At 41.0% G+C, this 57671-nt stretch carries 45 protein-coding genes, 1 rRNA gene, 2 riboswitches and 1 other annotated feature; of the genes, 17 read left to right on the plus strand and 29 right to left on the minus strand.

The window, feature by feature from the left end:
- Positions 1-60 (minus strand): 16S ribosomal RNA (locus tag GN217_RS04955); the annotation flags it as partial.
- 324 nt (positions 61-384) lie between these two features.
- Positions 385-1149, minus strand: coding sequence for a hypothetical protein (locus GN217_RS04960; protein WP_156855560.1), 765 nt, complete (start codon positions 1147-1149; stop codon positions 385-387).
- A 119-nt stretch (positions 1150-1268) separates the two neighbouring features.
- On the opposite strand from GN217_RS04960, the gene GN217_RS04965 reads away from it, so the two are divergent.
- Entirely contained in the window at positions 1269-1580 is a 312-nt protein-coding gene (locus GN217_RS04965) for a rhodanese-like domain-containing protein (protein ID WP_156855664.1), read from the plus strand.
- A gap of 52 nt (positions 1581-1632) precedes the next feature.
- On the opposite strand, the gene leuS is transcribed toward GN217_RS04965, so the two are convergent.
- Positions 1633-4047 (minus strand): leucine--tRNA ligase, encoded by a 2415-nt coding sequence (gene leuS, locus GN217_RS04970; protein WP_156855561.1) that lies wholly within the window; start codon positions 4045-4047, stop codon positions 1633-1635.
- Between the two features lie 152 nt (positions 4048-4199).
- Positions 4200-4411 (minus strand) — a binding site (T-box leader).
- Between the two features lie 94 nt (positions 4412-4505).
- Here leuS and mnmM point away from each other — a divergent pair.
- On the plus strand, positions 4506-5066 hold the full coding sequence (gene mnmM / locus GN217_RS04975) for a tRNA 5-(aminomethyl)-2-thiouridylate-methyltransferase MnmM (protein WP_156855562.1): 561 nt from the start codon (positions 4506-4508) through the stop codon (positions 5064-5066).
- A 52-nt stretch (positions 5067-5118) separates the two neighbouring features.
- Here mnmM and GN217_RS04980 read toward each other — a convergent pair whose 3' ends face one another.
- Positions 5119-5547, minus strand: a complete 429-nt coding sequence (locus GN217_RS04980; RefSeq protein ID WP_156855563.1) for a DUF1801 domain-containing protein — start codon at positions 5545-5547, stop codon at positions 5119-5121.
- Positions 5548-5677: 130 nt separating this feature from the next.
- Positions 5678-6772: a tetraprenyl-beta-curcumene synthase family protein gene (locus GN217_RS04985; protein ID WP_156855564.1), complete on the minus strand. Its 1095-nt coding sequence runs from the start codon at positions 6770-6772 to the stop codon at positions 5678-5680.
- Positions 6773-6873: 101 nt separating this feature from the next.
- On the opposite strand from GN217_RS04985, the gene GN217_RS04990 reads away from it, so the two are divergent.
- Entirely contained in the window at positions 6874-7398 is a 525-nt protein-coding gene (locus tag GN217_RS04990; protein WP_156855565.1) for a gamma carbonic anhydrase, read from the plus strand.
- A gap of 382 nt (positions 7399-7780) precedes the next feature.
- Here the strand turns inward: GN217_RS04990 and metK are convergent, their stop codons facing one another.
- Positions 7781-8986 (minus strand): methionine adenosyltransferase, encoded by a 1206-nt coding sequence (metK, locus tag GN217_RS04995; protein ID WP_156855665.1) that lies wholly within the window; start codon positions 8984-8986, stop codon positions 7781-7783.
- A gap of 121 nt (positions 8987-9107) precedes the next feature.
- Positions 9108-9213: riboswitch (SAM riboswitch) on the minus strand.
- A 338-nt stretch (positions 9214-9551) separates the two neighbouring features.
- Here metK and pckA point away from each other — a divergent pair.
- The 4 genes from pckA (at position 9552) to GN217_RS05015 (ending at position 14521) form a co-directional block, all read left to right on the plus strand.
- Entirely contained in the window at positions 9552-11132 is a 1581-nt protein-coding gene (gene pckA, locus GN217_RS05000) for a phosphoenolpyruvate carboxykinase (ATP) (protein WP_370459726.1), read from the plus strand.
- A 799-nt stretch (positions 11133-11931) separates the two neighbouring features.
- Complete coding sequence (locus GN217_RS05005) at positions 11932-12915, plus strand: ABC transporter substrate-binding protein (RefSeq protein WP_156855567.1); 984 nt, start codon at positions 11932-11934, stop codon at positions 12913-12915.
- A gap of 11 nt (positions 12916-12926) precedes the next feature.
- Positions 12927-13718: an ABC transporter ATP-binding protein gene (locus GN217_RS05010; protein ID WP_156855568.1), complete on the plus strand. Its 792-nt coding sequence runs from the start codon at positions 12927-12929 to the stop codon at positions 13716-13718.
- Positions 13715-14521: an ABC transporter permease gene (locus GN217_RS05015; protein ID WP_156855569.1), complete on the plus strand. Its 807-nt coding sequence runs from the start codon at positions 13715-13717 to the stop codon at positions 14519-14521. Before GN217_RS05010 ends, GN217_RS05015 begins: the two co-directional genes overlap by 4 nt.
- A gap of 29 nt (positions 14522-14550) precedes the next feature.
- Here the strand turns inward: GN217_RS05015 and ytkD are convergent, their stop codons facing one another.
- The 7 genes from ytkD to GN217_RS05050 form a co-directional block, all read right to left on the minus strand.
- Entirely contained in the window at positions 14551-15021 is a 471-nt protein-coding gene (ytkD, locus tag GN217_RS05020) for an RNA deprotection pyrophosphohydrolase (RefSeq protein WP_156855570.1), read from the minus strand.
- A 111-nt stretch (positions 15022-15132) separates the two neighbouring features.
- A complete protein-coding gene (locus GN217_RS05025) occupies positions 15133-15459 on the minus strand; it encodes a hydrolase (RefSeq protein WP_156855571.1) in 327 nt (108 codons plus the stop codon).
- 564 nt (positions 15460-16023) lie between these two features.
- Positions 16024-17463, minus strand: a complete 1440-nt coding sequence (locus GN217_RS05030; RefSeq protein WP_156855572.1) for an o-succinylbenzoate--CoA ligase — start codon at positions 17461-17463, stop codon at positions 16024-16026.
- Between the two features lie 197 nt (positions 17464-17660).
- Positions 17661-18479, minus strand: coding sequence for a 1,4-dihydroxy-2-naphthoyl-CoA synthase (gene menB, locus GN217_RS05035; RefSeq protein WP_156855573.1), 819 nt, complete (start codon positions 18477-18479; stop codon positions 17661-17663).
- 137 nt (positions 18480-18616) lie between these two features.
- A complete protein-coding gene (menH, locus tag GN217_RS05040; protein ID WP_156855666.1) occupies positions 18617-19411 on the minus strand; it encodes a 2-succinyl-6-hydroxy-2,4-cyclohexadiene-1-carboxylate synthase in 795 nt (264 codons plus the stop codon).
- Positions 19412-19423: 12 nt separating this feature from the next.
- Positions 19424-21178: a 2-succinyl-5-enolpyruvyl-6-hydroxy-3-cyclohexene-1-carboxylic-acid synthase gene (menD, locus tag GN217_RS05045; protein WP_156855574.1), complete on the minus strand. Its 1755-nt coding sequence runs from the start codon at positions 21176-21178 to the stop codon at positions 19424-19426.
- Positions 21175-22572 carry an isochorismate synthase gene (locus GN217_RS05050; protein ID WP_156855575.1) on the minus strand — a complete coding sequence of 466 codons (1398 nt, stop codon included), beginning with the start codon at positions 22570-22572 and terminating at the stop codon, positions 21175-21177. Before GN217_RS05050 ends, menD begins: the two co-directional genes overlap by 4 nt.
- A 203-nt stretch (positions 22573-22775) precedes the next feature.
- On the opposite strand from GN217_RS05050, the gene GN217_RS05055 reads away from it, so the two are divergent.
- Together GN217_RS05055 and GN217_RS05060 are read left to right on the plus strand one after the other, a co-directional pair.
- Positions 22776-23711, plus strand: a complete 936-nt coding sequence (locus GN217_RS05055) for a 1,4-dihydroxy-2-naphthoate polyprenyltransferase (RefSeq protein WP_156855576.1) — start codon at positions 22776-22778, stop codon at positions 23709-23711.
- Positions 23712-23769: 58 nt separating this feature from the next.
- Positions 23770-24123 carry a TraR/DksA C4-type zinc finger protein gene (locus tag GN217_RS05060; protein WP_156855577.1) on the plus strand — a complete coding sequence of 118 codons (354 nt, stop codon included), beginning with the start codon at positions 23770-23772 and terminating at the stop codon, positions 24121-24123.
- Between the two features lie 168 nt (positions 24124-24291).
- Here the strand turns inward: GN217_RS05060 and GN217_RS05065 are convergent, their stop codons facing one another.
- The 3 genes from GN217_RS05065 to GN217_RS05075 form a co-directional block, all read right to left on the minus strand.
- The gene (locus tag GN217_RS05065; RefSeq protein WP_156855578.1) at positions 24292-24882 is read right to left on the minus strand and encodes an ECF transporter S component; all 591 of its coding nucleotides are present in this window, start codon (positions 24880-24882) and stop codon (positions 24292-24294) included.
- Positions 24883-25080: 198 nt separating this feature from the next.
- Positions 25081-25225: riboswitch (FMN riboswitch) on the minus strand.
- Positions 25226-25549: 324 nt separating this feature from the next.
- Positions 25550-29830 (minus strand): S8 family peptidase, encoded by a 4281-nt coding sequence (locus GN217_RS05070; protein ID WP_305080911.1) that lies wholly within the window; start codon positions 29828-29830, stop codon positions 25550-25552.
- 508 nt (positions 29831-30338) lie between these two features.
- Positions 30339-31394 carry a M20/M25/M40 family metallo-hydrolase gene (locus GN217_RS05075; RefSeq protein WP_156855579.1) on the minus strand — a complete coding sequence of 352 codons (1056 nt, stop codon included), beginning with the start codon at positions 31392-31394 and terminating at the stop codon, positions 30339-30341.
- A 663-nt stretch (positions 31395-32057) separates the two neighbouring features.
- Between GN217_RS05075 and GN217_RS05080 the strand changes: the two genes are divergently transcribed.
- The 4 genes from GN217_RS05080 (at position 32058) to GN217_RS05095 (ending at position 36300) form a co-directional block, all read left to right on the plus strand.
- Entirely contained in the window at positions 32058-32615 is a 558-nt protein-coding gene (locus tag GN217_RS05080) for a thioredoxin family protein (RefSeq protein WP_156855580.1), read from the plus strand.
- Between the two features lie 314 nt (positions 32616-32929).
- The gene (gene yugI / locus GN217_RS05085) at positions 32930-33301 is read left to right on the plus strand and encodes a S1 domain-containing post-transcriptional regulator GSP13 (RefSeq protein ID WP_156855581.1); all 372 of its coding nucleotides are present in this window, start codon (positions 32930-32932) and stop codon (positions 33299-33301) included.
- A 173-nt stretch (positions 33302-33474) separates the two neighbouring features.
- Entirely contained in the window at positions 33475-34821 is a 1347-nt protein-coding gene (locus GN217_RS05090; protein ID WP_156855582.1) for a glucose-6-phosphate isomerase, read from the plus strand.
- A 306-nt stretch (positions 34822-35127) separates the two neighbouring features.
- On the plus strand, positions 35128-36300 hold the full coding sequence (locus GN217_RS05095) for a MalY/PatB family protein (protein WP_156855583.1): 1173 nt from the start codon (positions 35128-35130) through the stop codon (positions 36298-36300).
- A 534-nt stretch (positions 36301-36834) separates the two neighbouring features.
- On the opposite strand, the gene GN217_RS05100 is transcribed toward GN217_RS05095, so the two are convergent.
- A complete protein-coding gene (locus GN217_RS05100; RefSeq protein ID WP_156855584.1) occupies positions 36835-37347 on the minus strand; it encodes a superoxide dismutase family protein in 513 nt (170 codons plus the stop codon).
- Between the two features lie 76 nt (positions 37348-37423).
- A complete protein-coding gene (locus tag GN217_RS05105; RefSeq protein WP_156855585.1) occupies positions 37424-37612 on the minus strand; it encodes a hypothetical protein in 189 nt (62 codons plus the stop codon).
- A gap of 117 nt (positions 37613-37729) precedes the next feature.
- Here GN217_RS05105 and kapB point away from each other — a divergent pair, with 117 nt between their 5' ends.
- Positions 37730-38128 carry a kinase-associated lipoprotein KapB gene (gene kapB / locus GN217_RS05110; RefSeq protein WP_156855586.1) on the plus strand — a complete coding sequence of 133 codons (399 nt, stop codon included), beginning with the start codon at positions 37730-37732 and terminating at the stop codon, positions 38126-38128.
- Between the two features lie 100 nt (positions 38129-38228).
- Here kapB and GN217_RS05115 read toward each other — a convergent pair whose 3' ends face one another.
- Positions 38229-38492 (minus strand): phosphocarrier protein HPr, encoded by a 264-nt coding sequence (locus GN217_RS05115; RefSeq protein WP_156855587.1) that lies wholly within the window; start codon positions 38490-38492, stop codon positions 38229-38231.
- A 204-nt stretch (positions 38493-38696) separates the two neighbouring features.
- On the opposite strand from GN217_RS05115, the gene deoD reads away from it, so the two are divergent.
- The 3 genes from deoD (at position 38697) to GN217_RS05130 (ending at position 40871) form a co-directional block, all read left to right on the plus strand.
- A complete protein-coding gene (gene deoD, locus GN217_RS05120) occupies positions 38697-39398 on the plus strand; it encodes a purine-nucleoside phosphorylase (protein ID WP_156855588.1) in 702 nt (233 codons plus the stop codon).
- Positions 39399-39516: 118 nt separating this feature from the next.
- Positions 39517-40110, plus strand: a complete 594-nt coding sequence (locus GN217_RS05125; protein ID WP_156855589.1) for a biotin transporter BioY — start codon at positions 39517-39519, stop codon at positions 40108-40110.
- A gap of 284 nt (positions 40111-40394) precedes the next feature.
- Positions 40395-40871 carry a divergent PAP2 family protein gene (locus GN217_RS05130; RefSeq protein WP_156855590.1) on the plus strand — a complete coding sequence of 159 codons (477 nt, stop codon included), beginning with the start codon at positions 40395-40397 and terminating at the stop codon, positions 40869-40871.
- Positions 40872-40914: 43 nt separating this feature from the next.
- Here GN217_RS05130 and GN217_RS05135 read toward each other — a convergent pair whose 3' ends face one another.
- The 10 genes from GN217_RS05135 to ftsE all read right to left on the minus strand — a co-directional run bounded on the left by GN217_RS05135 (position 40915) and on the right by ftsE (position 57494).
- A complete protein-coding gene (locus GN217_RS05135; protein WP_232334334.1) occupies positions 40915-41592 on the minus strand; it encodes a 3D domain-containing protein in 678 nt (225 codons plus the stop codon).
- A gap of 177 nt (positions 41593-41769) precedes the next feature.
- Positions 41770-44523, minus strand: a complete 2754-nt coding sequence (locus GN217_RS05140) for a UPF0182 family membrane protein (RefSeq protein ID WP_370459721.1) — start codon at positions 44521-44523, stop codon at positions 41770-41772.
- Positions 44524-44709: 186 nt separating this feature from the next.
- The gene (locus GN217_RS05145; protein WP_156855591.1) at positions 44710-45759 is read right to left on the minus strand and encodes an FUSC family protein; all 1050 of its coding nucleotides are present in this window, start codon (positions 45757-45759) and stop codon (positions 44710-44712) included.
- 763 nt (positions 45760-46522) lie between these two features.
- Positions 46523-49612, minus strand: a complete 3090-nt coding sequence (locus GN217_RS05150; RefSeq protein WP_156855592.1) for an AAA family ATPase — start codon at positions 49610-49612, stop codon at positions 46523-46525.
- 23 nt (positions 49613-49635) lie between these two features.
- Entirely contained in the window at positions 49636-50787 is a 1152-nt protein-coding gene (locus tag GN217_RS05155; RefSeq protein ID WP_156855593.1) for an exonuclease SbcCD subunit D, read from the minus strand.
- 92 nt (positions 50788-50879) lie between these two features.
- Positions 50880-52076 carry a PDZ domain-containing protein gene (locus tag GN217_RS05160; protein WP_156855594.1) on the minus strand — a complete coding sequence of 399 codons (1197 nt, stop codon included), beginning with the start codon at positions 52074-52076 and terminating at the stop codon, positions 50880-50882.
- Between the two features lie 205 nt (positions 52077-52281).
- The gene (locus GN217_RS05165) at positions 52282-53742 is read right to left on the minus strand and encodes a S41 family peptidase (RefSeq protein WP_156855670.1); all 1461 of its coding nucleotides are present in this window, start codon (positions 53740-53742) and stop codon (positions 52282-52284) included.
- A 706-nt stretch (positions 53743-54448) separates the two neighbouring features.
- Positions 54449-55876, minus strand: a complete 1428-nt coding sequence (locus GN217_RS05170) for a murein hydrolase activator EnvC family protein (RefSeq protein ID WP_156855595.1) — start codon at positions 55874-55876, stop codon at positions 54449-54451.
- A 48-nt stretch (positions 55877-55924) separates the two neighbouring features.
- Positions 55925-56818: a permease-like cell division protein FtsX gene (gene ftsX / locus GN217_RS05175; protein ID WP_156855596.1), complete on the minus strand. Its 894-nt coding sequence runs from the start codon at positions 56816-56818 to the stop codon at positions 55925-55927.
- Positions 56808-57494, minus strand: a complete 687-nt coding sequence (ftsE, locus tag GN217_RS05180; protein WP_156855597.1) for a cell division ATP-binding protein FtsE — start codon at positions 57492-57494, stop codon at positions 56808-56810. Before ftsE ends, ftsX begins: the two co-directional genes overlap by 11 nt.
- Positions 57495-57671: the final 177 nt, after the last annotated feature.

Here is a 57671-nt window from a genome sequence, read left to right on the forward strand (position 1 = left end):
TTGCATGTATTAGGCACGCCGCCAGCGTTCGTCCTGAGCCAAGATCAAACTCTCCATAAAAGTGTTTGTAATAGATGACACCGTCATCTATTCTTAGCTTCAAAAATTGATTCAAGGGATAAAAAGCACTCGTTAGATAAATCCAACGTTTAACTTCTTACCTCTTTTTCATACTGGTTGTTTTGTTCAGTTTTCAAAGAGCAAATTCGCTCGCCTCAAAAAGGCGACTTCACAAATATAACACACAAGATAACTCCGTGTCAACAATTAATTTCATTTATTAAATGTTGTTTACAAGGAATTAACCTTGGACTTACATCTTAGCATAGCCTATTATGATTGTCAACAACAAAAACACTTTTCTTACATGATAATACATGTTTTTTAATAGAATTTAGCCGCGTCGTATTCTCCAGCCCCTTTCCAATCGACCTGTAATGCTATCCACTTGCCGTCTTCGTAGTACCAAAGTGTCTCAACTACACCTAACTGATCAGCGTGATAAGCCCCGCTTATCTGCTTAAAACTTTTCAGTCCATAACCATTGCGGTCACTAATTTCGACAGGTTCAAAAAAGGCAATCGGATCAATCATAAGGGGTGTTTCTTGAAGAAGTTTGCCTTCTTCATCAAATATTCCCAGTCTAATGTAATCATCTTTCCGATCCGCTACATCTACTAGAATAGGTTCTGCATTCAAAGCGAGTTCAATTACAGCCTGAAATCCGTCTTCAAAATATCCTTTTATATAGTCTTGCTCCGGTAAAGGGATTGATTCCAATTCACTACGAGCAAGTGTGTCAAGTTTTGATGTGTACAACCCACCGCTTCCTCCTGTAGGACTTTGATAGAAGATATCTGGAACATTATCGTGATTCAAGTCGATAAACTGAATAGTTGGGTCATATCCACCTTGATAATCAATTCGCCATTCTTCGGACTCCGATGTGATAATCGCAAAAATATCTTTGTAATATACGGAATCCGGACTAAAATGAACGCCATACAGCTTAATTGTTTCAAGCTTACCATCTCCAGTTACATCCTCTTCATATGTCGAGATGAGAACTGGTTCAACTTCATTTGCCGCTACTTCAATGGTTTGAAAAATCATAATCGGCACGATAAAAAGATAAATAAATAATCGCATACGGATTCCTCTTTTCGTATATTGTCATTTGCTAGCTTGTGTATCTTGATTGCAAGCTATGCATGAACAAAGTAAAATATAGCGTGAAATAGAAATCGTTAATAGGAAGGATAATTTTGATGGATCAAATTAAAGAAATAAGCACAACTGAAGTAGAAGAAATGCTAATAAAAGAACAAGACGTCGTCCTTATCGATGTAAGAGAAGATGAGGAAATTGCAAACGGAATAATTGAAGGGGCACTCCATATCCCTTTGAAACAAATACCAAAAGCAACAGATTCACTTGATCGGTCAAAAGAATATATCTTAGTATGCCGTTCGGGTGGAAGAAGTATGAACGCCGCATTATATATGAAAGAACAAGGTTTCAATGTTTCAAACATGATAGGTGGTATGCTCGACTGGCAAGGTGAAGTAATCATTAAATAACAAAAAAGCTTTCTCTCCTTTTCAAGTAGGAAGAGAAAGCTTTTTCCTTCTATTAATTAGCAACAATATTAACTAGTTTACCAGGGACAACAATTACTTTCCGAACTGTCTTCCCACGGGTCCATTCTTGGATCTTTTCATCTGCTAATGCTAATTGCTCAAGTTCTTCTTTTGAAGCGTCTCTTGATACATTTGCCTTCGAACGGACTTTACCCATTACCTGCAGGACGATTTCAATTTCATCTTCTACAAGCTTACTCTCATCAAATGCCGGCCATGCTTCATACGTTATCGTACCAGGGTTACCTAATCTATCCCAGAGTTCTTCTCCCATATGAGGTGCAATCGGATAAAGTAATTTAACAAAGCCTTCCGCATACTCTTTTGGTATCTGGTCGACTTTATAAGCCTCATTCGTAAATACCATTAATTGAGAAATCGCCGTATTAAAATGCAGATTATCATAATCTATGGTAACTTTTTTAACCGTTTCATGATAAACCTTATCTAATTTCTCATTTGACCCTTCCGTAACTTTATCTGTCAAACTTCCATCCTCATTGATGAACATGCGCCACACTCGGTCCAAGAAACGTCGTGCGCCGTCAAGTCCAGTAGTAGACCAGGCAACAGAAGCATCTAGTGGCCCCATAAACATTTCATATAGTCTTAGCGTATCAGCACCATGTGAGTGAACGATATCATCAGGGTTTACGACATTCCCTTTCGATTTACTCATCTTCTCATTACCTTCTCCAAGAATCATCCCTTGATTATATAGCTTTTGGAACGGCTCTTTCGTAGGTACGACACCAATATCGTATAAAAACTTATGCCAGAATCTCGCATAGAGCAAGTGTAATACCGCGTGCTCCGCTCCTCCAATATATAAATCAACCGGCAACCATTCTTTAAGTGCCTCCGGATCTGCTAACGCTTCTGTGTTATCCGGATCGATATACCGTAAGAAATACCAGCTGCTTCCTGCCCATTGGGGCATCGTATTCGTTTCACGACGACCTTTCATTCCGGTTTCTGGATCAACAACATTCACCCAATCTTCCGCATTCGCTAATGGAGACTCACCTGTACCAGATGGTTTGATTTCCTTAATAACAGGTAATTCCAATGGAAGTTCTTCCTCAGGAACAGCCGTCATTGAACCATCTTCCCAATGGATAATTGGAATTGGTTCACCCCAGTAACGCTGCCTTGCAAAGAGCCAATCGCGAAGACGGTAAGTGATTTTCTTCTCACCCTTACCATTTCGAGTGAGCCAGTCGATCATCTTCGTAATTGCTTCTTCGGTATGCAGTCCATTTAAAAATCCAGAATTGATATGGGGGCCATCGCCAGCATACGCCTCTTTCGTCATATCTCCACCACTTACGACTTCAATGATGGGAAGATCGAATTCTGTCGCAAATTCATAGTCCCGTTCATCATGCCCAGGAACCGCCATAATCGCCCCAGTACCGTAAGACATCAATACATAGTCCGCTACCCAGATCGGTACTTTTTTATTGTTAGCAGGGTTAATGGCATAGGCTCCCGTGAATACTCCGGTTTTATCTTTCGCCAAATCGGTTCTTTCCAGTTCGGATTTCGTCTCCACCTCATGAAGATATCCTTCAACTGCGTCCTTTTGTTCTGCGGTTGTAATCTCTTTAACGAAAGGGTGTTCTGGAGCAAGTACTGTATACGTTGCGCCGAACAGTGTATCCGGACGGGTTGTAAAAACGGTGAAATCTTTATCATGCCCATCAATCGTGAAGGTTACTTCCGCTCCCTCCGAACGACCGATCCAATTTCGTTGCATTTCTTTTAAACTCTCTGGCCAATCCAACTCTTCCAGATCTTCAAGCAAACGATCCGCATAAGCAGTAATACGAAGCATCCACTGCTTCATCGGTTTACGAATAACCGGATGACCACCACGTTCACTTTTCCCGTCAATAACTTCTTCGTTAGCGAGAACCGTTCCGAGTGCTGGACACCAGTTCACTGGCACTTCATCAATATACGCAAGCCCTTTTTCATACAACTTTGTAAAAATCCACTGGGTCCACTTATAATAGTTCGGATCCGTCGTATTAATTTCTCTATCCCAATCATAAGAGAAACCTAGTTCTTTAATTTGACGTTTAAATGTAGCAATATTTTGTTCTGTAAATTCCGCCGGGCTATTTCCAGTGTCCAAGGCATATTGCTCAGCTGGTAAACCAAATGCGTCCCACCCCATTGGGTGAAGCACCTCGTATCCTTGCATCCTTTTCATCCGCGAAATAATATCCGTTGCCGTATACCCCTCTGGATGACCGACATGAAGCCCTGAACCAGACGGATAAGGAAACATATCTAATGCATAGAATTTTTCTTTATCGGAATACGTATCCGCTTTAAACGTTTTATGTTTATCCCAATATTCCTGCCATTTCTTTTCAATCTCTGCATGATGATAACTCATGCTGTGACCTCCTTCATGCAACATGGTGCTGATTATTTTATATTAGAAAACTTGATTGTCACCGAGCCTTTCAGTGACAACCTTAGTTGCACTTATGCAGTAAGAAAGGATTTATCCTTTCTTATCTGCCAAAAAAAGCCACTCATCCCAAAGATAGGGACGAGAGGCTTATATTCCCGCGGTACCACCCAAATTAGCAATTATGCTCACTTTCCATCTTTAACGCAGATTTACGGCAGAAGTTACTCATTTCACCTCTGCAACTTATAGGTGAGTTCATAAATACATCATGAGCAGCTTCCACCACCCGCTGCCTCTCTATCCATGAATCGCATTTATTACTAATCCTATGCGACGTTTTTTTAATGTAATGATTACATCGAATTATAAAGAATCCTAAGATTATTGTCAAGATAAGCCAAATGTTCTATTCTTATGCTAGAAAGGATGTATGAATCATGTTAAAAAATGTCTTGCAATTCGCCCACCATTTACTAGAAGAAACCATTTCCCCAGGAGACCTCGCCATTGACGCAACCTGCGGAAATGGTAATGATACACTTGTCTTAGCTGGACTTACTGGTGCACAAGGAAAAGTACTGGCATTCGACATTCAGGAACAAGCGATTGCTTCAACTCGAGAAAGGATTGAAGCAGCCGAATATACGAATGTCACGCTTATTCAAGATAGCCATGCCCTTGTCGATAATTATCTAGAAGATCGTGAGGAAATTAGTGCGGCGATTTTTAATTTGGGCTATTTACCAAAGAGTGATAAACAAATTATCACGACAAGCAACTCGACAATTCCTGCTGTAGAAAAGTTATTAGCTAGGTTAAAGAAAAAAGGACTCATTATCCTTGTTGTTTATCATGGTCATGAAGGCGGGAAGGAAGAAAAAACAGCACTTCTTGAATATGTTACGGAACTCGATCAGAAAAAGTACCATGTCCTTAAATATGATTTCATTAATCAAATCAATAATCCGCCATTCGTGCTCGCTATTGAAAAGAAGTGAATGGACAGGAAACAGGTCAGTTAGATTTATTCTCCGACTGACCTGTTTCTTTTTAAAAATCAGTGATTTCATAGTGCTCCGTTACAAAGGCAACTGTTTCTTTTATCATTTCTTCCAGAATAGCTCGATCAATATCTTCAAGCTTATTAACATAGACACAAGCTTTGCCGGCTTTATATTTCCCGAAGTTCTCGAGTAATTTTTCGCGCTTCCCCTCATCCATCATGACATAAATGCTATGTCGAGCTTTTCTAGGGGAAAAACCTACTATCGGTGCATCGCCTTCATGGCCAGAAGCATATTTATAATGGTAAGAACCATAACCGATAATACTTGGTCCCCACATTTTCGCTTTTCTTCCAGTTACACTCGAGAAAATATCCAACAATTTATAAGCATCTTCCCGCCGTTTCGGATGGTCTACCGATTCGATAAACTCCACGACATCCCGATCATTTTCTTTCGTTTTTAATTCATACATAAATTCAATCTCCCTTAACTCGTAAGTTAATCACGTATTAACGTTCTGTAATATCCCCTCCTCTATACATGAGGGAAACCCAATATGTGAAGGGGGCATAAACAGTCCGTAAATCCCTGATTCGGTTCAACTAACATTCCGTGGGGGGAAAGGAATTCCCCACGGAATGAAGTTTCACTTTATTATACAAACGAATATTGTAATGAAGAAATGCTCCCGACATTCCCGCTGTTTTTAACAATCTTTTCCTAACTTGTTTCCCTTCCCGTAACGATTCAACCTTTTCATCACTTAAATATAATGCAACAAGACCTTTAGGGATGAACTGATGGAAAGTCGAATCAGGTAGGTCCCGCGTACGGTCTTCTGCTAAGTGTATAAAATATTGTAACCGTTCGAGAAGCTCCACATCATCCCGGTAGTAATTACAAAAATTTAAATCTCCTTCCATTTCGTCTTCTTTTTGATCAATATAATAATCAAGTAAAATATGCAAGCCTTGCACAGATGGAAAATAACTGTACATTATATGTTGCGGAAGCGATGCAGTCATTTTCCCGCCCATTGCATAAGACACAAGACAAAAAATGCCAAGCGTTGATCCAGACGCTGCTGCAAATTCATACCAGCTTAATCCAAGCGCTTTATCTTTCTTTTCCTTATACCAAGTTGTCAGCCGCGGGATACGCTCTTCCACTTTGACGTGTTTATGTACTTGAAGGTCCGCATACAGCGTCCATAGTTCTAAACAATATTCCTGGATTTGTTCATAGTCGTCGATGTCTTTCAATGCAGCTTGACACGTAAGCACTAATTTCTCAAGATAACCCCCATCAGCTTTCTCCGACCGATAAGCATAATAATCTTGCAAAGCTGCTTCAGGACGGAGCGCATCCTTCATCGCCTCATGGAGCATACGAAAATCTTTCGGATCAAGTGATGTACTGCGATCACAGAGATTATCTAAGTAATCGCTGATCGTCTGATATGCAACGATAAAACGAATCGCTTTTTCATACTTCATTCCAGCAAGCAATGCGAACACAGCACCACCCTGACAATGGAATTTTTTTGAATCGATACTGGCTAGGGCTTGTAGTTGCAGTTCCTTATCTGGAATAGCTGCTGCTTTCTCTTCCCACCCTTTCATCTCTTCCTCAACAATAGGAAATAAAGTGTTGTAGACTTCATATAGTAACCCAGTTGCTGTATTCGGTACTTGCATTCCTTGCGCCTCCATCATTTCATCATTTTTACATAGATTTGTTATACTATCATTATTATCAACATTGAGCTTAAAAAATACAAGGGAATAGGAGTGTTCATATGATTGATCATTATCAGGGGGTTTATCCAAAAATTCATGATTCAGTTTTCCTAGCAAAAAACGCTGTTATAAATGGAGATGTCACAATCGATGAGGATTCGAGCATTTGGTTCCACGTTGTAATCCGCGGTGATATCGCACCAACAAGAATTGGTAAACGAGTCAGCATCCAAGACTTGACCGTTCTGCACCAAAGCCCTGATAATCCACTTATTATTGAAGATGACGTTACGGTCGGCCATCAAGTCACCCTACATTCAGCCATTATTAGAAAGAACGCCCTTATTGGTATGGGAGCAATCATCCTAGATGGGGCGGAAATCGGAGAAAATGCATTTGTAGCAGCAGGAAGCCTCGTGCCACCGGGGAAAAAAATTCCACCAAACACCTTATATATGGGAAACCCTGCAAAATACGCAAGAGACCTAACAGCGGCTGATTACCAAGAAATGGAACGGGTAAGAAAATCCTACGTGGAGAAAGGTCAATATTATAAAATACATACAGATTTGGGGAAAAAATAAATTTTCCTTTATACAATAAGAGCTATCCCGACTCAACGGAATAGCTCTTATTGCACTTCATATAAAGTGAAACTTCATTCAGTGGGGAATTCCCTCCCCACTGAATGTTAGTTGAACAGAATCAGGGATTTACGGACTGTTTATTCCCCACCTTCACATGTCGGACTTCCCTCCTATTTAAGGCAGGGATATTACAGACCGTTAATGCGTGATAAAACTATTAAAACGTATGAGCAACACCGAACTATCCTGTGAGGCACGATTACTACGCTACTTTGACTACTGGATACGCTAGTACAATCGGTCTTCGGTGGGACGAGTAACCTCATGTCCCCGGCAGCCGCGAAACTATACCATAATGACGTTTCCACCTTCGCGCTTTTTACTTTTCACAAACTATCTTTTGCAGTTCTTCAACTTTATCAAGTTTTTCCCACGGGAAAATAATGTCGGTTCTGCCGAAATGTCCATAAGCCGCTGTATTTTTATAAATCGGCTTCCGTAAATCAAGCATCTCGATCAGCCCTGCAGGTCGAAGGTCAAATAGCTTACGCACCGCTCCCACTAATACTTCTTCCTGATACTCGCTCGTTCCAAATGTGTCGATTGTGATGGATACAGGCTCTGCAACACCGATCGCATAAGCAAGCTGTACTTCACATTTTGCAGCAAGCCCTGCCGCCACGATGTTTTTCGCTACATATCGAGCTGCATAAGCTCCGGAACGGTCCACCTTTGTCGGATCCTTCCCACTGAAAGCACCTCCGCCGTGACGTGCGTAGCCTCCGTACGTATCCACGATGATCTTCCGGCCCGTTAAGCCGACATCACCTTGCGGACCGCCAAGCACGAAGCGGCCAGATGGATTGATGAAGTATTTTGTATCTTCATCTAAAAGCGCTTCTGGTATAACCGGTTTTATAACATACTCTCGAATGTCAGAAATAATCTGTTCATTCGGAATGTCTTCATGATGCTGAGTAGAAACAACGATTGTATCCACACGAACTGGTTGATTCTTTTCATCATATTCGACGGTAACTTGTGTCTTCCCATCTGGACGTAAATAATCCAATACCCGGTTTTTTCTTACATCGGAAAGACGTCTTGCAAGCTTATGGGAAAGACTAATTGGAAGTGGCATATATTCTTCCGTCTCTTTCGTCGCATAACCGAACACTAATCCTTGGTCACCTGCTCCGATTGCTTCTATTTCTTCTTCCATCTTCCCTTCTCTTGCTTCAAGTGCCTTATCGACCCCACCGGCAATATCAGGTGATTGCTCATCAATTGCAGTCATGACGGCACAAGTTTCATAATCAAAGCCATACTTTGCTCGGGTGTAACCAATGTCTTTCACCGTCTGGCGGACAATTTGCGGTATATCTACATAAGTTGTAGTTGTGATTTCACCTGCTACGAGCACCATTCCCGTTGTAACGACTGTCTCGCATGCCACACGTGCATCTGGATCTTCTTTTAAAATATCATCCAGTATCGCATCAGATATTTGATCCGACATTTTATCAGGATGTCCCTCTGTTACTGATTCTGAAGTAAATAAACGACGATTTGCATTTGCAGCCATTTGGCTTGTTCTCTCCTTTGTAATATGTAACGGAACCCAATCTCCATTCGTTCCATTATTCAAAGCATGAAAATAAAAATCCTTTCCCGCAAGTATGAGGAAAGGATTAATTAGCCTTTCACTCTTATTGTTCAAGGAAAATTCCTTGCAACAGATTAGCACCTTTCACAAATCGTGAGGTTGCTGGGCTTCACCGGGTCTGTCCCTCCACCAGCTCTGAATAAGAATTGAAATTATTATAACCTTATTTAAAAGGGATTCGTTACTTAATAATCGATTACTGAAAAATAGCGTATCATATTTCATTATTTTTTACCAGTTTTATTTTCATACTGTCTGTTCTTTGTTACAATCAAATATAGAACAACATATTGAAATCGTTTTCCAACAAAAATGATAACGAACTAAAATAGGTTACCGACAGTTCTCAAAAAATTTTTCAATTAGTATGGACTATTCCATTTAATGTGTTATACTAATGTCAGATTTAAGATAAGCGATAAGGAGGAAGTTTGCAGTCTTCCTTCAACAAAACCTTTTAAAAGGCAGGAGAATAAGAATGAAAATGGTGGAGAAATCATTGACAAACCAACTATTAGAACACGAGAATTTGAATCGAAACTATTCAGTAGCTCGTCTGGTGGAACGCGTGTTAGATCGAAATGAAGGCGTTCTAACTTCAACAGGAGCAGTAACTGCAACTACAGGTAAATATACAGGTCGTTCACCGAAAGACAAATTTATTGTTAAAGACGAGATTACGGAAGATACGGTTGAATGGGGTCCAGTGAATCAACCGATCGATGAAGCTTCCTTTGATAAGTTACACGAAAAGGTAGTAAATTACTTAATGGAAAAGGACGAAGTTTATCAGTTCCAAGGCTTTGCTGGAGCGGATGAAAAATATCGTTTACCGATCCAAGTAATTAACGAATTTGCCTGGCATAATCTTTTTGCCCGTCAACTATTTATAACACCTACAGAAGAAGAACTTAAAACACATCAAGCAGAATTTACGGTTATTTCAGCACCGCATTTTAAAGCAGACCCTGCAGAAGATGGGACGAATTCAGAGACATTCATCATCATTTCCTTCAAGAAGCGTGTCGTATTAATCGGGGGAACGGAATATGCAGGGGAAATTAAAAAGTCGATTTTCTCTGTAATGAACTATCTGCTGCCACAGCAGGATGTTCTATCGATGCACTGCTCAGCGAACGTTGGTCAAGAGGGTGACGTGGCATTATTTTTCGGCCTATCCGGAACCGGAAAAACGACTCTTTCTGCTGATCCATACCGCCGGTTGATTGGTGATGATGAACATGGCTGGAGTCCGAATGGTGTATTTAATATTGAAGGCGGCTGTTATGCTAAATGTGTTAATCTTTCTGCAGAGAAAGAGCCACAAATTTTCAACGCGATCCGCTTTGGTTCTGTACTTGAGAACGTTACGATTGATGATGTGACAAGTGAACCAAATTATGACGATACGAGCTTGACGGAAAATACCCGGGCAGCTTATCCGGTAGATAATATCGATAACATCGTCACTCCAAGTGTTGCTGGTCATCCGAATACGATTATTTTCTTAACGGCCGACGCGTCTGGAACATTGCCACCGATCAGCAAGCTTACGAAAGAACAGGCTATGTACCATTTTCTAAGCGGCTATACTAGTAAGCTTGCTGGGACAGAGCGCGGCGTGACGGAGCCGGAAGCGACCTTCTCTGCTTGCTTTGGATCCCCATTCTTACCGCTCGCACCAGCGAAGTATGCGGATATGCTTGGACAAAAAATCGATCAGTATAATTCTAATGTATTCCTCGTAAACACGGGTTGGACTGGTGGGTCTTACGGTGTTGGAAACCGAATGAAATTATCCTATACACGCGCGATGATCCATGCCGCGCTAGAAGGTGAATTGAATCATATCGAAACAATAACCGATGATATATTCGGCTTGCAGGTTCCTGTTCACGTAGCAGGTGTGCCTGATGAAGTACTCATCCCGAAGAATACATGGGAAGATAAAGCGGCCTACGAACAGGAAGCGAAAGCACTCGCTAAGAAATTCCACGAGAACTTTGCGAAGTTTGAGAACGTGAGTGATGCTACTAAAGCAGCAGGTCCCGTGTATAAAGGGTAACAATGTATCCTCATCCCAAAAGGATAATTATAAATTTTATTAACAGCGACTTCGCTGGAACTTCCGATTTTTTATTAAAATCGGAAGTTTTTTTATCACGTATTAACGGTCTGTAATACCCCCTCCTCTAAACATGAGGGAAACCCAATATGTGAAGGGGGTAAACAGTCCGTAAATACCTGATTCTGTTCAACTAACATTCAGTGGGGAGGTAAGGATACCCCACTGAATGAGTTTCACTTTATCACGTATTAACGCTCTGTAATACCCCCACCCCTAAACAAGAGGGAAACCCAATATGTGAAGGGGGTAAACAGTCCGTAAATACCTGATTCTGTTCAACTAACATTCAGTGAGGAGGGAAGGATACCCCACTGAATGAGTTTCACTTTATCACGTATTAACGCTCTGTAATACCCTCACCCCTAAACAAGAGGGAAACCCAATATGTGAAGGGGGTAAACAGTCCGTAAATACCTGATTCTGTTCAACTAACATTCAGTAGGGAGGGAAGGATACCCCACTGAATGAGTTTCACTTTATTATGATAACTTGTATCGAGGGTTAGCCACGTTCGCTCTGCCCCCCCAGCAAGCTCTTGTGCGTTGCTGCGACTACTGGATGTGTTATTACAAACGCATTTCGGTAGAACGAGTAATCGCAACCAGGCGTCCGCAAACTTACTGTAATGGTACTTTCGTCTTTGTTTTTCTCATTCCCCCCTGTCTTCTGCACAATTCCACCGCCCAGGCATAAACTGTAGTTGACTATCCACTATGATGCGAAAGGGGCGGAAATTATGAGAAAAATAACGAAAGGTTTACTTTTGCTCGGCTTCCTGTTATTTATTACTGCCTGTCAATCAGAAACAGTGAAGATTAATCTCGCTGAAGTTACGCGCTCCCTATTTTATGCCCCACAATATGTAGCACTGGAACAAGGTTTTTTTGAAGAAGAAGGCTTGGATGTTGAATTTCAAACGACTTGGGGCGGGGATACAACAATGACTGCACTCCTATCCGGAGGAGCAGATATTGCCCTAGTAGGGTCTGAAACATCAATCTACGTCTATGCTCAAGATTCCCGTGACTATGCAGTAAACTTCGCTCAGCTCACGCAAACAGACGGTACATTTCTCGTGGCAAAAGAAGCTTATCCGGATTTCACCTGGGAAGATATGAAAGGGAAAGAATTTCTTGGCCAGCGTGTTGGCGGTATGCCACAAATGGTTGGAGAATTCGTGCTGAAAAAACATAACATTGATCCGCATAATGACCTTCTCTTAGACCAAAGCGTTGATTTTGCAAATATCCCTAGCGCTTTTCAGTCAGGGAATTATGAATTCGTGCAATTATTCGAGCCGACTGCAAGTGTTTTTGAACAAGAAGGGCAAGGACATCTTATCGCATCCTTTGGCGAAGAATCCGGAAAAGTTCCTTATACCGTTTTTATGACACAAGAAAGCTATTTGAAAAAGAATGAAGAAACGGTGAAAAAGTTTACACGAGCCATTTACAAGGCTCAGCAATGGGTGGAGGAAAATAGCCCTGAGACGATTGCGGAAGTGATTGCCCCCTACTTTGAAGATACCGATCTAGATATACTAGCTTCTTCTATTGAACGATATAAAAATCAAGACTCTTTCGCAACAGATCCTTATTTAGATGAAGAAGAATGGGAAAATTTGAAAGCGATCATGGATGAAGCTGGTGAACTCCCCATTGATGCCCCCCATGAAGACTTGGTTAACACGAACATTGCCGAAGAAGTGATGAATGAATAGGAGGGATATTTATGGCGATTTTAAAGCTTGCCGGGGTCAGCCATCATTATTTTTCAAAAACAGGCTATACGAAAGCACTCGAAGACATTAGCTTTACGATGGAACGCGGGGAATTCGTATCGGTCCTAGGGCCAAGCGGCTGCGGTAAGTCAACGATTCTCTCCATAATCGCACGGTTACTTGAGCACACTTCGGGAAGTATTTTCATTAAAGGCGAGCCAATCGAACAAAGTAAGGAAGAAATTGGTTATATGCTGCAGCAAGATTATTTATTCCCTTGGAAAACGGTCCAAGATAATGTTTTACTTGGGCCAAAGATCCAGAAACGCCAAGACGAAGAAGCAGTAAATCGGGCTAATGTTTTGCTTCAGGAAGTCGGTTTATCGAATGCAAAGCACCAATATCCGACCGAATTGTCTGGTGGAATGAGACAGCGTGCCGCCCTTGTTCGGACACTTATGAATAACCCGGAAATTTTCCTCCTGGATGAACCATTTTCTTCTCTCGATTTTCAGACAAAATTGAAACTGGAAGACCTTGTTGCAACAATTCTTAATCAATATAAGAAAACAACCATTCTCGTAACCCATGATATTGGAGAAGCGATTGCGATGAGTGACCGGATCATTATTATGGAGGCGAATCCCGGTAAAATTGTAAAAGTTTATGAGGTACCAATGGAATTACGTGAAGAATCCCCAATTATCGCCCGGAAGCACAAAGCTTTTCAACCACTGTTCGATACGATTTGGCAAGAGTTAGAGAAAGAAGAAGTGCAACAAAAATCTGGTGAAGCGACATGAAGAAGCTAAAAGATGAACAATTATATAGAGCGTATCAAAAAGGGATTAAAAAAGAGAGGAAAATTGTTCTAACTTGGCAAATAAGTATTGCTGTTCTTTTTTTCCTCTGTTGGGAAATTAGTAGTCGCCTTTACATTATTGATCCATTATTATTTAGCTCTCCCTCAAAAATTTTCGACCTGATCTTCACACGAATTGCAAACGGAAGCCTGTTCGTCCATGTTTCGGTTACATTATTTGAGACATTACTCGGCTTTCTCATCGGTACAATCGGTGGTGTGTTAATCGCAACTTCCCTATGGTATTCAAACCGGTTCGCAAATATTATGGATCCATATTTAGTCATTTTCAATGCGATGCCAAAAGTTGCGCTTGGACCGATCCTTATCGTCGCACTCGGCCCAGGGTATCTATCGATTATTGCGATGGGATTTATTATCTCAGTAATTGTTACTACTTTAGTTGTTTACCGGGCTTTTTTGGAAGTGGACCGGAATTATACGATGGTACTGCGCAGTTTCGGAGCGAATCAATCACAAATATTTAAAGAAGCAATTTTTCCCGCCTCACTCCCTGTTATGATTTCCACATTGAAAGTGAATGTCGGTTTATCCTGGGTTGGAGTTATTGTCGGAGAATATCTTGTTTCCAAACAAGGACTTGGATATTTAATTATTTATGGCTTCCAAGTGTTTGATTTTTCACTCGTGATGGCTAGTCTTGTTATAATCGCGATACTAGCGGCATTGATGTATAAAGGGGTCGAAAAGCTCGAGGCTTGGCTGATAAAGCATACGAGATAAGGCACGGACAATGTCCGCGCCTCCTCGTCTTATTGGAAATATTTCTCGATGTATTCCATGGCATGTTCAACAACCCGATCTTTCATGATAAAACTGTAGGATGAATTAAAATTTACGTTTTCTGGAATTTTCAACAACAATACCGGACCATCTGTTTCAAAATAAGTTGGTTGCTCTTTTAATTCTTTCACTTCGGCGAAATAAAGGTTTTTAATGACATAATCCTTTTTACCATCTACGAAATATTGCCCGATATAATGAAGGTTAGTAACGACCCCGCCAGTTTCTTCCAGTACCTCTCTTACGGCAGCATCGTGTGCAGATTCCCCAGGTTCGACTTTCCCACCAGGAAATTCTAGTCCCCGTTCCTTATGCTTTGTCAACAGCCACTTTTCTCGGTGTTTGCAGATGACGAGGACATGTTTTGGTTCTTTGGAAAAAGGATGATCCTGAAAGGATAATTGTACTTTATTATTATAAAAGTCTCTAAATGTAATCAAACAAAAACACGACCTTTGATGTATTAATTATTTCACGTCTTTTATTTCCTTAGGTTGGCTTCATTGTACCATATGTACAAAAAGAAAGTGAGGTCTCCCCCACTTTCTCCTTTAAACTAAACCATTACCCGGTCCGTTCAGAATATCGATGGATTCGATATGTGCTTTCGTATTCTCATCACCAAGCTCATGAAGCAGTGCATACAGTTCTTTCAAGTTCTTATCATACCGTGCGTTTTCTGGAGATTCATCCGGAGGGGTAAATGGAATATGCGCCCGAACATAACTTGCCAAATTCGCCTCGTCCATATTATCCATCTTCTCCCTTATCTTGCTAAGATCCCCATCATCCGCGTAGATCCCGAATGTCGCGCTTCCTTCTGCACTCTTCTTGTGAATACCACCATCTGCAATATTCACGTAATATTTCTCTTTCATGAATTCACCCTCCTTTGTATTAGTTTACCTTTTTAAAGAAAATGCATGTACAGAAGCCGAACGAATTGTTGGGGCCTCACTTGGAGTAGCTATAATTTCATTAAACTATGCATAAAACTCGCTGAAAATACTAACCAAAAAACCCATTCATCTTCAACAACCCTCCTCTAAACTATTTTCCTTATAAAAAATTTAAACCAATTTAGTGGGACATGGGGTCAGAGTAGTTGTCCCGATACGAGGCGGAACAGAAGGGCAGTACAGTTGTCCCGATATGAGGCGGGACAGAGGGTCAGTGCAGTTGTCCCAGTCTGAGACGGGACAGAGGGTCAGAGATAGGCCACTGAAAAAGTGTCGTTTAAGAAAAATAAAAAATCAGATCCCAATTTTTGGCTGTTTTTAGATATATAAGTGGGGAATAACAACCTAAATTCTTTAGTTTAGGATATCTAAGTGGTGTCTGACAATTTGGAATTATGGTTTTTCAGTGGCCTAGGTCAGAGAAATTGTCCCACCGAAAAAATAAGCCTTCCGCTATAGTAGTGGAAAGCTCGCATTGTTACTTTATTCAAGTTCTTTTAATTTTTTTCTAACTAACTTATTTGACGCATTTCTGGGCATTTCATCGATAAATTTGATTTTCTTCGGCAATTTGTACTTTGCCAATTGTTTGCTTAGTTTTGCTAAAATATCCGTTTTCGATATAGATTCATACAACACTACATAAGCAACGGGAACTTCACCCCAAGTATCATCGGCGACACCGATAACTCCTGCTTCTTTAATCTCTGGTATTTTCATCAGTGCATTTTCAATTTCAGAAGGATAAATATTTTCTCCACCGGAAATAATGAGATCTGTTCGGCGGTCCACAACATAAAGATAGCCCGCTTCGTCGAGATAACCGAGGTCCCCTGTATGAAGCCACCCATCTATAATCGTCTGCTTATTGGCCGCTTCATTTTTAAAATAACCTTTCGTGACCATGGGCCCTTTTACAATAATTTCGCCAACATCATCCTCACCAGGATTATTAATCTTCAGTTCAGCAGGTAATAGCGGTTTTCCGGCTGAACCAATTTTTAATAATGCGTCTTTAGCGGATAATGTTGCTATTTGCGAAGTCGTTTCCGTCATCCCATAACTCTGGAAAACCGGTATCTTTTTATCTTGTGCTTGTTTCAATAATACTTTTGGAGCGGGACCGCCGCCAAGTAGAAAACAACGCAATGTTTGTGGATAATTTTCCGAGCCCAGTTTATCCATAAGACGCTGAACCATCAATGTTACAACAGAAACGATGGTAACTTTTTTATCCATAATCGCTTCGTGAACTAGATCAACATCAAACTTTTTCATCAGATAGACCGGCATTCCATAAATCACACTTTTCATTAAAGTGGATAGCCCGCTTACATGAAATAACGGCAAAGAAATTAACCATTTATCATTTTTCTCCAGTCCAAGGTTTAATGCGGAGGAAATAGCGCTCCACCAGTGATTTCCATACGTGTGTACGACCCCTTTTGGAAACCCGGTTGTACCAGAGGTGTAAATAATTGTAAATGGCTGTTCTAAATTTAGTTCTAACTGTAATGTAACTTGCATTTCTTTTTGCTCATTGACTTCATCGTACGCATAGACTTGATTCACTTGAAGCTGTCGGGAAGAGTGCTTATCATCCGTAATGAGTATACTTACTTCAGCATCTTGCAGCTGATAATTTAATTCATCATCACTCAGTCTTGTGTTTAATAGCACACCGACAGCTCCGAGGTAACTTATAGCATGAATCATATAGACCATATCTAAATTGTTAGCCGATAAAATTCCAAGATGAGACCCTTTTTTAACACCAAGTCCAGCTAGTTTTCTTGCCATTTCCATACTTCTGTTCTGTAATTCTAGAAAAGTAATTTTACCGCCGTCTACTAATTCAAGCGCAGTGCTATCTGGTGATAAATTTGCTTGTTTCGAAAGCCAGTGTGGAATAATTTCAGCCATTTATATTTGTTCCTTTCATTAATTACATAATTGCTTTTTACTTTGTCGAAGTGGGACAGTTACTCTGACCCCTTGTCCCACTTCAAACCGAGACAACTGCTCTGACCCCTTGTCCCACTTCAAACCGGGACAAGTGCTCTGACCCCTTGTCCCGGTTCAAAAAGAAAACCTTTGCTGGGGTAGCAAAGGTTTTGGTTTTACGGGAAGCGTGGGAACTTTTTGAAGTCTGGTTTTCTTTTTTCTTTAAATGCATCGCGGCCTTCTTTTGCTTCATCTGTTGTGTAATAAAGTAACGTTGCATCTCCGCCTAATTGCTGCAATCCAGCTAGTCCATCGGTATCTGCATTAAATGATGCTTTCAAGAAACGAATCGCTGTTGGTGATTTCTCCAGGATCTCTTCACACCACTGAATTGTTTCTTCTTCCAGCTTCTCATAAGGCACGACAGTATTGACAAGTCCCATATCAAACGCTTCTTGGGCATTGTATTGACGGCAAAGGAACCAGATTTCACGTGCACGTTTATGACCGATATGACGCGCTAAATAACCTGCTCCATAACCCGCATCAAAGCTACCAACTTTCGGACCAGTTTGACCAAAGATCGCATTATCTGCTGCAATTGTTAAATCACAAACGACATGCAATACATGTCCACCACCAATTGCATAACCAGCTACCATTGCGATTACTGGTTTCGGTATCGTACGGATGAGACGTTGTAAATCAAGCACGTTCAAACGAGGGATTTCGTCTCCCCCGACATACCCGCCGTGACCGCGTACTGATTGATCACCACCGGAGCAAAATGCTTTTTCCCCTTGACCAGTTAAAACGATAACGCCGATCGAGGAATCATCGCGCGCATCTGAAAAGGCATCGATCATTTCATTTACAGTAAGCGGTGTAAATGCATTTCGCTTCTCCGGACGATTAATCGTCACTTTTGCGATACCGTTATATTTTTCATAAATGATTTCTTCATATTTTTTAGCTTCAACCCATTGTACAGTCAACCCTTATTCCTCCCTATTCTATTAGAAAACTTGGCATTTGCTAACTTTTTTCGGCGAATGCCTTACCTTAGTTGCACTTATGCAGTAAGAAAGGATTTATGCTTTCTTATCTGCAAAAACTTACTTGATTAATTTTCTCATGATATATGCAATTTTGCAAATTCGAGTAAAGCTTGCTGAAAATGCTCCGGTTGCTCAATATGTAACGCATGTCCGCATTTAGGAAAAATGTCTAATTCTGCATAAGGTAACATCTCGGCCATTTGTTGATTGATTGCCACAAACTTCTCATCCAGCTCACCTGCAAGAAGCTTGACCGGAACTGTTACATCTTTTAAAGCTTCCCAATTGGATGGTTGGCTTCCTGTTCCCATTCCGCGTAAAGAATCAGCAAGCCCTTTTTTCGATTGGGACATTCTCTCAGCACGGATTGCTGCCTGTGTTTCATCCGGCAACTCCTTCTGTGTAGCAAATAACGGGATATTCTCCCAGTAATCAACGAATGATTCGATCCCTTCTTCCTCCAACAGCTTAGCGAGCTCCTCATCACCTGCTTCTCGATTCTTTCTCGCTTTCGTATCCTTTAGACCTGGAGAAGCACTCTCAAGGATAAGCCCCCGTACACTTTCCGGGTATTTCACAGTATAACTTAATGCGGCTCGCCCACCCATTGAATAGCCAACAAGGAAAAACGTATCTAATTCAAGATGCTGAAATAATCCATGTAAATCATCAATACAGGAGTCCATCGTTATTCTTGAAGTTCCTTTTGTCCAGCCATGGCCCGGTAAATCAACTGTAATCAATTGCATCCCATCCGGACGAGCTGTTACAACCTTATCCCATGTCAACGTGCTGCCTGTAAAGCCATGAAGAAGAACAACTGGTACCCCTTCCCCATGAATCTCGTACCAATAATTCATATCTTCCATTGAAAAATACAATTAGACCATCCTATTCTTAAAAAAAATTTCATCCGCAATTGCCTGCCATTTCTCATGGTGCCACTTTACATTCTCTTCCCGATCCGTTTTCACTTCGACAATTGACAAACCTTTTTTTTCATAACTTACTTGCAAGTCTTCTTTCAATTCTTCCTCTGTTTCTGGGGCAAAGTAATTCGCCTCATAAAGTTCAGCAGCTTTTCTGAAATCCAAATGTAACGGGGTTCCGAATAATGCTTCAAAGTGCTTCGGATCCTCTGCTTGGGGGAGGAATGAGAAGATTCCACCACCATTATTATTGATGAGCAATATCGTGATATCAATCCCATAATGCTTAGCAGCGTGTAATCCATTCATATCATGGAAAAATGATAAATCCCCTAAGACGAGTGTTACTCGTTTTCCAGCAGCCGCCGCTCCAACTCCACTTGAAACCATTCCATCAATTCCATTTGCCCCGCGGTTGGCAAGAACCGAAATCGGTTTATCATCCGTTAAGAAAAAGGTATCTACATCCCGGACGGCCATACTGTTTCCTACATAAAGCGTGCTACCTTCAGGAATGACTTCACGCAGTCCCCGAATGGCTTCACCTTCTGTAATTTTCTCTTCCATACCAAAAAGAAAATGATTTCTCGCTACTTTGTTCATCGCTTTCCAATCATGCAACCATTCCTCTGAAAAGGCTGGCTGATCAACAGCAAGCAATTCTTCACAAAGTGTAGTTGGATCTGCAAAAATGAATTCCGTTACATTTCCCGTCGGTTCCCTATAGCCAGAATGATTTTCTACAACGAATTGTGGAATCGTTGCATTTTCTTTGATGAAAAATAAATAAGCTTTTGAAACTGGCATAGCACCAAAACGGATAATAAAATCAGGCTTCATTCGGTCACGAATTGCCTTGTTTTTTAGTAGTGCGTCATACGTTTCAATTATATTTACCTTACGATGTGGCCCACTTCGCAGCCCAGAGAGCGGGTCAGCTAGTATTGGCAGCTGCCACTTTTCAGCAAGGGCGACAACTTGCTCGGGGAACTGTTCATCAGCATCTGCTTGTGGTCCGCAGACGATCAGCCCCTTTTTCTTATTTGTCAACTGGCTGAGGAAAGCTTCGAGCTGTTCTTCCGTCAATCGTTTTTTTCCGTCAAGCGGGATGCGAGCTGAATGTTCAACCATTCCTTTATACTTCCAAATACCTTCCAAAGAAAAGTCAAGAGTAAGTGGTTCACGTAATGGAAAGTTCAAATGAACAGGACCTCGATTCCCTTCACAAGCCATATACACTGCCCGCGCCGCTTTTTGTCTAACATAACGGAGCATACCGTCATCCCCTTCAGGAATCGCCATTTCCTGGAACCATTTAACATAATTTCCGAATAAATGAAGTTGATCAATCGTTTGCGGGGCGCCGACATCCCTTAACTCATGGGGCCGATCTGCAGTTAGAATAACGAGCGGAACACGGCTGTAATACGCCTCGACAACTGCCGGATAATAATTCGCTGCAGCAGTACCTGACGTACAAACTAATGCTACCGCTGCTTTCATCTGTTTCGCAAGTCCAAGCGCGAAAAATGCAGCGGATCGCTCATCGATGACAACCCATTCCTTGATGTGTTCATGCTCAGCAAAGGCCAGCGATAGCGGGGTTGACCGGGATCCAGGGGATATAACAACATGCTGAATTCCGTTTTGAATCATTTCATCGACAAAATTGGCAGTATACCTCGTTAATATTTCCGTATGATTCATTCCTGTTTTCCTCCCAGCACATTTAGCATCGGCAGCATTTTAATTCTGGTCTCTTCAAATTCCATTTCCGGATCGGAATCAGCTAGAACCCCGCAACCAGCAAATAGGGATGCCTCATCCCCTTGGATCAGTCCAGAACGGATTGCTACCGCAAACTCTCCATTTTGATTGCTATCGACCCAACCGATCGGGGCACCATACCATCCCCGGTCAAGCAGTTCATGTTCACGTATATAAGCTAACGAATCTTCTGTTGGCGTACCACCAAGAGCAGGTGTCGGGTGCAGATCTTTAAGACAATCGAAAATGGAATACTCGTCTTTCAACGTTCCTGTTACCGATGTATATAAATGCTGTAGGTTTTTTAACGGATGAAGTACCGGTTCGTTCGGAATATTGACGTTTGTACAGGTTTTTAGTACGGCTTCTTTAATCATTTTTACGACAAATTCATGCTCATCCCGATTCTTCTTGTCATGCAGCAGTTCATAACCGATCTGCTCGTCCTCTTCTTTCGTCTTTCCGCGGGGAGCCGTTCCCGCAAGACAGGTCGAAAGTAAATTATTGTTTTCTACCTTGACTATCCGCTCTGGAGTCGCACCAATAAAACAGTCCCCTCCACTTTCGAATGCGAAGATATAACTGTTTGCCTGTGTATGATGCAGCTCTTCAAGAACTTGCGTGATATTAATTTCTTCCGTAAAGGATAGACGGACTTCCCGTGCAAGGACTATTTTTTCTGCGCGTTTTTCTTTCATTTCCTTTGTTGCTTCTTTGACGGTTTCTTTCCATTTTTCTGGTTCAATGACTCGGTTTCTTTTAATCTCAATATGCTGCACGCCGAATGTCTTACCAGTTATAAACTTCTGTGTGTTTTTACGAAGTCTTGTTGCTGCTTCATCTATTGTCTCTTCTTTATTGATGAGTATATTCACCGTCACATAACTGTCTGAATGATAAGTTGTCAGCATTAGTTCTGGAATATAGAATTTGCTTAATTCAAATTTCTTCCAAAGCTCTGTTTTTACTTCAAGTGGATCAAAATCCATCCCGCCGAAAGCGACAAACCCTGTTGCCGGCACCGTCGAGTAAGGATTATCAATCCAAGTATGCTCTAACGCTTGCTTCCATAAATCCTCTGTTTCCTGAAAACGATTCTCTTCAGCTATTAACGTTTGCACACTGCCAACTCCAGTTATTGCTAGGGTGCGATTCGGATTCATCCAATAAAAGCGGTCTTTAACAAACTGCTTCGCCCCCTCAAATATAAGGAGAGGGTCTTTATTTTCTATTTTCTTCGTCAAACTGAAAAGCTTGGATGATTCATTTGGGCCGATGGAATTCTTTACGGCTGCTATTTTTTCTTCAAGCTCTTTCATTTGAATATCGATCATAACTATACCTCCGATAAATACCACTAAAAAACACCTATAACCATTTTATGCTCTTTTCATCACTTTCTCAAGAAAAGGACCGTTTTTTGATAATTAAGCCAAGAAAATGGAACATAGCAGGAGATATGGAGGAAAATAAAAGAAATTGACACTTGTCCTTTATTTTCATAAGATTAATAGGATAGCGTGGAGGGGGAACATTTATGGATACTGTTAATAAAAATTCAATAAAAGAGGCATTGAACGAGAAATCAGGCTTTGACGTCTGGTGGCGCTTGATGCGTCCGCACACACTTACAGCATCGTTTATCCCTGTATTCGTCGGTACGATGCTTGCTTATCATGATGGAACCATCAACTGGACCTTATTTCTCGCCATGCTCGTAGCGTCCTTATTAATTCAGGCTGCGACAAATATGTTTAATGAATACTATGATTATAAACTTGGTCTAGATACAGAGGAATCAGTTGGGATCGGCGGCACGATTGTTCGTGATGGGATAAAGCCGAAAACAATTCGAAGTCTTGCTATTACATTCTATGGAATTGCTGTTATTCTTGGTGTTTATATTTGTATCGAGTCAAGTTGGTGGATTGCTATTATCGGTTTAATATGTATGGCAATCGGTTATCTATATACTGGAGGACCTATTCCAATTTCATATACACCACTTGGTGAGTTGTTTTCCGGTGTACTAATGGGGACAGTCATTATCGGCATCACGTATTTCATCCAGACTCTAACAATTACGAGTGAAGTAATTTGGATATCGATTCCAGTTACCATTTTTATCGGCAGCATCAATTTATCCAATAATATTCGGGATCGTGACGGGGATAAAGCTGGCGGAAGAAAAACTATTGCTGTACTGATCGGCAGGAAAAAAGCAATTACCGTGCTTGCAGTACTATTTAGCATTGCTTACGGCTGGACATTAGCTTTAATTATTGCACGTCTCTTGCCTATCTGGACACTAATCACTTTCCTTAGCGTACCGAAAGCCGTAACTGTCATCAAAAACTTCCGTGGTAAGACCGAACCACTCGAAATGATGCCCGCAATGATTGCAACTGGAAAAACGAACACCATTTACGGCTTCTTACTTGGAATATCCCTCGTCATTGCAGCATTTGTCTAAGCGTGCTTGTCACTGCTTAATTTCTTGAATGTTGCCTGAATGAAAAGGAGCGATTTTGATGAAGACCTATCTTTCGGATGATAAATTAGCTTATTTCCGTAAGCGGTTGCTCGAGTTAAAAGCGGAAACGGAAAAGCTTTCCAGTCAATCTACTAATAAATCACCGAACGACTCGATCCAAGAGCTGTCTGATTATGGCAATCATCCAGCTGACCTGGGTACAGAACAGTTTGAACAAGAGCGTGATGCTGGAATGGAACTCGTTCACAAGGAACGGTTACAAGCGATTGATGATGCGCTGGAGCGGATTGATAATAAAACGTATGGTATGAGTGTCGTATCACAAAAGCCAATACCGGAGGAAAGACTTGATGCTATCCCAACTGCAAAAACACTTGTAGAAGAAGAATAAAAAAACACACCTAAGAATAGTAGGCAGGATCATTCGCCAATGACCTTGCCTACTATTCTTTTTAAAAAGTACAGCCCTTGCCAGATAATCAGGTTCTATTATATTTCTCCAAAACATGAAAAAAGGTTCAGCCTCAATTATTTGAGATGAACCTTTTTTGAATGTATATTATGCAGCTAAATTTGTTTGTTTCTGTTCAATCCAGCTGCGCATTTTTATGAACACGGGAACAAATAACATTCCGACAATAATTCCTTTCAGCAAGTTAAATGGAAACACCCCAACAAGAACGGCGCCCCACGCCATTTGTTCACTCATATCCCATCCCATAAACCATGCATAAGCAGGCAGAATAACATAATAATTTAATACAGACATTCCAACTGCCATAACGATTGTTCCTGTAACTAAGCCGGAAACGATCGATTTTACACCTTTATGGAACTTATGATAAATAAGTGAAACTGGAAGGACAAACATTACACCTGCAAGAAAATTAGCTAGAACACCGACCGGGTCTCCTGATCCAGACACCGCGAAATAAAGCACGTTCTTAATGAGAACGACAGCTACACCAGCAAGTGGTGAAAAAATAAGTGAAGCCATCAATGCCGGTACATCACTAAAATCAATTTTTAAATATGGTGGTAGGAACGGCAGCGGGAAATTCAAGAAAAATAAAACAAGCGCGATTGATCCTAGCAGTGCTAAAATAATAAGTTTTAATAACTTTGAAGATTGCTTTGCAGATTTTTGCATCTCCATCTTCCTCCTTCATCGTTTGCTAACCGATTCTAACTCGTGATGAAGGATCGCCTTGCCATTTTGACAACTCTTCTGTTCCAGCGTCTTAAAATTTCTTTTAAGACAGAAAAACCCTAAAGCCGTAAATGGGGCTTTAGGGTTTGGGAATACAAGAGTAAATGAAGGTACACGAAAAAGCACCTTGATTTGGCTCGACATCTTCTCCCATCCAGACTGTAACTGTCGGTCCTGGAATTACACCAGATCAACCATAAGAATTGAAATTATGGTTCGCGGACTTAGAGTAAGTATACCCCTCACCGCCGGTCGGGAATTGCACCCTGCCCCGAAGATTAGAATCGATTATTCAATTACTAACAATAAGTATACTACATTTTTAATAAATTGCAAGAGACGTGCTCAAGCAAAGAAGGAAGTGTTCTTACAGTAAGTGTTGACTTTCACACAAGGGTATTAGAGCGACTAAGCCTCTGGTAAGCCAATCGGAATTCTTCTTTATCGGTTGGAGGAGTGTGAAGTTTGATAGCTGCTCGTCGTGTTGCAAGCTAACTCAAGAAGTAATATATTTAGGCTTTGCTGAAGTGCCTAATAAATTTTGTTAACCGCAAATTCCTAAGCTTATCCAAGAAAAAGGTGCGGCAAGATCGCCGCACCTTCCCCATCATTCATCTGTATTAATAAATAGTTTCCCGTCTGTTTGAGCTCTTGTTTCATTCCCATAATCATCGACTGCGATTACTTCGATAACTGCTCCTTCTGCAACAACATTGCTTGTTGCTGTCCAGTAGCCGACATAATGTCCTTCAGATGTTTCCATCATCGGTAATTCAGTCGGGTTGGAATTCACATTCGTGAGCGGCATATGGACGACAAATGTGGACTTTAAGCCAGGCTCACTGTCAAATTCGAACTTCACGCTTTCCCCTGCACCCAAGTACACATCTTCTTCAGGCGTCAGATTCTCGATTGCAGGAGGTGTGAAGTCGACATCCAACGATACAGCTTCAGACGTTGAATTGCCCGCCAAGTCGGCCGCTGTAACTTCAATGTCATTTATCCCTTCATCAAGAATAATTCGCAGAGAGTAATTCCCATCATCAATCTTAGCGCGCTGTCCGTTTACCTCGACATAATCAAGATTAGCATCCTCAACTGTTCCTTCTACCGTAACAGTTTCACGATTTGTTTTCTCGCCGTCTTCAGGATTGTCGATGGTGAGTGCTGGCGCTTCTGTATCCAAGACAACTGTTACAGGTTCGGATTCCATAATTTCTGTATCATCCAGTATGGTGACCGCAACCAACTCATTATCACCTTCCGCAAGCGTTGCAGGAATTGCAAATTTACCGTCATCTCCAACTTCAACTGTATCTACTTCTTCTCCATTATTTACTAATTTAATGAAGGTAGTCGGTGAAGCAGTACCTTCTACAGTAACTTCTGTTTCATTCGTGATTAGTCCATCTTCGGGAGACGTAATGACCGCTTCTTCCACCTCGTAGTTTACTCTGGCACGGATCATATAGTTCCCTTCATCTGCCGGGGATTGATTCCATGCACCGCCTACATATTGGAAGCTTCTTTCTGCGTTCGGCCCGTTTTCATCTGTTGCTAGACCCGGTGCATTTGTATTCACATCTCGTTGAATATAGACCATATAGAAATCACCATTTACTTGAATCGCATGTTCACTTAAGTCAACAACCGTCCACTCATCCAGACTCCGAATTGCCTCTGCTTCAACTGGACCGGCAATTCGCTCACCTGGAGTGCCATCCGGCCCACTTGCATCCCATACCTCAACGGCAAATTCCGTACCTCCTGGAACTGGCCAATCGTCATCATGGAATTGGAAAACCCCATCCGTTACAATTGCCGATTCTTGTCCTTCATCAAGGGACATACGAACTGCCCAGCCATTACCAGCATCATAGAATGCACGAGCATTTTCCGCTGTTCCATCATCATAGCCAATCTCTCCGCCCGGAACGGTGTAGAAAGGTTCTAATTCAATATTAATCGTACCATCAGAAGTAAAGTCAGCTTCTACTTCTGCTCCATGATAGCCACGAGCTAGTACTTTTAGCGTATATACGCCTTCATAAGCAGTGATCGTAAAGGAACCATTTTCATCTGTCGTAACCGCTTCCACATTCGCATCTTCTACAATTAGAAGTGTAGCGTCTGCAATTCCCTCACCAGTTACTGCATCAGTTACCGTACCTGAAACGGTGTATTCATCTTGTTCTTCTAGAGTAAAGTTAACTGTTGTAGATTCATCTGCCTCGACTGTTACATTTTCTTCTGCAGGATGATAACCATAACTTTCTGCAACTACGGTGAAGTCACCAGCAGCATGAGTAATAGAGAAGGACCCATCTGCAGGATTCGTATTCACTGACCTTCCGCTTTCAAGCACGCTGACAGTCGCTGCCAATGGTAAAGCGGCAGGTGTAATTGCATCTTCTTTAACCGATTCTTTTTCATCTGGAAATGCTGGTTTTAGTTTATCAGGATCAATTGGGGCCTTCTTCATTCCGATACTATTAAGGCCTAACAATAATCCAGCGGAAGAATTCATTCCGATGTTCGGTGCTTGTGCTGACTCACTTCTTGACGTATCAGCAAGCCCAACATCATCAATATACCAACCATCTCGGGTAATGCTGATGTCAGAAGTCAGATTAAATCCGATATAAACTCTTTCCCCGCTATAATCAGATAGATCAATTTCCGACTCAATCCAGCCATCGGAAACATTAGTGATTCGCTCTAACTGTTCCCAGTTTTCCATATCACTAGAAATATACACATGCCCGTAATCCCAGTTATTCTCGAGATTGTACCACTGGCTGTATTGTAAATACGCTTCTCCTTCAGGTAAATCAATCGGCGGCATGACTAATGTTGAATTTTCATAGTTATTATAGGTTCCGCTTAAATTTGTTGCATACACATTTTCACCGGAAAAGGCTTCACCCGGTCCGGAAGTTGGGATTCCGTGTTCCCAACTGCTATTTTCTCCGAATACCGTCCATCCGCTAGGTGCCTTTTCAAAGTCCTCAAAATAACCTACTGTAATTCCTGGTTCTACCGTTACACTGTAGGAATCGGTTGTTACCGAATTATATCCGAAATCATTGATTTCAAAGTGATACTCAAATGTTCCCTCTTCAATATCCTCACCTGGAACAGTTACCGTGTACTCACCTGACAAATGATCTCCAGATACCCGCTTCGCTTCGATCCGGTTATCTTCGTAGACAAGTTCTACAGAGGTTACACTTATATTATCTTCTGCAGTAATTGTTACATCAAGATCCATACCCGCATATATCACTTCAGGGGCATCATGACTATAAGTTGGTGCTTCTGTATCCTCTCCATCTTTACTTACAGCCCCATCAATGACACCTAGTCCGGAAACAACGGAAGATACTGCTTCATATGCATCCAGCAGTCCGTGGCCATATCCGTTATTCGGTGACTCAGGGAATGTATCGTCCGTTAATGGTGTTGCCGTAGTAGATAGAATTTCCTCGATTTCATCAACTGTCAAATTCGCATTTGCTTGTTTTATTAACGCTACAGCTCCTGAAACGGCTGGTCCTGCCATCGAAGTTCCATTCCAACCACCTTCATACCCACTGCCAGGTACACTTGAGCGAATATTCACCCCTGGCGCTGAAACATCAGGCTTAATCTCGTCATAAGGAGATGGTCCTTGTAAAGAGAAATTAGCTAAATCATCATTAACATCCGTTGCGCCTGTCGCAAAAGATTCCGGGTAGTTTGCCGGGTTAGCAACCGAACCTGGCCCACCTGGGTTCGTTAATGTTACATTACCAGCTGAGAATTCAGGAAAAATATTTGCTGCGCGCCAGGCAATGACAACATCCCGATACCATTCATCCATTCCCGAACCACCACTCCAAGAGTTATTCACTACATCAGGAGCTTGCGAGACATCTCCGCCTGGAGCCATAATCCACTCAGCTGCAGCAAGTAAATCTGTATCCGTTCCACCCGCTGCCGTAAATGCCTTAACAGCAATCCACTTCGCACCAGGAGCGACTCCAACTTGGTTCGAACCATCCGGCTCAGACCCGACCATCGTCCCGGTTACATGTGTACCATGTCCGTCATCATCGTACGGAGTATCCTCTCCGGCCGTAGCGTCAAACCAGCTATACGTGTGATCCGCATCACCCGTGCTTGCATCATAACCGCGGTACTTTTCTTTCAATGCTGGGTGGTCCCACTGAACGCCAGAGTCAATGCTCGCCACAACCATGCCTGTTCCATCGATCCCCATTTCCCAAGCAGCTGGAGCACCGACCCGTTCAATGTTCCATTCGACATTCGCAAGTTCTGCTTCTTCTTTTTCCGCTCTTTCCGATACCGTTGTGTTCAACTGTCGAACTTCATTTGGCAGTAATTTTTCCACTTCAGAAAAAGTAGCGATTTTTTCGGCAACCTCTTTCGTAGCTGTGACTGCCATGCCGTTCACAATATGATAGGAAACAAAATCCTTGGCATTTCCGTTTTCAATTTCCTGTTCAATATACTCTGTCACGTGCTGCTGTGATGCAAAGGAAGTTTCTTTTAATTCAGCAATTACAGCTGATCGTTGCATATGTTCTGCTTGACTCAGTGATAGATTTGATTTTGCCGCATCTTCTCTCATCTTTTTCGCTACATCTTCTACTGCAGCCTTATCTGTAAACTTGACTAGAAAAGTAACAAACTCATCATCTTTGAAACTCTCCAATAGACGCTCATTCACTTTCTGTTCTTGAAGCTCACGCGAATCATTCAACGAATGGCTAACTTCGCTTTTTGATTTCGCAAGTCCGGCACCCGGCAGGATGAGTGATACGATCATGACTACAATTGCTGCAATACTGAAAGCTTTCGTTCGTCTTTTGCGCTTAACTCTCAAAGATTTTTCCTCCCTTTTTAAAATTTCTTTCCGGAGTTTCGACGTTTTATTAAATCAACCTCCCCTTTTTTTAAATTTGTCGATTTCCCCAGAAATTAGCGACAGGTAAATTCTAGGTGTTAATCCTAGTATAGTAGGATTAGCTACAATAAAGTGTCGAATTATGTCACTATTTTACCGGGTCCTCAAAATTGATAGATATGCATTATATTTTCCTCTTTCTCTTCATGGGCCTTTCGATAGAAAATAGGAGGATTTAATAGAATTCATGTTATTTTTTCTATAATTTATGGAAAAAGGACTGCAAATAGAGAATTTCTAAGATTAGCGAACAGAAAAATGATAGATTTGACCTAACCGATACATAAGAAAAAGGCCTTTGTTTTCTAAGTTTAAGAAAACAAGGCCTTTTCTCCTGTATTTGATCACTGTTTTTAACCAATTTAGTGAGACTCTCCTCATACCTTTTTTAATTGGTAGGTCTATCCGCCACTAAACTATTTCACCTTTAATCAAGTGGGTTTAAGCTCTCGTCACCTGAAAGGTTTGAAATCATCTCTACAAGCAAGGTAATTTCTTCTTCTATATCTTTAATACTTGTCGTTTCTACCGGGGAATGCATGTAACGTAATGGCAGGGAAACAAGGGAAACAGGGACACCTTTTCCAGTCAAGCGCATTCGGTCTGCATCTGTTCCTGTATGCCTTGGAGTCAGCTCATATTGTACGTTCAGCTGTAAATCTGCTGCCGCTTTTTCGAGAAGCTGGTTTATTTTAATATTAATCGGTGCACCTTTTGCAAGTACTGGGCCGCCTTCAAGCTTAATATCTCCATATTTATTCTTATTCACGCCAGGATAGTCTGTTGCAAAAGTCACATCACAAGCAATTGCCATTGTCGGTTCAATTCCTGCTGCAGCAAAATAGGCACCACCCATATTTGTTTCTTCATTTACTGTGCTCACCGCATATACTCCGACTTGAAGATTTTTATCCGCAAGGCGCTTCAAAACTTCTGCAACGATGAAAGATCCTGTCCGGTTATCAAGTCCTCTTCCGGCAATATACCGGTCCTGCAAGATTTCCGGTTCTGTCTTATATACACAGAGGTCGCCGATTTGAACAACTTTTTCCGCCTCTTCTTTTGTTTTATAACCACAGTCGATAAATAAATCCGCTAAAGTGAAATCATCTTTTAAGCCACCGTGATGCTGGGCATTCACTCCAATAACACCGGTAACTTTACCATTGTATCCTAAGACATCGACTCGCATTCCGACTGCTGCCTTTGGATTAATCCCACCCACCTTATCAAAGTGCAGAAATCCTTGTTCATCAATACGGTTGATGACAAGGGCGATTTCATCACTATGTCCTGCCAGCAATACTTTAAACGGGGCTTCCGGGTTCAGGATTCCAATCACGTTACCAGCGTTATCTGTACGCACTTCATCAGCAAATTCTTTAACGTATGCCATCCATTTCCGTTGAATATCCATCTCCATACTGGATGGGGAAGCGGTATTTAATAATTCCATCAGAAAATCTTGATTGAACATTGTCATTTAATTCCTCCTAATCGTCATTTGCTCAACCCTCGCACCTAAAAATCAACACTTTCATTCAGCGTAAGCGCAACTTTCTATTGGAAGTCCGCAGTCCAGACACCTCTCGCTTTCCGCAGGCGGCTGGTGAGCCTCCTCGGGCTGGCGCCCTGCGGGGTCTCACCTATGCCTTTCCTCCTGCAGGAGTCTCGAGGTGTCTGGACTGCTCCGAGGAAAGGCGTGATTTGGATTACTGTTTAATATTACAGAAGTACAATCCTTATCATAACGGAATAATTTCTTTTTAAAATAATCCTTTAGACCAGTTCAGTTGCCCGGCGGACGGTGACTCCTACGGGAAAAGCACGAGTCCGAAGACACCGCAGGAAGTGAACTTCTTCCGAGGCAGACTAAGAACGCTCTCGTATGTGGCAACGTCTGACATTAATGTCCTGTGCGTCGAAGCTTCGGCCGTGCCTTAGGATGCGCATCCGTCCGCCGGGCAACTGAACGGTAATTAGAACGCCAATAAAATGAATGCACAAAACACTTACGCTGAATGAAAGCAAGCTGCGAAAGTTGAGTCGTGTATTATTCCATTTTAACAAAAGAAGGCAATTTTGTTTACTTAAAGCATGAACACCGGTAAAATTTAAGCGACTAAACATGAAGGAGTTGGGTTGTATGTCTTTAAATCAATGGTTCGAACAAGCAATGCAAGCAGATGATTATATCGAGAGCATGAAGCAAAACAAGGATGGTCTCCTCCATATTTATGATAACTTCAATTTACCTGAAGATGAGACATTTTTTGAAAAAATTGCCAGTATGAAATTACGAGCAATCGTATTAACGGAGGACTGGTGTGGAGATGCCATGCTGAACGTTCCAATCCTATTGCGAATCTCTGAAAAAGCGAATCTGGAAGTACGGATGTTGCTCCGTGATGATAATTTAGAATTAATGGATCAATATTTAACGAATGGAACAGCCCGATCCATTCCAATCTTTATTTTCATTAATGAAGCTGGTGAAGAAGTCGCGAAATGGGGGCCTCGGGCTGCAAAACTTCAAAATTTTGTCGACGAATCCCGCGCTGCTCTACCACCAAAAGACGCGCCAGATCATGAGGATAAAGCGAAAGAAATGTATACGTTCATCGGTAAATCCTTCCGCGACAATACCGAGTTTTGGCACGATGTGTATGAAAGCATTAAGCAAAAGTTAGAATCAATCAATTGAACTTCGCACGACTGAAGTCACGAGATGAATTGGTTTATTCATAAACTTTTACCACGTATTAACGGTCTGTAATACCCCCTCCTCTAAACATGAGGGAAACCCAATATGTCAAGGCGGGGATAAACAGTCCGTAAATCCCTGATTCTGTTCAACTAACATTCAGTGGGGATGATAAGGATCCCCCACTGAATGAGTTTCACTTTATCAGAACAACCCGGACACTCTATGATTTTTGCTAGAATAATATTTTTATGTTAAAATGGATAATTGTGTGAAAAGAATAGAGTTGAATTAAATAATAGGAGTTGTTCGGCATGAATAAAAGTCTAGAAAAAGGTAAAATTGTGGATGGTAAGGTAACAGGAATCCAGCCATATGGTGCCTTTGTCCAGTTGGATGAAGAGACACAAGGGTTGGTTCATATATCAGAAATTACACATGGATTTGTAAATGATATTAATGATCATCTTAAAATTGGCGATGAAGTGAAAGTGAAAATTCTTGAAGTAAATGAAGCGGAAAACAAAGTATCTCTATCCATTCGGGCTACAGAAGAAGCGCCAACGAAAGAAACTCAAGCAAAATCCTCTACTAACAATCAAACAGTATCAAATGATTCTACTACAGGATTTAACACATTAAGAGACAAGCTTCAAGAATGGATAAAACAATCAGAGAATAAATAATAAACAAAGGCGAAAGCGCCCTTGCTGGAAATGTTCCTTTAAGTAATATTTAAAGGAACATTTTTTTATGACAAAACAATGAACATCCGCCATGACGGTCTCTCCTTCTTGATTTCTAAAAGTAAATCCCGTAAAGTTAAACTAATAAATCCGAATAAAAAAGGAGAATACATATGACAAAAGTTACACTAACCTACGATAAAGCACTACCATTCTTCTCTGAAGAAGAACTTCATCATATGCAACCATTTGTCGATAAGGCCCATGAACTTGTCCATGAGAAAACAGGACAAGGAAGTGACTTCCTCGGTTGGGTCGATTTACCGGAGAACTATGATAAAGAGGAATATGCAAGAATTAAACAGGCAGCGGAGAAAATCCGTGAGCATTCCGATATTTTACTCGTAATTGGAATTGGCGGTTCCTATCTTGGTGCGCGTGCTGCTCTTGAGATGTTGAATCATTCTTTCCAAAACTTACTTTCCAAAGACGATAGAAAAGTACCTCAAATTATTTTTGTTGGGCACCATCTGAGCTCAACCTATACTGCAGAATTATTTGATCTCTTAAAAGACAAAGACTTTTCCATCAACGTAATCTCTAAGAGTGGAACAACAACGGAACCTGCTGTTGCCTTCCGGATTTTCAAGAAATACTTAGAAGAAAAGTATGGAATGGAAGAAGCGAAAAACCGTATCTTTGCAACGACAGATAAAGAAAAAGGTGCGCTTAAAGGTGTAGCAGACGAAGCTGGGTACGAAACTTTCGTCATTCCGGATGATGTTGGCGGCAGATACTCTGTCCTTACCGCCGTTGGACTACTTCCAATCGCAGTTAGCGGCATTAATACAGACGATATGATGAATGGTGCAAAACAAGCGATGGATGACCTTGCAACTCCTGACTTAAAAGAGAATCCGAGCTACCAGTATGCAGCGATCCGTAATATTTTATATAATAAAGGAAAAGTGACGGAGCTTCTCATTAACTATGAGCCAAGCTTGCAATATTTCGCCGAATGGTGGAAACAGCTCTTTGGTGAAAGTGAAGGGAAAGACTTGAAAGGAATTTATCCTTCTTCTGCCAACTTTACAACAGATCTGCATTCTCTTGGACAGTATATCCAAGAAGGAAGAAGAAATATTTTCGAAACGGTTCTTCGCGTTCATGAATCAAAAAAAGAATTAACGCTTGAAGAGGCGGAAAATGATGCAGATGGATTAAACTATCTTGCTGGAAAAACATTACATGAAATCAATGAGAAAGCATTACAAGGGACAATGCTCGCCCACACAGACGGTGACGTACCTAACTTGATCGTTGAAGTCCCAAGACTTGATGCATATACATTCGGCTATCTCGTTTATTTCTTTGAGAAAGCATGTGCCATCAGCGGTTATCTGCTCGGCGTGAATCCATTCGACCAGCCGGGTGTTGAGGCATACAAAAAGAATATGTTCGCCCTACTCGGGAAACCTGGATTCGAAGATGAAAAAGCTAAATTAGAAGAAAGATTATAAAACGAAACTTCATGGGTTATAAGCGTTCCAAATCAGGTCTTTCCCCGGAGAAGTCAGAAAAAATAAGCACTTACGCTGAATGATAATAATCCGCGGGTTGTCTTGATTACAGCGGAATATCTAACTGCTTCAAACTGCTAAAGTTGAGTTTTTTTTAAAATATTTTAGTTTATGTGTTTATAATTTAATAGGAGGGGTAATACTATTACCGTAAGACTTTCTCGTATTCCCCCTGTAAGCAGAGCGTATATCGCTTTGCTTTTTTTTTTGCTATAATTAACTATAACACTGTGAGGAGGTAGTTTGATGGGAAATTTTGATCTAAACATTGACCGGAAAAATACAAAATCCGTAAAGTGGGATATGGCAGAAACACTCTTCGGGTCAACTGACGTTATTCCAATGTGGGTTGCTGACATGGACTTTAAAGCGCCTAAAGAAGTAAATGAAGCATTAATGGAACGAGCACGCCATGGAGTCTATGGTTATACGATTGCAGACGATGAATTAAAAGATACAGTTGTTAGTTGGAATAAGGAAAGACACCAATGGAATATTCAGCCAGAATGGTTATCTTTCAGCAATGGGGTCGTTACCTCCCTACATATGGCTATTCAAGCATTAACTAAACCGGAAGACGGAATATTAATTCAGACGCCCGTCTATCCGCCCTTTTACAATGTTATTAAGGCACATAACCGGACAATTGTTAAAAATCCTCTCGTTTTTGAAGATAATTATTACACAATTGATTTTACTGATTTTGAAGCTAAGCTTAAAGAAGTAAAAGCGTTCATCCTCTGTTCACCGCATAATCCGGTTGGAAGGGTTTGGAAGAAAGAAGAGCTAGAGGAAATGGCTAAGTTATGTGTGAAACATGATGTGCTAATTATTTCTGATGAGATTCACGGTGATCTTACCTATCCCGGATTTAAACATATTCCAATTGCCTCGCTATCTGAAGAAATTGCTAATCAGACGATCACATGCATGGCTCCATCGAAAACCTTTAACGTACCTGGATTAGCCGCGTCTTACTGCGTGACACCTAATCTGGATGTTAGAGGGAAATTAGATGAGGCCTTTAATAAACAGGGTTTCAACAATCAATTAAACACAATGGGGCAAATTGCAATGCAGGCTGCTTATACACACGGCGCTACATGGGTCGATGAATTAACCGCTCTATTGGAAAGCCATTATCAATATGTGAAAGAAAGCTTTGAAAAACATGCTCCAGAACTGAAAGTAGTGAAAACGGAAGGTACGTACCTCCTTTGGATTGATTGCAGTGGACTTGGGCTTGACGCAGAAGGTATTCGAGAATTTTTCATAACCGAAGCAAAGGTCGGATTAAATGCAGGCATTGATTACGGAGAGGAAGGGAGTCAATTCATGCGCCTGAACATGGGTTGCCCACGATCTACACTTGAAGAAGCTGTTAATCGAATAATTAAAGCAGTAGAAAAAAGAAGATAAGATAAAGTGAAACTTCATTCAGTGGGGGTTTCCTTACCTCCGCCACTGAATGTTAGTTGAAAGAATCAGGGATTTACGGACTGTATATCCCCCAGCTTCACATGTTGGGCATCCCTCCTATTTAGAGGTTGGGGGTATTACAGACCGTTAATGCGTGAAAAATTAGAAGAGGCTGGGACATAACTATTCTAATATGAATTAAATCCGAACAAAACTGCTAACTAGCTCCGGGAATATACGGATACTCCAGCAGGAGGCCGGCTAAGTACGGTCACGTCCTGTGACCAACGCCGGCACTAGAACCTCCTGTTCGTCGGCCGGCATCGGTGAGACCCCGGAGGGCGGCAGCCCGAGGCAGACTAAGAACGCCACGTCCTGTGGCAACGTCTGCATTAGCACATCCTATGCGTCGAGGCTCACCAGCCGCCTGCGGAAAGCGTAGTATATTCCCGGAGCGGTTGTTGATACTCTTTCTTATCATTTGTTCGGATTTATAACCATACTAAGAAGTTATGTCCCAGCCTCTTGACTTAGCTACTTGGGAGTAATTTTTCCGCAAGCAATCCGCTCTCCGGAATCTCCACTTGGCTGGGTATACCCGTCGTCCGGACCGTCATGGAGAACTAAAGAAGTTCCCTCCTCCCGAATCAATGAGTTTTTTCCATCTAATAGCGTCGCGTCCAGCAACTTGATCTCCTCATCGATCTTACCATCTCCATTTGCCTCGACATTTGGGAGATCACCAAGGTGGGGGCCTTTTGGGTTCATTAATCCATGCTCTTTATCTTCGGGGTTATAATGATTCCCGGCACTTGTAAAGTCTGGTGGTTCGCATTTTGCATATTCATGTACGTGAATCCCGTGCCATCCAGGACTCACCCCTTCTAATTTGAGTTTAATACTTACTCCTTCAGAGTCTTCGGTAAAAGTTGCGGTTCCAAGCTTATCACCATCCACATTCAACATGGCCACTTCTTTCAACGTTTCATCATCATTAGACGTGCAAGCAGCTAAAAAAATTAAAAACAAATAAAAAATCCAACGCATATCGCTTCTCCTTTAGGTTACTAGTTGTAGTATCCCAAAAAATGCAAAGTTTTAAACGTTGGATTGTAGCAGCTAATTATTCTTTCAACTCTTTTTCTACTTCCTCTATCCGTTCTTTATAATCTTCTTCAAACCTCTCTTCTTCCTTCTTCGAGCGTCGCACCATAAAGTACACCGCAACAAATGCTAGTCCGATAAAAAGAAATAGAGTGAGTATCGGAATGATCAATTCGGATTTATCACTTGGAAAATAGAAGAAATCCATCTTTCATCACATCCTTACTTATTAGTATAGCAAAATTAACTTTTAATAGACAATAAGGGGTAATTATTCGCAAAAAGTTCACGAATTTGGCACAATAATTAAAGGGAGGTTGTAAAAATGGGTAAAGTGAAGATTGGGGAAATTGCAAAAGCGCATTATAGGTCAGGAACGTATATCGGCGAAGTAAAGGAAGATCGTGGTGACATGTACCTGATTGAAGTACTCGCTGTCCATAAGCATCCGCTCCAAGGAGATCTACATAATATGTATGAAACAAAAGATGTCTTTTTTCATGAACGGAAAGCACTTGCCTTTCGTGAGAAGATGAATGTTAAAAAGCCGGCTGTCCATCCATTTAATGGTGAGGTACCGGAATATGCTGCGTCGTTGGAACAAGCAATTGCAACATATCGGAATAAGCTGAATGAAGAAGACAGTGCATACAACCGACTGGCCTTACAGACGCTCGACCGTCTTGAACAAGAAGTATACTTTAAAATTATAAAAGGAAGCTAGAGACATTCTCTTGCTTCCTTTTTCTTTCCTGAGGAAATTTTAAAATAAAGATGCTGTGGATTACTAAAATTAATAGAAATTTCCACGTCTCGCTCCTTACTTACTCTCCTAAATGTTCTTTAATAACTGAAGTAATACCTTCAATTGCTTCTTCTGCATCATTACCATCAGCAGATATTTCCACTTCCGCACCGCGTGGGATACCAAGGGACATAACACCCATGATTGATTTCAAGTTTACTTTTTTATCCTTATACGTAATTTGAATATCTGAACTGTACTGTCCCGCCTTATTCACTAATAATGTAGCTGGACGTGCATGTACTCCTGATTCAGCGGTTATTGTAAAGTTTTTTGTTTCCATATTTATCGCTTCCCTTCCATCAATTTACCATAACTATTGTTACAATATAACCCTCATCCCCATTATAAACAATTCCTCGCTACTTTTAAACTAATAACCAGTGAAACGGCTATCATTTTTTATAAAAATGTTTGTTATTTGTCATTTGTCATTCATCTTTTAGTGTGATACCTTTAATTTAAGATAGTTTAAGGAGGCATATTCATGAGTGTACATATCGGTGCAGAAAAAGGCGAAATAGCGGAAACAATATTACTTCCAGGAGATCCATTGCGCGCAAAATACATTGCCGAGACTTTTTTAGAAGATCCTAAGCTTTATAATGAGGTTCGTGGCATGTACGGTTACACTGGGAAATATAAAGGTAAAGATATTTCTGTTCAAGGTACTGGGATGGGTGTTCCGTCCATTTCCATCTATGTCAATGAATTGATAAGTGAATATGGTGTGAAGAATTTAATTCGGGTTGGAAGCTGTGGAGCACTACAGGAAGATGTGCAAGTTAGAGATGTCATCCTTGCCCAAGGCGCAACAACTGATTCCCAGGTTAACAAGCTTATCTTTGGAGACATTTTCTATGCTCCCCTTGCAGATTTCGATCTATTAAAAAGTGCTTATGATGCCGCGTCGGATAAGAATTTGCCGGTACGAGTCGGGAATGTATTTACAAGTGACAGCTTCTATCGCGAGAATGCCAAGTCCGTACATGAATTACTTGCAGCCTATAAAGTACTTGCGGTGGAAATGGAGACGACAGCTTTATACACGCTCGCAGCTAAATTTAACAGACACGCTCTATCCATTCTTACCGTTTCCGATCATATCCTAACTGGTGAAGAAACAACTGCAGAAGAACGTCAAACAACGTTCAATGAAATGATTGAAATTGCACTAGAAACTGCATAATTAAATTGATAAAGAGCATCTCATACTTCTGGGATGCTCTTCCACATTGTCACCCTCATTAAATTAAAGTTGACAAAATTTTAATTTCCTCGTACTATCATTACAAGGGGGAATTTTCATGAGCAAAATTAGATCAATTGATTTAACATTTGGGGCAATGTTCGTTTGTTTAATGGCGATAGGGGCAAATATTACGGTTTGGTTTCCGTTTCTGGCGATACCAATTGGCGGAGCGAGTGTACCACTTTCTTTACAAACATTTTTTGCAATTTTGGCAGGATTTATGCTCGGTAAACGACTTGGTGCTTTTGCTATTATTACATATATTCTTGTCGGAGCGAGCGGGGTGCCGATTTTCGCCGGATTACAAGGTGGACCTTTTGCTTTAATCAGTCCAACAGGTGGCTTTATTATTTCTTTTGTATTTATCGCCTATGCTTCCGGCTGGATTAGCGAGAAGTTTCATAAAGAATCGATGATTGGTTATTCTTTAGGTGCTTTCGCCGGTCTCATTTTGAATTATGTCATTGGAGTATCTTACATGTATCTCGCGATGAATACGTGGCTTAATCTTGAGATTTCCTATCTTATCGCCTGGGCCGGAATGGTTCCCTTTTTAATTAAGGATACGATCCTTTCCTTTGTCGCTGCTTTCTTTATGGTTCAGCTTGTTAAGCGTGTACCTGCAAACTGGATTAAAGTAAGAGCCTAAGCCTTCACATCTAAAAAAATCAAGGCAATTTAACTGAACTACTGATTACTTTTATTCAGCGTAGGTGCCACTATCCCCTCAGGGTCCGCAGTTCAGACACATTCGCTTTCCGCGGGCAACTAAATGGTGATTATATGTAAAAGCTACTTGCGCTAGTAATCCACTGTTTCAAACTTCGAAAGTTGGGTTAATTACTTCCATCTGTATTGCTATGTTTACGATGTTATACCGTTATGGTAAACTTGAATGAACGTTGGCAACAATCAGGAAGGAAGAAATAGGCAATGGAAATCTTTTCAAATTTTCCGTTATGGGCTGCTTTAATTGCAATTGTCTTTGCGCAATTTATAAAAATACCGATTAAATTAATTGTTGCAAGAGAGCTCTCTTTCCGAATCGCATTCAGTACAGGTGGAATGCCGAGCAGTCATTCGGCAGCAGTAACATCGCTTACGACCGCGGTAGGTATTGTCGAAGGAGTTACCTCAACCATTTTTGCAGTCGCTTGTGTATTTAGTGTGATTACGATGTATGACGCATCTGGCATTCGGCGTCATGCAGGAAAACATGCAGTAGTACTCAATCGGTTGATGAACGACTTGCAAACTATTTTTGAAGATGTCAGGGACTGGAATAAGAAAGAGGATAAAGAAAGACGAGAAGATTTAAAAGAATTATTAGGACACGAACCGATTGAAGTTTTCTTCGGCGCAATAACAGGAATTATTGTTGCGTTTGTTGTCCATCCTTGGTTTATTTAAAAAAATCCAGAAAGGAAATTTAATTCCTCTCTGGATTTTTTTATTATTCTCCTGTAAATTCTGAGCGAAATACCTGGAGAGCTTCGTCTTCATTAAGTTCTGCGAGGGCTTCTTCCGTTAACTCGCCGTTCCCCATTTCAATCACATAAACGTCAAGTTTTTGTTTCCCCCACTCCTCAAATACATCATCGACTGTATCATAATACAAATCGATTTTATTTCCTTGGATTGCACTACCTTTATCCGCTACCACACCATATCCATAGGACGGGATAAAGAGAATCGTACCGATTGGAAATACATCTAAGTCTGCTGCAATCGTTGAATATAAATCCCTTTTTACCGTAACCCCTGAAAAGGTGATTCCGTATTCTGGATGTGTTTCGGTTTTTCCAGTTGATTCATAACCTGCCGTATAGCCTGTCGCAACGACCTGGACCGTAGGATATGCTTCCAAATCGATTGCATCTTCTAATGATTGTGGTGCTTCAATACTGTCACTTGAAATATACGTAACTGGTGCTTGTCTATGTTGTAATTCCTTTTCTGATAGGGCTGTTTCTCTCTGTCCGATTTGTTCCTGTATCATTTCCCCATTTTCGTGTTGGGTGTTCGCTGCCTTTGTATGGACATCTTCTTCCGTCACCAACATCGATACAACCACTAGGAAGATAGCAATATATAAGCTGACAATTCCTAGCTTTTTGTAAGAAATATTCATCTTTACACCTCTCTGGTACTGCTATTTGATAGTTTATTTTTAACAACTACCTTTACACCAGACTAGGATGTCCAGATTTTTGATCAATATACATTATTATTTTAAAATTTAAAATCAATAAAGAAAAGACGGGCAGGAATTACCTGCGCCGTCTTAGATTGAACAATACATATTATTTTATTCCATCGTAGCGAGTATTTCTTCAATCTCAGCCATAATTCTTCCAGCCTCTTCCCAATCTCCACTGGACAATGCTTCTTGGTAATCATCAAATAATGTAGAGAATTGTTCAAGAATCATTTCTGCTCCCTCAAGCGGGATAGATGGCATTGAGTCCTCATCCTCTGGAAGTTCTTCAGAGTCACCGTCATCTGTTGCTGGAGGTGTTCCTGCATCTGGATCCATTAATTCAAAGAGCGATTCCATTGCACGTTCCAGAGTCGTCTCCATGACAATATGATCCTCATAAGCGACGATGATTTGTTTAACTTCCGGCAGAGATGTTTCATTGGACGATTCGATATAAATCGGTTCAACATACATAATCGTGTCCTCTATCGGTATTGCAATCAAGTTTCCGCGAATAACTTCCGAACCACCTTGAGACCATAAGTTCAGCTGTTGAGAAATCGTACTGTCCTGATTAATTCGGTTCTCAATTTGCTGCGGTCCATAAATATTTCGCTGTTTCGGGAAGGTGTAGACGAATAATTCACCGTAATGCTCCCCATCATTCCGAACTCCCATCCAGGCGATCATATTCTGCCTATTTCTAGGAGTGTATGGAACCATAAGAATGAATTCTTCCTCTTCATATTCCGGTAATTTCATCGTAATATAATACGGTTCAATGACAACATCAGAGTCGAAATAATTCTCTGTAGCGAATTGCCAGAAGTCTTCACGGTTATAAAACACTTCTAAGTTCGACATATGGTATGTACCATACATTTCCGACTGTACTTTAAATAATGTTTCCGGGTAACGGAAGTGACGCTGTACATCTTCTGGAATCTCTTCTGTGAAAAGATCAGGGAAAATCGTCTGATATGTCTTCACGAGCGGTTCATCTGGTTCAACAATATAAAAATCAACTTCCCCGGTATATGCATCAACAACAACCTTGACCGAGTTACGGATGTAGTTGCTGTCTCCGCTAAATTGTTCGGAGTAAGGATAGTTCTCAGCGATTAAATAGACATCCATCATCCACGCTAAGCTTCCATCATCTCTAATAAAGATATATGGGTCAGAATCATATTCAAAGAATGGAGCAATCTTTTGAACACGGTCCATAATATTACGGGTCTTCAGTAGTCTACTTTCCGAATCCAATTGATCGGATACCAAGAAGCGGAAGGACCCTTGATCAATGGCAAATAATAATCGATTGAGACCGGTCAACTGAATCCCAGCTTCTTCTTCATAACGGGTGGAAACATTCTCGTCTCCGGATGGATAATCGAATTCATCCACTTTCGTATTAACGATCACGTCGTTATACTCTTCTTCCCCGAAATAAATTTGTGGACGAGTTACATCAATCGTTCCTTCAACAGGAATATTTCTCTGTAAATATTGTGGCTGACCTTGGGACGTAATTTCATTAACATGACTCATCGCAATCCCGTAACCGTGTGTATAACGGAGGTTCCTGTTCACCCATGTTTGGGCTTGTTCTGGTAAATCTTCCGTACTCAATTCACGGGCTCCAATAAACACTTGCTGATAATCACCATCAATTTCATACCGGTCAATATCAATATCATTAAAACGATAATAGGTCCGGAACGTTTGGATTTGATTATAGATATCTAAAAGTGGCCGCGAGTCGTTAATTCGGATGTTGTCAATGGTAAGTGAATTCCTCTCTACCATCGCCTCATCAAGTGAATAATTTCCCGGGTGTTCTTCTTCCTTTATCTCATCTAAATCATAAGCTGCTCGAGTAAATTCCAAGTTACGTTCCAAATACGGTGATTCTCTTTGGAATTCATTTGGTGAAACGACGAAGCTCTGCACAATCATCGATGCACCCTGCCCCACAATCAATACGACGACATAAGCAGCGATTGGTATAATTGCTGATTTAATTCTGCCACGGTATAAGGAAATAATTGTCCATACTGCCGCAATTATTGCAACTCCCGCTAGAATATATGCTTTCGGTATGTTAATAAGTTCATCGGTATAGCTTAAACCATATACGACACTCGTCTGGAATATATTCACCTGGTTTGATAGTAAGGTGTGGTATGGCTGCAGAAAATGAATCGCTGCCACCATCAATCCTACAAGTCCGATTGTAACTCCTATATGGAGCTGGGCCCGTTTACTTAAGCGGTACATATGGAATACAGAATAAGCCCCAATCACAGTTAGAAGAGCTAAGATCGCCAATGTTAAGATTAAATAGACGATAAACTCCAAGAATGGTAAGACGAACATATAGAAAGAAATGTCCATATTAAAATGCGGGTCGGTTATTCCAAATTTTTCATGCTGTAAAAATTTTAGCAGCGGTTCCCATCCAAGTCCTTGGACGACAGAACTTCCTAAAATTCCAACAAAGAAAGACGTACCGACGATAATTAAGCGGCTTAATTTTTTCTCCGCAAGAAATGGCGGTAACTGGCTTTCATGGAAATGATTGATGTAAGAACTGCGAATCCACTGCAATGTAAGGAAAGACGCAATAAAGAAGAGGACGAATCCTACTCCAATCAGTGTCATTTTACTTCCCAGAATAGTGGTAAATACGCTACCGAATCCTAAGTTATCAAGCCATATATAGTCGGTAATCCAATTAAATGTAAGTAAAAATAGAAGTCCTACCACTAACAAGATTCCAAATATCCAGCCGAAAAACTTCCCCATTTTCTTCATTTTTGCCATTTGTTCCGGCGTTAATGTACGTGGTTGTTTATCCAATGTAACCCTCCCTCTCTTATTTATCTTTATCATTTCTAATGATAACAGAAAGTAAGCTAAGGCGCTCTTTACAGCTCTTGATAAGTACTTTCTGCTCCCCTGTTTATACGAATTTGAAGAGCAAAATGTTTCATTTTTCATAAAGAAAAAAACTAGTTCAGAAACTAGGTGGCAGCAGTCTCTAAACTAGGCATCTATTGGTTGATTTTCTTTTTTACGGACGAACTTTTCAAGTTTATCAAGTTCAGCAAATAATTCGATAAGACTGTTTGCTACTGGGAAGACGTATGTCCATTTGTCAAAACCAGAACCTTGCAGCTCTTCAATCAAATTATTGATTGTCAGCCGCATCGCATTTTTCGTTTCCCGTTGCAGGTCACGATCGAGGACAATTTTATTTTGATATAGTAAAAAGATGTTCTCGCTGTAGTTTGTTATCTCATTGATTAATTTTTTAATGACATGACTTTTCCCACTGCTCATCGCTTCAATTTCTTCTATATTTTTCTCCAGTTGGGTAATGAGTGTATATTGTTTCTCCAAAACACGAATCATATGTTTATAGATGACAATACTCCGCAGAAAATGAATCTTGTTCCGGATAAATAGGCGGCTGCGTTCCTCGACAAGGATATCAAAATAGTCCTTGATTTTCGTTATCTTTTTTTCAATTTCCCTGTCTTCCGTTTTAAGGGTTGGAACACTCATCGTTTTATTTGGTATCACGCGTAGTAAAAATAGTGTCTGATCAACCGCATCTTGAATCCGGTTAAAGAGTAACTTTTGGTGATTAGGTGGGAAGACAAGTGCATTTACAATAAAAGCAGATACGACCCCGATCACAACAAGGGATACCCGGTTAATAATAAAGGGGACATTTATTCCATCAGCACTTTGCAGCATAATTGTGATAATCGTTAACACGGTTAAACTGACGGTCTTATTTAAGCCCAGGCGAACGTTAATCGCAATAGATATGATAACTACCGCTCCAACTGATAGAGGGTGGTTACCAAGCAGAAAGATCCCGATTAAAGAAAAGATAACAGCTACGGAGTTCGCGATTACTACTTCTTTAAAGTACGTGAAGGATCGCATGATGGATGGTTGCATTGCTAAGACTGCAGCAATAGCCGCTACTAATTCGAGTTCTAATTGTAGCATACTTGTAATAACAAGGGTTAATATTACTGCGATACCAGTCTTCAACATTCGCGGGCCTATATTAAATTCCATTTCTACACCTCTATATTCATTGCAATTATAATTGCATCGACATACACCATCTTATTATAATTTCTTCCTACCACTTCCGCAACTACATTTATTGCTAAACTGTAAAAGAAGCTTAGGATTCAGAAGCTGCTGCCTTTAAACTATATGCCTAGAAGAGCTTGCTCATCACTTTCATCCAGCGTAAGTGAGTGCAAAATTCCATCTGGAGGTCCGCAGTCCAGACACCTCTCGCTTTCCGCAGGCGGCTGGTGAGCCTCCTCGGGCTGGCGCCCTGCGGGGTCTCACCTATGCCTTTCGACGAACAGGAAGTTCTAATGCCGGCGTTGGTCACAGGACGTGACCGTTCTTAGACGGCCTCCTGCAGGAGTCTCGAGGTGTCTGGACTGCTCCGAGGGAAAGCCTAACTTGGTACACTATTTTTCATTTAGAATTAAATAGCTTATTACAATGCGATAGTTTCCATTAATAATAACGTTCTCTACTAGTTCAGTTGCCCGGCGGACGGTGACTCCTACGGGAAAAGCACGTGTCCAGACCTGAGCAGGAAGCGGTTTTCTTCCGAGGCAGACTAAGAACGCTCTCGTATGTGGCAACGTCTGACATTAACGTCCTGTGCGTCGAGGCTGAGGCAGTGCCGTGCCCGTGGAAAGCATCCGTCCGCCGGGCAACTGAACGGTAATCAGAACGCAAAAAAACTGAAAGAGCAAAACACGTACGCTGGATGAAAGTGGGAGTTCCTAAGGTTGGGAAGAATGATGGTATATCATTTTAGTACAAAGGCTGTTTCGCTGTGGCCTTGTTTGGTTTTTTTGACTTCCAGGATGGCTGGGAAGATTTCTTTAAGCTCTTTGACATGGGAAATCACACCGATCATGCGACCTGACTCCATGAGATCAACGAGGGTGTCGACGGCTTTCGCGAGAGCATCTTCATCAAGCGAACCGAATCCTTCGTCGATAAACATCGTATCAATCGCAATACTCCCCTGGAAACTCTGAATCACGTCAGACATCCCTAAAGCAAGGGATAAAGCTGCATTGAATTTCTCCCCACCGGACAATGTTTTTACATCTCTCGTTACCCCGGTATGGTTATCATATACATCAAGCGCAAGTCCGCTCTGTTTACCATGCGTCTCTTGTCTGTCACTTCTCGTTAAATAATACTGGTTATTGGAGAGCTTCTGTAACCTATCGTTGGCAGAATGAATGATTTGCTCCAAATATTCCATTTGTAAAAAGCGTTCAAAAGAAATTTTCTTATTGTTTTGTCCGCGCAGCATATCATGTACATCGGAAACAGCGGAAACAAGCTGTTCCTTCTTCACTAATGCCTCTTCTGCTTCCAGAATCTCTTCCTTTCGCGTGAGCGCACGATTTTGATAGTCACGAGCTTCATTAAGCTGTTTGAACGTCTCTTCGTATTGTTTCTCCAGTTCATCCAGCTCTTGCTTCAATGCATCTAAATCCTTTGGTTCTTTTCCTTTTAAGCTTGCCGTCAGCTCTTTCGTTTGCTTAGAAAGAATGGCCAGTTGCTGCTTGAATTCCGTCAATTCCTGTTTCAACAGCCGTTGTTCTTCGCTCGATAACTTGGCTTTGAAATACGCATCTTCTGATTCAAATCCCGCTTCTGTTAACTTCTCGCGGAACGCTTTACTTGCCTCTTCCACTTTTAATGTAATTTTTTTAAATTGCTTTTCTGTATGCAACGTATGCGTTTCGCTCTTTGTATATGCCTCTTTCTTTGTTTCGAGCAACTTTTGGGCAGAATCCCACGCTTTTTCAAGTTGATCTTTTTTATCTTGGGTCATTTTAATTTGGTTTTTCAATACTTTTAAATCCGTTAATGATTCCGGGATATCTCGAAGTCTATCTTCAAGGAGTGCCGACTCCGTCTTATACTGCTCACGCAATGTGTAATGCTTGTCTTTCAGTTGATTATAGAGCGGCTCTAGTTCCTGTTTGATTCGGACATATTTCTCTTCTTCCTCTTTTTTTTCTTTTCTTTTCTTTCTAACTACATTATATTCTTCCACTTGAATGCGTACTTGTTTACCAGTGGCAACGAGCTGTTCATAAAAGGTATTGATCTCTTCCCCAGCTGTTAGCTCCGTTACTTCCTCTAATATTTCATTCTGTTGAGTTTTCTTTGCCTCAAGTTGAATGCGAATTTGATGATACGCTTTTTCTTTCTCTTCAAAATTGCTTTTCGCAAGCTGAAGTTCCTCTGTTGTCACCGTTTGTTCAGCACTAGCTGCAATTTGTGGATGTTCTAAACTTCCACATACCGGACACGGTTCGCCGTCTTGAAGATGTCCTGCCAACACGAGCGCTTGATTACTAAGCCATAACGTTTCTTTTTCCTGATAGTTTTCCTTCGCTTCATTATATGTGTTGATAATGGCAGTTGCTTTATTCTCTAATTCATTAATCTCCCCAGTTATATTTCTATAGCGCTCAAAAATTCTCACCTGATCCTTCAGTTGCAAATACTCTGCTTGTTTATCACTTAACTTCTCGATACGATCATCAAGGTTGCTAATTTCACGGCGATATTCCTCATATGCTTTTTCAGTTGACACAAGCTGTTTCTCTGTCTCTTCCATCTTTTGTTTTATCTCTTGGCCACGACTTTTAATTTGATTAATTTTTTGTTTCGTTTCTTCAATTCCTTGAACAACAGGTAGAAATTTCTCCAGCTCGTTCAATTCTTTAGCAACTTGATCTCTATCCGTTTTCCTGTTTTCTTCCGCTTTGAAAGTTGCTTCTGCTTCTTGTAATTCTTTTTTCGCTTGCTCTAGTTGATCTTTTGCTTGTTTGAGATTTACACTTGTCGATTGTTCATCTTTCACTGCTTGTTCCCGTTGTTGCTCAAAAAACAGCAGGCTATTTGCCTCTTCAGCAGCTTGTAAACGTGTTTCTTTCTCTTTAAATTCCACTTCCCTTTCGTTTAACGCCTTTAGCTGTTGTTTCTTCTCCTCTAGTTCACGGAAGCGTTCATTGAGGTGTTCGGCTTCATGGTATTCGCTTTGCCGTTTGTTTCTCAGTTCATAGGCTTGCTTGTGTTTCTCTTCTCCACTAGTGACTTGTTCCGCGTAAAAGCTTGCCTCTTCTTCTAATGCTGCAGCAACTTGATTACTATTCGGATACTCCGCTTCCAACAGTTCGCTCATAAACGTATCCGTCCGTAATGGAAGATAAGATGAAATACCTTGAATATAATCATTTCTAATTTGCAGTTGCCGCTCATAATCTATTTTAGCTTGGTCGCGTTTCTCCTTTAATACCTTATTAATTGATTGATAGTTTTCTGTTTTGAAGAGTCTACGTAGAATCGCTTCTTTATTCTCCGTATCTGAGGTGAGGAGCTTTCGGAATTCCCCTTGAGGTAGCATGACGATTTGCTTGAACTGATCTTGTGTTAGCCCAATTAATTGCTCAACCCGCTCATTCACTTCCGAAACGATTTGCCTATCAACACAAGGAACTTCTTCTCCATCCTTCTGTACGAAAAAGAAAATATCATCACCCGTTTTCGACTTGTTTCCTTGCTTCACGTGGCCAAGCTGTCTCCGGATCCGGTAGTGTTTCCCTTTAAGCTCAAACTCCAATTCAACCGCGGTATGAACATCATCTTTTGCAAAATCACTGCGGAGCATTTTTGACTCCCCGCGGTCTTGTCCGCTTGCTGTTCCATAAAGAGCAAAGCAGATCCCGTCAAATATCGTCGTCTTACCAGCCCCGGTATTGCCGGAGATGACGAATATATCATTGCCCTCAAGCTCTTCGAAATCAACAGTTTCCGTATCTTTATAAGGTCCAAATGCTGTCATCGTTAATTTTAATGGCCGCACTTTTTTATCCCCCTTTATTTCTATTATTTATCTTCATTCATAATCGCTTCAAGTGCTTCTTTGAAAATATTCTCTGCCGCGTCACCCGGCGCTTCCCCTTTTACTTCCTCATAAAAGGCACGGAACAATTCTAGTTCTGTCATTTTTCTTCGTTCCTGAATTTGCTCTGAATCATCGGATAAATGGAGGGCGGAGTAATATTTTCGTTCAACATGCATCGCGTTCGGATAAACGGAGCGGATTTTTTCCATTGGGGAAAGCACAGGGGTTTCATCTAGCAATCGGACAAACACATAATCTTCATTTACAGATTCTGCTAAAATGTCTTCTATAAAACCTTCCACCGTATACATATCCCGCCTTGGAGTAAGCAAACGTTTTTCCAACTCAACTTTCCCTTCTCCATCCAGCGTCACGACATAAAAACCCTTCTTATGATGTTCCTCGGATATAGAATATTTCAGTGGGGAACCGGCATAACGGATCGTTTCGTTCGCGACATAATGGGCTTGGTGTAAGTGTCCGAGTGCTGTATAATTAAAATCGTTATAAATCGTAGCATCCACATACTCAGATCCCCCAATAGATAATGGCCGTTCCGATTCACTCGTATTCTCCGCTTCTTCCCCAAACGGTGTAACAAAAGCATGGGCAATAGCAACATTCCGCGTATTCGGTAGGATGGACGCTTTGATTTTCTCGATAATTTTTGCCTGTGCATCATTATGATTACGGATCGAATCGTCTTCATATAAATTACGAATCATGCTTGGATCCGCATAAGGAATTGGATGGAAATATACTTCACCAAATTCATCTTCCAATACAACTGGTTTATAATCTTTTTGTAATCTACCAATCATATGGAATCCATTCTGTTTCATCAAGCGACTGCCGAAATCCAGTCTACTTGGGCTATCATGATTCCCTGCTATCGCAATAACCGGCACATCCAAATCGAGAACGATGTGGTGCAGAACGTCATCAAGCAACTGCACCGCTTCCGTCGGCGGAACGGCTCGGTCATACAGATCACCTGCAATAATCACAGCATCTGGCTGCTCTTCTTCAACAGCTTGCACGAATTGTTTTAATATGTATTCCTGATCTTCTGTCATATAAACACCTTGGACAAGTTTTCCTAAATGCCAATCTGCTGTATGAAAAAATTTCATCTTGTTTCCTCCCACTTTTCTCCTATTATAAGAGGCATTCGTATGGTCCAACCACGAATGCCTCCTACTATAATCGTGAAATAGTAATTTACTTACGAACCCTCAACAAGAATTTCTTTCGTACGGTGTGGTGCTTCAATAAAGAGCAATCCTAACTGGTAATGGTCACTTTCATAGAATGCACTCTGGACAAACCGCATTTCTCCATTATCATCAAGGATTTCCAATTTAAAATAAGCACCCGCCGCCTGAAGCCCTGCATAGAATTCATCTGAACTGTTTATTCGTTTATCATTTATTTTTGTGATAACCTCGCCTACTTGAATATCCAGTCGCTCAGCAGGTGTACCAGGGATAATCCCAAGAATGCGCAAACCTTGCTGTTCTGGTTTGAATAAGGCATTATGTTTTTTGTCCCGTGTACGTAGTCGATACGTTATGAACTCTCTTCCAAAAATAGCAACTACCAATGCAACAGGAGACAGTCCCTTAAAGAAATATCCGACTACAGAAATAATCATAACTACGATGCCAAGCCACAGAATCTGTTTCCCCAGCTGCTTTCCCCTAACAGAAGCGACATTCGCTCGAATACGGTGGGAAAACCCGAGAAGAAAAGGAAAAAGTATGATCCCATAACTCTCTCCACCAATCGGAATGAGCGGCCAATAAGGAGCAAAACTCTCTAACGCCCCACCTGGTACTAGGAAAAACAATGGAATCATCGCCATTTTACTTAAGTGATGCTCGCCAATCCAAATACCCCGTTCACTTTTAACTAAGCGTGGAAATGTCTCTCCGCGCCTCACTCGGCGAACATAAATCGCCTCTACAGCGAGCATGACACCAAGCAAAAATGTGAGACCAATAAAATTATTTTCCGCAAAATAAGCTACGGGAATAACATCCTGTTTCTCCAGCAGTGAAGGTATAAAAAGTAAGACGATATAGGTAAGCCCAACCGTATAACTTGCCGATAATAATGTAAATCGTAAATTCAAAGATAATAGAATCATCATGAAGCTTAGTATAATTAGCGAACCATAGGAAAATACAACTCCCGCTCCTATGAAAATAAGCGATATAAGAATTCCAGTTAAAACCGCCGGTAGCAACGTTCGTCTCCATTCACTGAATAAATCAAAGACTTTCACCCCGAACTGTTCCCTTTCCATCTTAATCCGCTTGTAACCAACTAAAAAGATCAATATAAATATCCAATACAACAATGGATTAAGAAATAACTTTAATATCCCTACCCCAAATTCCTGAAACCATAATTCAACCAAGCAAACCACCCTTTACGTATGGATTCTCCTTATAGTATACCATGAAAAGTGGGACATGGGGTCAGAGCATTTGTCCCAAAAGATTAGAAAACTTGGTTGTAACCATGTCTTACGGTGACAACCTTAGTTGCACTTATGCAGTAAGAAAGGATTTATACTTATCTTTTTGCCAAAAAAAGGCTAGGTTCCCCCAGCCTCTCCTGTCTTACTTATATAGTTCTTCCAATGCCTTTTCTAATTGAACATCGTCTTCACCGGAACGGATACGCTCGATCACTCTTGTATCTATTAACCCAGCTGTTTCTTCATCGACTTCTCCTGTTGCTGAAAGATCATTATCTTTCTGGAATTGTTTTACAGCTTCTTCCGTCTGTTCATTAAAGTAGCCATCCATTCTTCCAGGATCATAGCCGATTCCACCCAGCATGAGCTGTATATTCGCGATGCCGGGATCCGTGTCATCCAACCCAAACGGCTCCTCAATCGAAATCGGATTAGCGTAATAATAATCCGGCTGATCTACGGGTATATTCGGCTCTACCCCTACCTCATTAATCCACTCTCCATTAGGAGATAACCATTTGAATGTCGTTAATTTAATCGAACTGCCATCACCTAGTGGAACTGCTGTCTGAACTGTACCCTTTCCGTAACTTGTCTGACCGACAATATCATAATCAAGTTCTTGTAATGCAACCGCAAGAATTTCAGAAGCAGATGCACTACCCTCATCAATCAACACACTAATTGGATAATCCTTTGTTTCCTTCAAGTCAGAATGAATTGCTTCGATATTTCCATCCGCATCTTCTATTTGAATGAAAGGAAGATCTTCAGGTACAAATAATGCTAACATATCTTCAACTACATTTAATAATCCGCCTGGATTCCCACGAACATCGATAACTAAACCATCCAAACCATTATCTTCCAAATCGCTTAGATGTTCTATAAATTCAGTTGCCGTATTCTCGGAGAAATTAGTAATTTCAATAATTCCTGTTGTTTTTCCATCTATTGTTTCTGTTTCACTATAGACCGTTTCTATCGGAATGGTATCCCGGGCAATGACCACTTCAAAAGGATCACCTGCTGCACGAATAATCTCTAATGTTACTTCTGTTCCTTTTTCTCCACGAATTTTAGCGACAGCTTCATTTAAATTCAGTCCATCGAGGTCTTCCCCATCAACAGTAAGAACTTGATCATTCGGCCGTAAACCAGCTTTCTCTGCAGGTGAATCCTTAATCGGGGAAACAATCGTTACAACGCCATTCACCATACTAACTTCTGCTCCGATTCCCTCAAATGAAGATTCTATCTGCTGATTAAATTCATCCATTGATTCAAGGTTCAAATAGGATGAATGAGGATCTTCCAATGTGGCAAGCATTCCCTCAATTGCACCTTCAACCAATTCATTACCGTCAACTTCTTCAACATAATTTTCTTGAATGAGGGCATATGCTTGCTCAACCTTTTGTAAATCACCGGTAAGTGATTCTGACTTATCACCGTTTAGTTTTTCTTCCAGATTTTCTCGGCTTGCAGTTTGCTGTCCACTATCTTTATCGCCGGCTATTGAAATGCCTGCATAAGCACCAAGAAAACCGAGCAATAGCGCAGCGGCTAATAAAAGAACTATTTGTAATCTGTTTAATTTCATCATTCCACCTCAAATTTCTTCCGTCCGTTATAGAAAAGCATACCATTATATCTCTTTCATGACTATGCACAAGACTTCGCATTGATGAAATTCTTTTACAAGACCATCGCGAAATATAATGACCCAACTTTCTCATCTTTGTATACAGGATGTTCTAACATGAACTGTAAATTGCTTTCATTCAGCGTAAGTGTTTTGCTCGTTCATTTAGTTTAGAACTCTAATCGCCGTTCAGTTGCCCGGTGGACGGACGCTTTCCGCGGGCACAGCCGAAGCCTCCTCGGGCTAACGCCCTGCGGGGTCTCCGGACTCGTGCTATTCCCGCAGGAGTCACCGTCCACCGGGCAACTGAACTGTAGAGAGGATTATTATTAATGGAAAATATCCGACCATGATAGGTGTTCTCTTACTAAAATGAAAAATAGTGTACCAAGTTAGGCTTTCCCTCGGAGCAGTCCAGACACCTTGAGACTCCTGCGGGAGGATAGGCCTGGCGAGACCCCACAGGGCGTTAGCCCGAGGAGGCTTGCCGGCCGCCCGCGGAAAGCGAGAGGTGTCTGGACTGCGAACCTCCGGATGAAAGTTGCACACACTTACGCTGAATGAAAGCGTTGATTGGTTAGGTGTGAAAATTACGTAATGATTATTACTTTAATCAGTATGAAAAAGGTATCGTAACGATCACGATACCTTTTTCTTCTTTATATTATCTTAAAAATGGCATTGGGTCTACTGGATTACCGTATCCGCCAGGATGAACTTCGAAATGGAGGTGAGGACCAGTGGAATTACCTGTATTACCTGTCGCTCCAATTACTTGACCTTGAGTAACAGCTTGTCCAGATGAGACATCTATTCTGCTTAAGTGCGCCATGACCGTTGTATAGCTTTTACCATCTATGTAGTGGGAAATCATGATGACATTTCCAAAGCCACCCATCGTACCGGCTGTACTTACTACTCCGTCCGCCGGAGCAACCAATGGCGTTCCAGTACCTACACCAAAGTCAACTCCTGCATGCAAACGAGAAACATTAAAGATTGGATGGTTTCTCATACCGAATCCTGAAGTAAGGCGACCATTTGCTGGGTAAATAAAGTATCCCCCTCCAGTATTTCCGGAATCAACTTTTGTTTCCGGTGCAGATGCGACTTTATTGCTGTTGTCATTATTATTGTTGTTATTATGTGATTCACGCTCTTGTCTTGCTTGTCTTTCTTGTTCTGCTTTACGGCGCTCAGCTTCTTGACGTTTTCTTTCCGCCTCTTCTTTTGCTAACTGCTCCAATTCTCCGACCTTTTGTTCTGCAAGGGCGATTGCTTGAGCTTGAGCTTTCTCCTCGGCAGCAAGTATCGCATGTTCTTCTTCAATCGTTAGCTTAATTTCTTCCAAGTTTTCTTGTTCTTTTTCAAGCTTAGCCATTAACGTTTTTCTTTCTTTCTTTTGATTGTCCAGTTGGTCTTTTAAAGCAAGAAGCTCTGTCTTTTGAAGCTCTAACTCTTCTTTTTTCGCTACGACAGTGTCTTTTTTCTCTTCCACTTCTTGTTTATGTTCTGCAAGCAACTGTTTATCAGCAGCTTGTTCTTCCATAATTTGTTTATCCTGGTCCATGATTGTATTTACCGCTGATGTACGGCTAATAAAATCTACAAAGCTTTTAGAACCAAAAATGACTTGGATTAATTTAATTTGACCACCGTTCTGTTGAATAGAGCGAAGGCGATCTTTTAATAATGCATCGCGCTTTTCAATCTTGTCTTCCAAAACCTCAATCTCTTTCGTAAGAGTTCCTATCCTCTCGGTTAAGTCGTCGATTTCATCGTTTGTCGCCTTTATCTCGTTCTCTTTCGCGGCAATATTATTCTGTGTTGTCGCAAGTTCATCTTCTATATCCAAAATCTCATTTTCAACTGATTCTTGTTCGCTTAAATTTTCATTGATTTTCGTTTCGGTATCCTGTTTGTCTTTATTCAGGCTATTTTTTTCCTCGGATATTTTAGATTTCTCTTGTTCATGTTCGTTGATCTGTTCTTTCAAGTCATCGATTGACTCTGCAGAAACTGGAGTTCCTGCTGTAACTGCAGTTGATAGTAAAGCTACTGCTGTTATGCTGGATAGGATCGATTTCTTCAATTCATATTCTCCCTTCATAATAATAGCTTCTGGTCATCTCACTATCTCTTAAACTTTCAAGAATTTACGTACACTCATTACACTTCCCCAAACACCGATCGTTGCACCAATGAGCAGGATGCCAAGTGATAAATACCAAGCAAATGGATTAAATTCCAATATCTCTACGAAACTAATATTAATTTGACTTGCGAGATTTTCGGCTATGTAATGGTAACCGAATAATACAACTGCAATCGGAATAATAGAACCTAGTAAACCAAGCAATAATCCTTCCACAAAAAATGGCCAACGAATAAATCCATTAGTAGCACCAACAAGCTTTTGAATGGAAATTTCAGTACTTCTTGCAATGATGGTGATTTTTATAGTGTTGGAAATGAGAAATACTGCGGTGAGTACTAATGCAGCAATCAACACAAGCCCGACGATTCGTGCGTAATTGTTAAACTCAAACAATTTATCTACAATATCCTGACCAAATGTTACATCATAGACATGGTCAAGTTCTTTTATTTCTTCGGCAATTCCTTCTGTCTCCTGCGGGGTTTCCGCTTTGACAACGTAGGCGTGATTTAACGGATTATCTTGTTCAAATAATTCCCAGGCCCTTCCTTCCTCTCCTAAGCTATTAGTCAAACTTTCTAGTTCTTCGTCATTAGAAGAGAAGTAGACATTTTCAACGCCATCCAGCTGTCTGAGTTGATCTCCTAAGGCAATGACGTCATCATCTTCTGTTGTTAAATCAACAAGCACTTTAATTTCAACATCTGATTCGATATTTTTCGCAAATTCATTAAGGTTGAGGACGATCGCTAGGAATACACCGACGAGAATCAACGTTGTCGTTACGGCTCCGATGGAAGCAACGGTCATCCAACCATTCCGGAAAATGTTCTTCGTTCCCTCTCTCAGGTGGCGTAAAAATGTTCTAAACTTCATAGCCGTATTCACCTCGTTGTTCATCTCTTACAATTACACCGTCTTCAATCGCGATTACTCGCTTTTTAAATGTGTTTACAATTTCCTTACTGTGGGTAGCCATAATTAAAGTAGTTCCTTTATCATTAATTTCTTCAAATGTCTTCATAATTCCCCAGGATGTTTCTGGATCCAGGTTTCCTGTCGGTTCATCTGCAATAACAATACGCGGGCGATTTACAATGGCACGCGCAATCGAAACACGCTGCTGCTCCCCACCGGAAAGCTCTGCGGGGAGAAACCGTGCTTTATTCTTCAAACCAACTTCTTCTAAAACTTCCATAACTCTTGTCCGGATTCCTTTTGGTGTTTCTTCAATAACTTCAAGTGCATAGGCAACATTTTCATAGACTGTTAATCTCGGTAAAAGCTTAAAGTCTTGGAAAACAACACCTATTTCCCTTCTTAAGTAAGGGACTTTTCTTTCTTTCAATTTACTTAAATCAACTTCATTTATAATGATGTTTCCTTTAGTCGGTTTCTCTTCCCGATAAATAAGCTTAATAAAAGTAGATTTTCCAGCTCCACTATGGCCTACAATATATACAAATTCACCTTGTTTGATATCAACATTAATTCCGTTTAGAGCAGCGACTCCATTCGGATATGTTTTATACACATCTTCCATCAAAATCATTTATGTATCACCTTTTATTTATTTCAAATTATTTTTGTTAGTAGTTAACCTTTATAGATTCCTTAGCTATTATAACATCAATAAGTGCATTTTTTAGACATAAAATTATTACATTTATGTTTCAAGCATGCCATTTCATGTAATGTTCCTGGTAAAGTTAGGATATTTTGTCGAAAA

Source organism: Oceanobacillus sp. AG, assembly GCF_009746545.1.
Taxonomy (GTDB): Bacteria; Bacillota; Bacilli; order Bacillales; family Amphibacillaceae; genus Oceanobacillus; species Oceanobacillus indicireducens.

Coding starts and splice junctions, on each gene's coding strand:
- GN217_RS05025 (WP_156855571.1), bottom strand. CDS start 15,459: ATGAAAGAGAAATATTACGTGAATATTGCAGATGGTGGTATTCACAAG.
- GN217_RS05065 (WP_156855578.1), bottom strand. CDS start 24,882: ATGCAAAAATCTGCAAAGCAATCTTCAAAGTTATTAAAACTTATTATT.
- GN217_RS05115 (WP_156855587.1), bottom strand. CDS start 38,492: ATGGAAACAAAAAACTTTACAATAACCGCTGAATCAGGAGTACATGCA.
- GN217_RS05165 (WP_156855670.1), bottom strand. CDS start 53,742: ATGAAATTAAACAGATTACAAATAGTTCTTTTATTAGCCGCTGCGCTA.
- GN217_RS05075 (WP_156855579.1), bottom strand. CDS start 31,394: ATGACAATGTTCAATCAAGATTTTCTGATGGAATTATTAAATACCGCT.
- metK (WP_156855665.1), bottom strand. CDS start 8,986: ATGGCTGCAAATGCAAATCGTCGTTTATTTACTTCAGAATCAGTAACA.
- GN217_RS05030 (WP_156855572.1), bottom strand. CDS start 17,463: ATGGCTGAAATTATTCCACACTGGCTTTCGAAACAAGCAAATTTATCA.
- GN217_RS05010 (WP_156855568.1), top strand. CDS start 12,927: ATGGCGATTTTAAAGCTTGCCGGGGTCAGCCATCATTATTTTTCAAAA.
- GN217_RS05105 (WP_156855585.1), bottom strand. CDS start 37,612: ATGGATTTCTTCTATTTTCCAAGTGATAAATCCGAATTGATCATTCCG.
- GN217_RS05125 (WP_156855589.1), top strand. CDS start 39,517: ATGAGCAAAATTAGATCAATTGATTTAACATTTGGGGCAATGTTCGTT.
- GN217_RS05095 (WP_156855583.1), top strand. CDS start 35,128: ATGGGAAATTTTGATCTAAACATTGACCGGAAAAATACAAAATCCGTA.
- ftsE (WP_156855597.1), bottom strand. CDS start 57,494: ATGATTTTGATGGAAGATGTGTATAAAACATATCCGAATGGAGTCGCT.
- GN217_RS05145 (WP_156855591.1), bottom strand. CDS start 45,759: ATGGAATTTAATATAGGCCCGCGAATGTTGAAGACTGGTATCGCAGTA.
- GN217_RS04980 (WP_156855563.1), bottom strand. CDS start 5,547: ATGTATGAATTAAAAACGAAAGAAAATGATCGGGATGTCGTGGAGTTT.
- menD (WP_156855574.1), bottom strand. CDS start 21,178: ATGAATCATACGGAAATATTAACGAGGTATACTGCCAATTTTGTCGAT.
- GN217_RS05015 (WP_156855569.1), top strand. CDS start 13,715: ATGAAGAAGCTAAAAGATGAACAATTATATAGAGCGTATCAAAAAGGG.
- ftsX (WP_156855596.1), bottom strand. CDS start 56,818: ATGAAGTTTAGAACATTTTTACGCCACCTGAGAGAGGGAACGAAGAAC.
- GN217_RS05090 (WP_156855582.1), top strand. CDS start 33,475: ATGACAAAAGTTACACTAACCTACGATAAAGCACTACCATTCTTCTCT.
- GN217_RS05130 (WP_156855590.1), top strand. CDS start 40,395: ATGGAAATCTTTTCAAATTTTCCGTTATGGGCTGCTTTAATTGCAATT.
- GN217_RS05005 (WP_156855567.1), top strand. CDS start 11,932: ATGAGAAAAATAACGAAAGGTTTACTTTTGCTCGGCTTCCTGTTATTT.
- mnmM (WP_156855562.1), top strand. CDS start 4,506: ATGTTAAAAAATGTCTTGCAATTCGCCCACCATTTACTAGAAGAAACC.
- GN217_RS05155 (WP_156855593.1), bottom strand. CDS start 50,787: ATGAAATTTTTTCATACAGCAGATTGGCATTTAGGAAAACTTGTCCAA.
- pckA (WP_370459726.1), top strand. CDS start 9,552: ATGGTGGAGAAATCATTGACAAACCAACTATTAGAACACGAGAATTTG.
- kapB (WP_156855586.1), top strand. CDS start 37,730: ATGGGTAAAGTGAAGATTGGGGAAATTGCAAAAGCGCATTATAGGTCA.
- deoD (WP_156855588.1), top strand. CDS start 38,697: ATGAGTGTACATATCGGTGCAGAAAAAGGCGAAATAGCGGAAACAATA.
- GN217_RS05100 (WP_156855584.1), bottom strand. CDS start 37,347: ATGCGTTGGATTTTTTATTTGTTTTTAATTTTTTTAGCTGCTTGCACG.
- leuS (WP_156855561.1), bottom strand. CDS start 4,047: ATGAGTTATCATCATGCAGAGATTGAAAAGAAATGGCAGGAATATTGG.
- GN217_RS05135 (WP_232334334.1), bottom strand. CDS start 41,592: ATGAATATTTCTTACAAAAAGCTAGGAATTGTCAGCTTATATATTGCT.
- GN217_RS04960 (WP_156855560.1), bottom strand. CDS start 1,149: ATGCGATTATTTATTTATCTTTTTATCGTGCCGATTATGATTTTTCAA.
- yugI (WP_156855581.1), top strand. CDS start 32,930: ATGAATAAAAGTCTAGAAAAAGGTAAAATTGTGGATGGTAAGGTAACA.
- GN217_RS04985 (WP_156855564.1), bottom strand. CDS start 6,772: ATGCAAGTACCGAATACAGCAACTGGGTTACTATATGAAGTCTACAAC.
- GN217_RS04965 (WP_156855664.1), top strand. CDS start 1,269: ATGGATCAAATTAAAGAAATAAGCACAACTGAAGTAGAAGAAATGCTA.
- GN217_RS04990 (WP_156855565.1), top strand. CDS start 6,874: ATGATTGATCATTATCAGGGGGTTTATCCAAAAATTCATGATTCAGTT.
- GN217_RS05055 (WP_156855576.1), top strand. CDS start 22,776: ATGGATACTGTTAATAAAAATTCAATAAAAGAGGCATTGAACGAGAAA.
- GN217_RS05060 (WP_156855577.1), top strand. CDS start 23,770: ATGAAGACCTATCTTTCGGATGATAAATTAGCTTATTTCCGTAAGCGG.
- menH (WP_156855666.1), bottom strand. CDS start 19,411: ATGGAAGATATGAATTATTGGTACGAGATTCATGGGGAAGGGGTACCA.
- GN217_RS05080 (WP_156855580.1), top strand. CDS start 32,058: ATGTCTTTAAATCAATGGTTCGAACAAGCAATGCAAGCAGATGATTAT.
- GN217_RS05050 (WP_156855575.1), bottom strand. CDS start 22,572: ATGATCGATATTCAAATGAAAGAGCTTGAAGAAAAAATAGCAGCCGTA.